The organism is Vibrio sp. SCSIO 43086 (assembly GCF_051132235.1).
GTDB classification, from domain to species: domain Bacteria; phylum Pseudomonadota; class Gammaproteobacteria; order Enterobacterales; family Vibrionaceae; genus Vibrio; species Vibrio diabolicus.
Window position 1 is genome coordinate 2,586,716 of the sequence record NZ_CP072677.1, and the last position, 57,671, is coordinate 2,644,386.

Annotated in this window: 45 protein-coding genes (2 of these 45 running past the window's edge); 20 read left to right on the forward strand and 25 right to left on the reverse strand. The window is 45.5% G+C overall.

Annotated elements, in window-relative coordinates; translation table 11 throughout:
- Nucleotides 1-1,157 carry the 5' portion of a DUF4397 domain-containing protein gene (locus J8Z23_RS12325; protein ID WP_434633732.1) on the reverse strand. It extends 202 nt beyond the left edge of the window, so only the first 1,157 of its 1,359 coding nucleotides appear in the window; the start codon lies at nt 1,155-1,157; the stop codon falls past the left edge of the window.
- Complete coding sequence (locus J8Z23_RS12330; protein ID WP_005380253.1) at nt 1,154-1,750, reverse strand: LON peptidase substrate-binding domain-containing protein; 597 nt, start codon at nt 1,748-1,750, stop codon at nt 1,154-1,156. Before J8Z23_RS12330 ends, J8Z23_RS12325 begins: the two co-directional genes overlap by 4 nt.
- A 323-nt stretch (nt 1,751-2,073) precedes the next feature.
- Here J8Z23_RS12330 and J8Z23_RS12335 point away from each other — a divergent pair, with 323 nt between their 5' ends.
- The 4 genes from J8Z23_RS12335 to csdA all read left to right on the forward strand — a co-directional run bounded on the left by J8Z23_RS12335 (nt 2,074) and on the right by csdA (nt 5,695).
- On the forward strand, nt 2,074-2,889 hold the full coding sequence (locus tag J8Z23_RS12335) for an outer membrane protein OmpK (RefSeq protein ID WP_395215997.1): 816 nt from the start codon (nt 2,074-2,076) through the stop codon (nt 2,887-2,889).
- A gap of 108 nt (nt 2,890-2,997) precedes the next feature.
- Complete coding sequence (gene panE / locus J8Z23_RS12340; protein ID WP_253643870.1) at nt 2,998-3,888, forward strand: 2-dehydropantoate 2-reductase; 891 nt, start codon at nt 2,998-3,000, stop codon at nt 3,886-3,888.
- Nucleotides 3,885-4,484, forward strand: coding sequence for a DJ-1 family glyoxalase III (locus J8Z23_RS12345; protein ID WP_006742560.1), 600 nt, complete (start codon nt 3,885-3,887; stop codon nt 4,482-4,484). Before panE ends, J8Z23_RS12345 begins: the two co-directional genes overlap by 4 nt.
- Nucleotides 4,484-5,695, forward strand: a complete 1,212-nt coding sequence (gene csdA / locus J8Z23_RS12350; protein WP_395215996.1) for a cysteine desulfurase CsdA — start codon at nt 4,484-4,486, stop codon at nt 5,693-5,695. The genes J8Z23_RS12345 and csdA overlap by 1 nt, the downstream gene beginning before the upstream one ends.
- Before the next feature lie 33 nt (nt 5,696-5,728).
- Here csdA and J8Z23_RS12355 read toward each other — a convergent pair whose 3' ends face one another.
- From J8Z23_RS12355 to J8Z23_RS12375, 5 genes are all read right to left on the reverse strand, one after another.
- A complete protein-coding gene (locus J8Z23_RS12355) occupies nt 5,729-6,649 on the reverse strand; it encodes a GGDEF domain-containing protein (protein WP_085342709.1) in 921 nt (306 codons plus the stop codon).
- Between the two features lie 308 nt (nt 6,650-6,957).
- The gene (csdE, locus tag J8Z23_RS12360) at nt 6,958-7,386 is read right to left on the reverse strand and encodes a cysteine desulfurase sulfur acceptor subunit CsdE (RefSeq protein ID WP_046874993.1); all 429 of its coding nucleotides are present in this window, start codon (nt 7,384-7,386) and stop codon (nt 6,958-6,960) included.
- A 19-nt stretch (nt 7,387-7,405) separates the two neighbouring features.
- On the reverse strand, nt 7,406-8,215 hold the full coding sequence (gene tcdA / locus J8Z23_RS12365) for a tRNA cyclic N6-threonylcarbamoyladenosine(37) synthase TcdA (protein WP_005380241.1): 810 nt from the start codon (nt 8,213-8,215) through the stop codon (nt 7,406-7,408).
- Nucleotides 8,216-8,314: 99 nt separating this feature from the next.
- Nucleotides 8,315-9,418 carry a murein transglycosylase A gene (gene mltA / locus J8Z23_RS12370; RefSeq protein WP_434633737.1) on the reverse strand — a complete coding sequence of 368 codons (1,104 nt, stop codon included), beginning with the start codon at nt 9,416-9,418 and terminating at the stop codon, nt 8,315-8,317.
- A 273-nt stretch (nt 9,419-9,691) separates the two neighbouring features.
- On the reverse strand, nt 9,692-10,147 hold the full coding sequence (locus J8Z23_RS12375; RefSeq protein ID WP_005380234.1) for a DUF2850 domain-containing protein: 456 nt from the start codon (nt 10,145-10,147) through the stop codon (nt 9,692-9,694).
- Between the two features lie 162 nt (nt 10,148-10,309).
- Between J8Z23_RS12375 and argA the strand changes: the two genes are divergently transcribed.
- Together argA and J8Z23_RS12385 are read left to right on the forward strand one after the other, a co-directional pair.
- Nucleotides 10,310-11,647, forward strand: coding sequence for an amino-acid N-acetyltransferase (argA, locus tag J8Z23_RS12380; protein WP_012841478.1), 1,338 nt, complete (start codon nt 10,310-10,312; stop codon nt 11,645-11,647).
- Between the two features lie 417 nt (nt 11,648-12,064).
- Entirely contained in the window at nt 12,065-12,253 is a 189-nt protein-coding gene (locus tag J8Z23_RS12385) for a hypothetical protein (protein WP_074191720.1), read from the forward strand.
- A 446-nt stretch (nt 12,254-12,699) separates the two neighbouring features.
- Here the strand turns inward: J8Z23_RS12385 and J8Z23_RS12390 are convergent, their stop codons facing one another.
- From J8Z23_RS12390 to recC, 4 genes are all read right to left on the reverse strand, one after another.
- Complete coding sequence (locus J8Z23_RS12390; RefSeq protein ID WP_054867163.1) at nt 12,700-13,074, reverse strand: hypothetical protein; 375 nt, start codon at nt 13,072-13,074, stop codon at nt 12,700-12,702.
- A 156-nt stretch (nt 13,075-13,230) separates the two neighbouring features.
- Complete coding sequence (gene recD, locus J8Z23_RS12395) at nt 13,231-15,378, reverse strand: exodeoxyribonuclease V subunit alpha (protein WP_434633740.1); 2,148 nt, start codon at nt 15,376-15,378, stop codon at nt 13,231-13,233.
- Nucleotides 15,378-19,052 carry an exodeoxyribonuclease V subunit beta gene (recB, locus tag J8Z23_RS12400; RefSeq protein WP_434635295.1) on the reverse strand — a complete coding sequence of 1,225 codons (3,675 nt, stop codon included), beginning with the start codon at nt 19,050-19,052 and terminating at the stop codon, nt 15,378-15,380. The genes recD and recB overlap by 1 nt, the downstream gene beginning before the upstream one ends.
- A 327-nt stretch (nt 19,053-19,379) precedes the next feature.
- Entirely contained in the window at nt 19,380-22,871 is a 3,492-nt protein-coding gene (gene recC, locus J8Z23_RS12405; protein ID WP_301659754.1) for an exodeoxyribonuclease V subunit gamma, read from the reverse strand.
- Nucleotides 22,872-23,123: 252 nt separating this feature from the next.
- Here recC and J8Z23_RS12410 point away from each other — a divergent pair, with 252 nt between their 5' ends.
- On the forward strand, nt 23,124-24,947 hold the full coding sequence (locus J8Z23_RS12410) for a DUF3413 domain-containing protein (protein ID WP_301659755.1): 1,824 nt from the start codon (nt 23,124-23,126) through the stop codon (nt 24,945-24,947).
- Nucleotides 24,948-25,021: 74 nt separating this feature from the next.
- On the opposite strand, the gene J8Z23_RS12415 is transcribed toward J8Z23_RS12410, so the two are convergent.
- Nucleotides 25,022-25,996, reverse strand: coding sequence for a TDT family transporter (locus J8Z23_RS12415; RefSeq protein WP_301659756.1), 975 nt, complete (start codon nt 25,994-25,996; stop codon nt 25,022-25,024).
- A gap of 109 nt (nt 25,997-26,105) precedes the next feature.
- Here J8Z23_RS12415 and J8Z23_RS12420 point away from each other — a divergent pair, with 109 nt between their 5' ends.
- On the forward strand, nt 26,106-27,032 hold the full coding sequence (locus tag J8Z23_RS12420) for a LysR substrate-binding domain-containing protein (protein WP_029829353.1): 927 nt from the start codon (nt 26,106-26,108) through the stop codon (nt 27,030-27,032).
- Nucleotides 27,033-27,160: 128 nt separating this feature from the next.
- Nucleotides 27,161-27,457, forward strand: a complete 297-nt coding sequence (locus tag J8Z23_RS12425) for a YebG family protein (RefSeq protein WP_041852896.1) — start codon at nt 27,161-27,163, stop codon at nt 27,455-27,457.
- Between the two features lie 54 nt (nt 27,458-27,511).
- Here J8Z23_RS12425 and J8Z23_RS12430 read toward each other — a convergent pair whose 3' ends face one another.
- Together J8Z23_RS12430 and J8Z23_RS12435 are read right to left on the reverse strand one after the other, a co-directional pair.
- Nucleotides 27,512-28,108, reverse strand: coding sequence for an imm11 family protein (locus tag J8Z23_RS12430; RefSeq protein ID WP_301576330.1), 597 nt, complete (start codon nt 28,106-28,108; stop codon nt 27,512-27,514).
- Nucleotides 28,098-28,712 carry an AHH domain-containing protein gene (locus J8Z23_RS12435; protein ID WP_069509592.1) on the reverse strand — a complete coding sequence of 205 codons (615 nt, stop codon included), beginning with the start codon at nt 28,710-28,712 and terminating at the stop codon, nt 28,098-28,100. The genes J8Z23_RS12430 and J8Z23_RS12435 overlap by 11 nt, the downstream gene beginning before the upstream one ends.
- Nucleotides 28,713-29,159: 447 nt before the next feature.
- Between J8Z23_RS12435 and dapD the strand changes: the two genes are divergently transcribed.
- Nucleotides 29,160-30,191, forward strand: coding sequence for a 2,3,4,5-tetrahydropyridine-2,6-dicarboxylate N-succinyltransferase (gene dapD / locus J8Z23_RS12440; protein ID WP_012841475.1), 1,032 nt, complete (start codon nt 29,160-29,162; stop codon nt 30,189-30,191).
- Between the two features lie 70 nt (nt 30,192-30,261).
- Here dapD and glpQ read toward each other — a convergent pair whose 3' ends face one another.
- Both glpQ and glpT read right to left on the reverse strand, forming a co-directional pair.
- Nucleotides 30,262-31,317 carry a glycerophosphodiester phosphodiesterase gene (gene glpQ, locus J8Z23_RS12445; protein ID WP_068864588.1) on the reverse strand — a complete coding sequence of 352 codons (1,056 nt, stop codon included), beginning with the start codon at nt 31,315-31,317 and terminating at the stop codon, nt 30,262-30,264.
- Nucleotides 31,318-31,373: 56 nt separating this feature from the next.
- Nucleotides 31,374-32,738 carry a glycerol-3-phosphate transporter gene (gene glpT / locus J8Z23_RS12450; RefSeq protein WP_006742417.1) on the reverse strand — a complete coding sequence of 455 codons (1,365 nt, stop codon included), beginning with the start codon at nt 32,736-32,738 and terminating at the stop codon, nt 31,374-31,376.
- A gap of 897 nt (nt 32,739-33,635) precedes the next feature.
- On the opposite strand from glpT, the gene J8Z23_RS12455 reads away from it, so the two are divergent.
- From J8Z23_RS12455 to J8Z23_RS12475, 5 genes are all read left to right on the forward strand, one after another.
- Nucleotides 33,636-34,490, forward strand: coding sequence for an MIP/aquaporin family protein (locus J8Z23_RS12455; protein ID WP_046875005.1), 855 nt, complete (start codon nt 33,636-33,638; stop codon nt 34,488-34,490).
- A gap of 59 nt (nt 34,491-34,549) precedes the next feature.
- Complete coding sequence (gene glpK / locus J8Z23_RS12460) at nt 34,550-36,067, forward strand: glycerol kinase GlpK (RefSeq protein WP_006742415.1); 1,518 nt, start codon at nt 34,550-34,552, stop codon at nt 36,065-36,067.
- Nucleotides 36,068-36,226: 159 nt separating this feature from the next.
- Complete coding sequence (locus J8Z23_RS12465) at nt 36,227-37,018, forward strand: DeoR/GlpR family transcriptional regulator (protein ID WP_006742414.1); 792 nt, start codon at nt 36,227-36,229, stop codon at nt 37,016-37,018.
- 176 nt (nt 37,019-37,194) lie between these two features.
- A complete protein-coding gene (gene glpD / locus J8Z23_RS12470; protein ID WP_301659758.1) occupies nt 37,195-38,754 on the forward strand; it encodes a glycerol-3-phosphate dehydrogenase in 1,560 nt (519 codons plus the stop codon).
- Nucleotides 38,755-39,041: 287 nt separating this feature from the next.
- Nucleotides 39,042-39,995 (forward strand): CorA family divalent cation transporter, encoded by a 954-nt coding sequence (locus tag J8Z23_RS12475; RefSeq protein WP_012841472.1) that lies wholly within the window; start codon nt 39,042-39,044, stop codon nt 39,993-39,995.
- Between the two features lie 72 nt (nt 39,996-40,067).
- On the opposite strand, the gene J8Z23_RS12480 is transcribed toward J8Z23_RS12475, so the two are convergent.
- The gene (locus tag J8Z23_RS12480) at nt 40,068-41,252 is read right to left on the reverse strand and encodes an NnrS family protein (RefSeq protein WP_301569972.1); all 1,185 of its coding nucleotides are present in this window, start codon (nt 41,250-41,252) and stop codon (nt 40,068-40,070) included.
- A gap of 184 nt (nt 41,253-41,436) precedes the next feature.
- Between J8Z23_RS12480 and J8Z23_RS12485 the strand changes: the two genes are divergently transcribed.
- On the forward strand, nt 41,437-41,988 hold the full coding sequence (locus tag J8Z23_RS12485) for a gamma-glutamylcyclotransferase family protein (protein ID WP_134647118.1): 552 nt from the start codon (nt 41,437-41,439) through the stop codon (nt 41,986-41,988).
- A gap of 69 nt (nt 41,989-42,057) precedes the next feature.
- Here the strand turns inward: J8Z23_RS12485 and J8Z23_RS12490 are convergent, their stop codons facing one another.
- Entirely contained in the window at nt 42,058-42,390 is a 333-nt protein-coding gene (locus tag J8Z23_RS12490) for a tRNA-binding protein (RefSeq protein WP_005494151.1), read from the reverse strand.
- Between the two features lie 176 nt (nt 42,391-42,566).
- On the opposite strand from J8Z23_RS12490, the gene J8Z23_RS12495 reads away from it, so the two are divergent.
- On the forward strand, nt 42,567-43,565 hold the full coding sequence (locus tag J8Z23_RS12495; RefSeq protein ID WP_301659760.1) for a substrate-binding domain-containing protein: 999 nt from the start codon (nt 42,567-42,569) through the stop codon (nt 43,563-43,565).
- A 15-nt stretch (nt 43,566-43,580) separates the two neighbouring features.
- Here J8Z23_RS12495 and J8Z23_RS12500 read toward each other — a convergent pair whose 3' ends face one another.
- From J8Z23_RS12500 to galE, 7 genes are all read right to left on the reverse strand, one after another.
- The gene (locus J8Z23_RS12500) at nt 43,581-44,297 is read right to left on the reverse strand and encodes a 3'-5' exonuclease (RefSeq protein WP_434633751.1); all 717 of its coding nucleotides are present in this window, start codon (nt 44,295-44,297) and stop codon (nt 43,581-43,583) included.
- Nucleotides 44,287-46,128: a DUF294 nucleotidyltransferase-like domain-containing protein gene (locus J8Z23_RS12505; protein WP_301659761.1), complete on the reverse strand. Its 1,842-nt coding sequence runs from the start codon at nt 46,126-46,128 to the stop codon at nt 44,287-44,289. The genes J8Z23_RS12500 and J8Z23_RS12505 overlap by 11 nt, the downstream gene beginning before the upstream one ends.
- 63 nt (nt 46,129-46,191) lie before the next feature.
- Nucleotides 46,192-47,823, reverse strand: coding sequence for a sodium/sugar symporter (locus J8Z23_RS12510; RefSeq protein WP_053305587.1), 1,632 nt, complete (start codon nt 47,821-47,823; stop codon nt 46,192-46,194).
- Nucleotides 47,824-48,222: 399 nt separating this feature from the next.
- Nucleotides 48,223-49,287 carry a galactose-1-epimerase gene (gene galM, locus J8Z23_RS12515; RefSeq protein ID WP_301659762.1) on the reverse strand — a complete coding sequence of 355 codons (1,065 nt, stop codon included), beginning with the start codon at nt 49,285-49,287 and terminating at the stop codon, nt 48,223-48,225.
- A gap of 9 nt (nt 49,288-49,296) precedes the next feature.
- Entirely contained in the window at nt 49,297-50,457 is a 1,161-nt protein-coding gene (gene galK / locus J8Z23_RS12520; protein WP_208871195.1) for a galactokinase, read from the reverse strand.
- Nucleotides 50,458-50,566: 109 nt separating this feature from the next.
- A complete protein-coding gene (locus J8Z23_RS12525) occupies nt 50,567-51,619 on the reverse strand; it encodes a UDP-glucose--hexose-1-phosphate uridylyltransferase (RefSeq protein WP_140064431.1) in 1,053 nt (350 codons plus the stop codon).
- Between the two features lie 84 nt (nt 51,620-51,703).
- Nucleotides 51,704-52,723, reverse strand: a complete 1,020-nt coding sequence (gene galE, locus J8Z23_RS12530; RefSeq protein WP_301659786.1) for a UDP-glucose 4-epimerase GalE — start codon at nt 52,721-52,723, stop codon at nt 51,704-51,706.
- Nucleotides 52,724-53,102: 379 nt separating this feature from the next.
- Here galE and ebgR point away from each other — a divergent pair, with 379 nt between their 5' ends.
- The 3 genes from ebgR to J8Z23_RS12545 form a co-directional block, all read left to right on the forward strand.
- Nucleotides 53,103-54,089, forward strand: coding sequence for a transcriptional regulator EbgR (gene ebgR, locus J8Z23_RS12535; protein ID WP_005494135.1), 987 nt, complete (start codon nt 53,103-53,105; stop codon nt 54,087-54,089).
- Between the two features lie 347 nt (nt 54,090-54,436).
- Nucleotides 54,437-57,535, forward strand: a complete 3,099-nt coding sequence (gene ebgA / locus J8Z23_RS12540) for a beta-galactosidase subunit alpha (RefSeq protein WP_301659763.1) — start codon at nt 54,437-54,439, stop codon at nt 57,533-57,535.
- A gap of 3 nt (nt 57,536-57,538) precedes the next feature.
- Nucleotides 57,539-57,671: the beginning of a beta-galactosidase subunit beta gene (locus tag J8Z23_RS12545; RefSeq protein ID WP_301659764.1), read on the forward strand. 320 nt of this gene lie beyond the right edge of the window; the window shows 133 of its 453 coding nt (coding positions 1-133); the start codon lies at nt 57,539-57,541; its stop codon lies beyond the right edge, outside the window.

The window sequence follows — 57,671 nt, forward strand, 5'->3', positions numbered from 1 at the left end:
AAATTAGCAATAGTTGGATCACTTCCATCTATTCCAGCGCTTGTAGTGAGATAAATATCCACCATTTCCGCTACGGGATTCGCCGCCGCATGTGTCACATTCAGCGTCGCGCTAGTTGCCACTGCACGTCTCATGTCTTCAACAACCAGAGGCTCGATATCAATCGCTGGGCTAACAACACCGACTGCGTAAACACTGTAATCCATTCCGCCCGCAACCATTAATACGTCAACATCGATAATAGGATTGGTTGTTGTGCCATCCACGTAAACGTCAATATCGTAAGCGCCAGCATCGAGATCCAAATAACCACGAATCTCTTTGAACGCTAAGTCGGCAAGAGGACCGAAGGCCGCCCCGTTAACGTTGACATCGACGATTGGCGCTCCATCAACAAGATGTCCAACTCTTACTTCAGCTTGGCTGCCCATATCCTCGATTATAGAAGATCCTGAACCATCCAATACCAACAACTTAACTGGTGACGTGCTATTTGAATCTCCGGTACTGATAGCGGCAATCGTCAAGTTTGAATTAGCAGCAAGAGATACTGTGCCCGAGTCAAAAGCAACGCTATCCCCAACAGCAAGTCGAACTTGGTACTCACCAGCGGGGATGTTCAATACGTCTGTAGATGCTTTGTATTCAAGATTCATAAGCGGTGTCGCGCTAGCAAGATCAGCCCCGGGCTCGGTGACGTAGAGATCAACGGCAGGAACGCCAGACGCTGCATGAACAACTTGAACATCTAAACTATTGGCATCAGCCATTGAATCGGCGCTGCGAGTCACAACTAAAGGTTCTACTGGGTTTGGCGAACCATCGGCATCACCAACAACGAACACGTTGTAATTGAGGTCTGAATCGAGATCTAATTCTGTTTTAGGTATTACAGTCGCGGTTTCATCGCCTGGAAGTTGAACATCAACTTGAATTGAGTTCATACCCTCACGTAACTTCATGTAACCAGAACCCATACCATAATCAACACCTGTCAATGATGATTTATCGTTTATCCACACATTTGCAAGCGGCGCATCAGAAGACGCATGTACTGCTTGCAAATTGGAATACTCAATGGTGTCGCTGTCGGAGCCACACGCCGCCAGTCCTAATGCCGCCACCATAGTTAGCGCAGCTCTGCTAAATCCTTTCATATCCTTGCCTCTTTGTTAGTCGGGGCTTCTATGGCTTCTGTCAGAAATTGCAACGCAGGAATGCAGTTCTCTGCGCCAACGAGCTGTTCGAACAGATTGCAGTCTAAAGGAAGTAATTCAAGCCAGCGCTGAGTCACCCAAGCTGAGTCATCGTAAAAACGATGCTGGTAGAGGTTTCCAAGTTGAGGAAACTCTTCATAAACATGGGATAACTGCTGACTTAAATAGAAGAAATCTGGTGAGTTGTCTGGATGTTGCCAATTGTCTAACCATTCGACCTCTGCATGGCGTAAGCCGTCCGCATCTGCACGAACTCGTTTGACAACAAAGCGTTTCTCACCAGCGACTGTAATACCAAGAAGACCATCACTGAGTGTTTCAAAATCAACGATCCTGACCAAAGTTCCGATAGATGAAACATTTCCCACGTCTTTAGGGTCACCTTCACTACCTACTAGGCAAACTCCAAAACCCACATTTTGTAGGCTGCATTCCTTTACCATTCGCTTATATCGTGGCTCAAAAATGCGCAGATTCATTTTACCTTCAGGGAGTACAACTGAAGTGAGTGGGAATAACATGACTTCTTTCATTCAAACGTCCTCTTTGATTCACCGATACATACGAATCCCTTATCACTCCGATCACTAACGATTTATGTTGGTTAATCGACTGGCTTAAAAAGTCATAAAATCGCTTACGCAAACGATCCAAATCACATATTTATTGCAATCAAATGCAACAAACAAAAAGTTCCGTAAATAAAGATAATTTCGTGACGCAACTCACCAAAAACGTTCAATTTTGCACCCTTTATCACTTTCATTTGGGATTTTTATCGCTATTATTCCCGCCAATTGGAAAGCGCAGCACAGATTGCGTGTTCTGAATCATTACAAACATAGAGAGTCCCCTTATGCGTAAATCACTTTTAGCTCTTAGCCTTCTAGCGGCTACTTCAGCTCCAGTTATGGCTGCTGACTACTCAGATGGCGATATCCACAAGAACGATTACAAGTGGATGCAGTTCAACATCATGGGCGCAATAAATGAGAAAGGTCCTTACGAATCAACTCACGATTACCTAGAAATGGAATTTGGCGGTCGCTCTGGTATTTTCGACCTTTACGGCTACGTTGACGTATTCAACCTAACTTCCGACAGCAGCAGTGATAAAGCTGATAAAGATGGTAAAATCTTTATGAAGTTCGCCCCTCGTATGTCTCTAGACGCTATTACTGGTAAAGACTTATCTTTAGGTCCAGTACAAGAGCTTTACTTGTCTACTCTTTTTGAATGGGACGGTAACAATGGCGGTGTTAACACTCAGAAAGTAGGTCTTGGTTCTGACGTAATGGTTCCTTGGTTTGGTAAAATGGGTCTAAACCTTTACGGCACTTACGACTCAAACCAAAAAGATTGGAACGGTTTCCAAATCTCGACTAACTGGTTCAAACCATTCTACTTCTTCGAGAACGGTTCATTCATCTCTTACCAAGGTTACATCGATTACCAATTTGGTATGAAAGACGAGTATTCTCAAGTTAGTAATGGCGGTGCTATGTTCAACGGTATCTACTGGCACTCTGACCGCTTCGCGGTAGGTTACGGTCTGAAGCTATACCATGACGTATATGGTTTCGAAGATGGTACTGGTCTACCATGGGATTCTTCGACAAAATCTGAGTCTTCAGGCGTAGGTCACTACGTAGCTGTAACTTACAAGTTCTAATTGAACCACTAAGTTTCATCAAAAATGGCGCCTTTCGGCGCCATTTTTATTTGCTTTCCTTTTTTCCCTCATTATCCTTGCAGCAAACCTTTTTAATGAGAGCGTTTGGTGAATATCCTTATCCTCGGTCCAGGTGCGGTGGGCTCACTCTGGGCAACAAAATTTCAGCTTGCCGGACACAATGTTTCATTGTGGGGAAGAAGTTCAGAGAGACAACAATCACTTCAGTTGGATGACACACCCGCAACCGTATTCAGTAATCAAGATATTTCCTCCGTAAATAAAGCGGATCTCATTTTGATCACGGTAAAAGTTTGGCAAGTGGAAGACGCCATTCAGCCTTTACTGCCTCATATCAACGCTGACACGATTATCATGCTGATGCACAATGGTATGGGTACCGCCTCTGGCGTGGAGAAGGCTCTGCCAAACAATCCGATAGTGCTCGCCACAACGACGCACGGCGCATACAAACCAGATAACCAACACGTACTGCATACCGGTCACGGAACAACGCAAGTGGGTGGTTATAATGACAAGGGAATGCAGTGCGCTTTTCTGCAAGATGTTATGCATCATGCCCTTCCAGAGGCCATTTGGAATCCACACATCCGATCTGCGTTATGGACTAAGTTAGCAATTAACTGCGCGATTAACCCACTGACTGCGATTCACCAGTGTAAGAATGGTGAGCTTGCGCAGCCCGAGTTTAAGATACAACTCGAAAGTATCACTCAAGAACTGGTTGAAGTAATGAGTAAAGAAGGTATTGCTATCGAGTTTCGCTCTCTTTTCGATACGGTAATGCAAGTGGTGAACGCCACAGCTGAGAACTATTCTTCAATGAGACAAGACGTATTCCATCAGCGTCGAACGGAAATTGATTTTATAACCGGATACTTGTTAAAGGCTGCCAAGAAACATCGCATCAATACGCCTGAGAATTTAAAACTTTACCAACGCATCAAACAAATAGAACAAAGCTGGACAGAACAATGAGTAAGAAAATCTTAGTGCCAATCGCTCCGGGCACCGAAGAAATGGAAGCCGTCACCGTTATCGACATGATGGTTCGCGCGGGTTATGACGTTACGGTAGCGAGTGCTGCTTTTGATGGCTCATTGACGATGAAAGCTTCTCGCGGAGTCACACTAACAGCCGATTGTAAGCTGGTCGATATCGCTGATGATGAGTTTGACGCCATAGCGCTTTCTGGTGGTGTTGGTGGTGCAGAAATTTTTCGTGATAGCACGGTGATGATAGAAATCCTTAAGCAGCACATCTACGAGGGAAAATTGGTCGCTGCTATCTGCGCAGCACCGGCGTTGGTATTGCAACACCATGATCTTTTCCCACAATCACTGATGACCTGTCACCCGAGCTTTCAGTCACATATCCCGGAAGAGAAGTGGCGCAGCAAACGCGTGACCTTTGATATCAACCACAACCTGATCACCAGTCAAGGTCCGGGCACTGCTTTAGAGTTCGCAATGGAAGTAATCATTCAACTCTCAGGTAAAAAACACGCATGGTCAGTTGCTGAACCAATGATCCCTCTGCCTACTCTGCATTACCATAAGCTTGGTGAAGAATAATGTTTGACGTAAATGCTGTACGTGAGCAATTTCCCGCTCTAAATCAATCCGTCAACGATACGCCCTTAGTGTATCTAGATAGCGCAGCGACAACGCAAAAACCGCAATGTGTGATTGATGTCATCAGTCATTACTACAGTGCGCAAAATGCCAATGTTCACCGTGGCAGTCATAGTTTAACGGCTAATGCCACCAGCCAATTTGAAGCGGCACGAGAACGAGTGGCAAACTTTATTGGTGCAAACAGATCTAAAGAGATCATTTGGACACGGGGCGCAACCGAAGCACTGAACTTAATTGCTCAGACTTACGCCCGCAGCACGTTACAACCGGGTGATGAGATCTTGATTAGCGAGATGGAGCACCACGCTAACATCGTGCCTTGGCAAATCGTGGCAGAGCAAACGGGCGCCAAAGTCATAAAAGTTCCAATGACATCAGATTGCCAGTTCGACATCAGCGCGTTTGAGGCGCTTCTGTCTGACCGCTGTAAAATTGTTGCTTGTGCGCAAATCACCAACGTCACGGGCACACGCCAACCTATCGAAAAAATCACTGAACTAGCGCACAGCGTTGGCGCGGTTGTTGTGATTGATGGTGCGCAAGGCATCGTCCATGAGCAGCTTGATTTATCGGTATCAGATATCGATTTTTACGTTTTCTCAGGTCACAAACTTTATGCGCCAGCAGGTATTGGCGTTTTATACGGCAAGCTTGAACTTTTGGAAGCCATGCCACCATGGCACGGCGGTGGTAAAATGGTTGAACGCGTTTCGTTCGAGAAAACGACGTTTTCTGCACTTCCTGGTAAATTTGAAGCGGGCACACCAAACGTTGCGGGCGCGATTGCTCTAGCGAAAGCCATTGAGTGGTACCAAGGTTTTGACCATCACGAAGTAGAGGATCATCTCCATGTGCTTCAGGATAAGGCCTACCAAGCACTAAGCGCGTTGGATGACATCCATATTCTAGGCTACCAACCGAACGCCTCTGTACTGACGTTCGTCATGGACGGCGTTCATCACCAAGACATGGCAACGCTGCTCGATCAACAAGGCATTGCGGTACGAGCAGGACACCACTGTGCTCACCCATTGATGGATGCGCTAAACGTTAAAGGCACGGTACGCGTTTCTTTTGGTATTTATAACACGGCTGAAGATGTGGATAGACTCATCGCCGCCGTAGAAAAAGCCGTCGACATGCTATAACGCCAACGGTTTGATTTGGAGTAACCAACAAGGTTACTCCATCTGCCTATCCAGAGTCGCCACGCAATTTCTGCCATTTCTTTTCGCAGCATAAAGCGCTTTATCTGCATGCGCATACAAACGTTTGGTGGTTTCATTTCTGCCTATTTCCACCACGCCTACACTCACCGTGACCGGAATTTCAATCTTTTCAAATTCGAACTGACAATTTTGAATGTGGGAACGTACTTCCTCTCCTACCTCTTTCGCCGCCGACAGAGAAGTTTCTGGCAAAATAATCGCAAACTCCTCCCCTCCGACTCTTGCAAAAATTTCGTCTTTGACGAGTAAGTGAGAAACCAAATCAGCTAACGTCTCTAAGACATAATCCCCCGCATCATGACCACGTTTATCATTGATGACTTTAAAAAAATCCAAATCAAATAATAACAACGCGGAGTGATAATCCGGAGCTTGGGATCTAATAACTTCTTCTGTGAGCTTTTCGAAAAAGACACGTCGATTGTAGATGTTGGTAAGAGCATCAATTTGGCTTTGATGGCGAAGAAGAGTTTCAACTCGGTGGCGATTGGAGATGTTGCGTGTAAGAATAAGGACAACGCGACGACCTCGGTATTTTATAGCGAGTGGGCAGATCTTGCCTTCGTAGTATAGGTCGCCTCTTGGCCCACTGTTAGCATCTATTCCCTGAATGCTGTCGGCGCACATCTTGTACTCGATCGTCACAATACTGTCTTGTTTCAGTGACCGATTTATCTGTTCGATAAACCAGTCAGCTTTATCTTTCTCAAGTACGCTGTGCAGCGTCTCACCTATCAAATTACTTCCATCGTGATAGGCTTTTTTATCTGTTCCTCCAAAAACATCAATATAGATACCATCTTCACTCAGAATAAAAGTGGGGTCTGGCATTCCGGATAACACGTCTTGCGCATGTTCCAAGGTGAATTGCATATAGGGAGGTTCCTAGCATTTGTATCTAAGTAACCCAATCGCTTCCAAGTGTGTTTCCACATTGGGGAATAGGAGCGAATGGGACATATGTCTATTATCTAATATAGACAAATTTTAAATACAATTGAGTTTATAAAAACCAAGTGGGCAATATAATGAACCAGGATCAATAGAATGGTTAATTAGCGCTAAAATAGTCGACCATTTGCATATTTTTTACCCATATGCAAAAGATGTCTCAACTCAGATACAAAAACGCCAAACAGCTAGGCTATTCGGCGTTTTTTAAGAATTGGGAAAATGACTCATTACACGGCGGTTTGCTTAATCTGCTCTACAATAGCTTTCAAGCCATTACCACGTGACGGGCTTAAATGTGCAATAAGCCCCAGTTGATCAAAATAAGCATCGATGTCAAATGCTTGAATTTGATCGGCCGTTTTTCCGTCATAAGCCGCCATCACCAAGGCAATCAATCCACGGACGATACGCGCATCGGAGTCCGCACAAAAATGCCAAACGCCATCTTGCTCTTGGCTCACTAACCACACCAAGCTTTCACAACCCGAAACGGTAACTTGTTCTGATTTCAGCTCTTCTGGCATTTGTGGCAGCTTTTTACCCCACTGAATAACCTGACGGTAACGATCTTCCCAGCCTTTAAATTGCTGCATAGTCGCTACAATATCTTCGCTGGTGATATCTGTACCAAATGGAGAAACGGGAAAATCTGTCATGATGCGCTCTTCTTCTAGTTTACTTCTTATATTTTGAAATCAACTTCTCAACGATTCGCGATACCGCGACAAAGCCAAACGTTGCAGTTACGACAGTCGCCGCACCAAAACCGCTAGCGCAATCCATACGTTTTGGACCTTCCGCTGTCGACTTCACACCACACACTGAACCGTCTGCTTGAGGGTACTTCAGCTGCTCGGTTGAAAACACGCAATCAATACCAAACTTACGAGCCGGATTCTTAGGGAAGTTATGATGACGACGCAAGGTGTCTTTGATTTTCTTCGCTAGAGGATCTTGGATCGTTTTCGTTAAGTCAGCGACCATGATCTGCGTTGGGTCAACCTGACCACCAGCGCCCCCCGTAGTGATCACTTTGATCTTGTTGCTGCGGCAATACGCCAACAAAGACGCCTTCGCTTTTACGCTGTCAATCGCATCTAGCACGTAATCAAACTCTTTGCTTAAGTACTCATGTTGATTGTCTGGCGTGATGAAATCATCAATCAGGTTGACTTTACACTCTGGGTTGATCAATTTGACACGCTCGGCCATCACTTCAATTTTGCTTTGGCCAACGGTGCCCGTCATCGCATGAATTTGGCGGTTAATGTTCGTGACACAAACATCGTCCATATCAATCAGAGTTAGCTCACCGATCCCTGTACGAGCCAGCGCTTCCACCGCCCATGAACCTACGCCACCAATACCAATCACACAAACGTGTGCAGCGCGAAGAATGTCCACTTCGCTGTTGCCATAAAGACGACGAGTGCCGCCAAAGCGTTGATTGTAGCTGTCAGATGCTGGGGTATCGAGTTCACGCATATTGAAGTCCAGATGATCGATAGAAAAACAAAGAGTGCGATTTATACGCACTCTTTGATGAAATGTCTAGATAAGAGAGTGTTCCTCTCTCTTGGGTCGCTATTGTAGCTTTTCTGGCGGTAAAGCCCAAGGCGCTTGAGTTGGTGAGTTTTCGAGCCCAAGTTTCCACACTCGACCAAAATGCTTGTAGTGCCCTGCTTCCGTTCCTGCTCTCGCACCAATGCCATGATACAGATCCAAATGGTTCTGTTTTACCGCACCACCAGTGTCTAAAACGATCAGCATTCGCAGTTGATGCGCACCACTCCACGTACCATCAGCATTCAACAGTGGCACTTCCGCCAAGATTGGTGTGCCCATTGGTAAGATAGAACGATCGCCTGCGACGGCAGCCATTGGCAACAAAGGAATACCAGCCGACCCCGTTACTGGCGCTTCCGCTTTTGGCGCAAAGAAAACGTAAGAAGGGTTTTGCTCCAACAACTCGCGTACTGTTGCATCGTCGTTGTCCATCACCCACTCTTTGATTGCTTTGAGGGACATTTTTTCACGCAGGACTTCACCACGCTCAATCAAAATGCGGCCAATGCTGACGTAAGCTTTATTGTTTTTACCCGCGTACGCAAAGTACTCCAACGTATCATCATCTTCAAAATGCACGTAGCCACTGCCTTGCACTTCCATCATAAATGGGTCGATACGATTAGGCGCGTAACCTAGCACCAAACCTTGTCCATCTAGTGCTCCATTGTAGATCTCCGCGCGAGTCGGACAATCTGATGAGCAGTTTGGTTTGCCATAAACTGGGTACTTAAAAATGTCGTTTGGTGTATGACGCAGTTCCATCACGGGAGAAAAGTATCCGGTAAACAACACATTACCTTTTTTATCACCACCACCCAGTTGCGCGGCTTGAATGCCAAACGCACTCAACGCACTGGTATCTCCGCTCTGTTGCGCCCACTCACTTAATCGTTGATATAGCGGTTGGTACATCTTCGCCATGGATGGTGACTTTATCACCACTTGCTCAGCTTGCTTGTTAAATTCAGTAAAATCGCGTGGTTTGTTAGACTCAACCACATCCACTTGATTGAGGATCTGAGGAAACTCACCATCAAGATATTGCTGAGCACGATCATTTTGTTGAGCACAGCCAAAGAGTAGGCTCAAAGAGATAATAGGAAGGAGTTTTTTTAACACGTGTCTTTTCCGTAAAAGAGAATAGCAAAAGGATGGCAAACAAATGCATACGGTGCAATTGAAAAGCAACGACAAAATGTTTCAACGCTAAGCCAATCCGTTTACTCGTTGTGAATTCATTCAGTTAATGCAACATGATAGCAGCGGAAGAATTACGGAATTGTCCGGATTATGTTTGAAAGTAAGATTTACTGATTGAGAGATGAAATTGTGATCATCCATGTGACTCACAGACGCAAGAGATCTCTGCTTAACAGACAATGATAAAAACGACTATCTTACCGCAATCCTTGCACGCCCCTCTAAACGGAATACAGGTAGATAATGTGCATTGGCATCCAGCTTCATTTCTGCATGCTGCTTACCCACAAAATTGAAGTGCCGCTCATTTGAACCCACTCGATACGAAAACGAATCCCCATCGAATTCAAAACTGGTCGCCACTGTAGAACCATTTACGGTAACACCGCGCTCACTCAACACAAATTCTTCACGAGCATAAGGCGCAACATCTTGCTCAACCCAGCGACCATAAATAGTCGATTTAGGAATAGGCGGATTAATGGTTCGAGTAATCAAATCACTATACAGCATGCACACGACAACGGTTCCAACTATCGCTATAAGCATGAGAGAACGCTCTAGCCACTTACGAAGCATTGATTTAGATGACGTTTTTGACAGATTTGAAGCAGTGATCGCAGCATTCTTATTAACAGCAGAAGACATGAGGTTCACGTATTGAGAAAAGACGCGCTCATTGTAACTCTCCCCCTCAACGGGACCAAGAACCTACCTCAATATGTTTGTGCTTTATTCCAAAATTTCACCTTGCCACCAAGTGAATAAAAAGGCATTATTTTGACATAATTAAACAAAGGAATGGCTGTAGTGAAAATTCGTAGTACTGCTCTCGTAAAAGGATTCCGTCAATCAACACCTTATGTCAATGCTCACCGCGGAAAAACCATGGTGATCATGCTGGGCGGAGAAGCCGTCGCACACAAAAATTTTGGCAATATTATTAATGATATCGCACTCATGCACAGCCTCGGAATTAAAGTCGTGGTGGTGTATGGTGCACGTCCTCAAATTAATCAGCTGCTAGAAAAACAAGACCTCACTACGCCTTACCACAAAAATATCCGCATTACGGATGAATCGGCTTTATCTGTTGTTATGCAAGCTGCCGGACAACTTCAACTTGCGATTACTGCGCGCCTATCAATGAGCCTCAACAACACTCCGATGGCAGGCACCCAGCTCAATGTCGTTAGCGGAAACTACATCATTGCTCAGCCACTCGGCGTTGATGACGGGGTGGATTATTGCCATAGTGGACGTATTCGCCGCATTGACACCGATGCTATCAACCGCACTCTTGATCAAGGCTCTATTGTGCTACTTGGCCCCATTGCGAGCTCTGTAACTGGCGAGTGTTTTAACTTACTTTCTGAAGAAGTTGCGACACAACTGGCGATCAAATTAGGCGCAGACAAACTGATTGGTTTCTGTTCAGAACAAGGTGTCATTGATGACAACGGTAATGCTGTCGCCGAGTTGCTGCCAATTGAGGCGGAGCATGTCATCAAAACGCTCTCTGAAAATACGTCTCCTGACCTAGATTACAACACTGGGACACTGCGCTTTCTTAAAGGCTCTATTGCCGCTTGCCGTGCCGGAGTACCTCGTAGCCACTTGATCAGTTATAAAGTAGATGGCGCCTTAATTCAGGAGTTGTTCTCTTTCGACGGCATCGGAACCCAAGTCGTTATGGCGAGCGCTGAACAAGTGAGGCAAGCCAATATTGACGATATTGGCGGTATCTTAGACCTCATTCGTCCTTTAGAAGAGCAAGGTGTACTCGTTAGGCGCTCTCGAGAGCAGCTAGAACAAGAGATTGGAAAATTTACCATCATCGAAAAAGACGGTTTGATTATTGGCTGTGCTGCCCTTTATCCATACCCAGAAGAGCGTAAAGCTGAGATGGCTTGCGTAGCAATTCACCCTGACTATCGTGATGGAAACCGAGGTTTGTTACTGCTCAACTATATGAAACATCGTTCTAAATCCGAAACCATTGATCAGATTTTTGTCCTCACGACACACAGTTTGCATTGGTTTAGAGAGCAAGGTTTTTACGAAGTCAGTGTCGACTATTTGCCTGGAGCCAAACAAGGGTTATATAACTTCCAGCGTAAGTCCAAAATCTTAGCGTTAGATTTATAGCTTAACCTTAAATCAGGGAGCGAAATTTAACGTTCCACTATACCAACTAACCTCAAAGGGCAGGATTCAGTTCATTAACGCTCAACCCTGCACATCGAGCTTGTTTAGGAACGAGTTTGTTTAGGAGTAAGGCCACACATAAACCCTACTCCGGACTAGCGGGTCATCATGTAAACCCAACTTAGAAATGCGCAAACCATTGCTTGATTTTTGTTCCAATTTTATCTTTTAAATATACATTTGGTTGGCTATACTCTGCTCGCTAGTGATTGGTTTTTAACCAATACGAATGGATCTAGGTGATGTAATGTAGCCTTCACCCTAAAATACTGGGCAATTGAAAAACTAGTTAGCTCCGTATTGCACACCAAGGACAGTTGTTAATCTGACTTTAAATAAGCCGAGACGAGCACTGTTATGAGAACAATCATTTGTAATTCGCTTCAAAGCTTCTGGGATATGGCTGACAATCAGTTTTTAGAAGGCCTAGACGTCCACTGTGTTTTCCCCGTAAATGACGCTGTCCGAGATTTTATTCTTGCTTATCAACAGCAATACAAAATACGCAGCGTGTCTTTTACCAATGCGTTTGCAAAACATGCATAAAAGAAGACCGAGCCATAAGCTCGGTCTTCTTTTACGTACGTAATCAATTCAAAACAAAATCATAGCCAACAAAGATGCAAAAATAGTGACTACGATAAAGATTAAAATAGTCCAGTACACTACCCCAATACTTATGAACCACTTTGGGCAAACTCTACGAATATCTGTTAGCTTTCTTTTTTTGGCCAACTTAGGAAATGCAACTGCGGCAACAAGGGCTAATCCATGTATTAAGGCCCCAAAGTGACATCCAGAAACTAAAGCAAGCTCAATATCTGTATAATGCTCACTAGTGTACGCATAGCGCTTTACTTTTTGCGGCGTGATAACAATAAGCAAAATACCTACTATCAGTTACCAAAAAACTAACAAAGCACCTGCAACAAAAAATGTAATAAAAGAAACTTCTAATAACTGCAAACTTCACCGACCTTCTATTCCAGCTCTCAAGTAATAGACATCCAAACCACCATTGAGCCTAAAGTGATCATAGCTAGAAGCAATAAAACGCTTATATAAATACGGCAAATTCCGATGAATAGACCGGAGCAAACTTGATGAATATCAGCAAAGCCCCTTCTCCTCGCTAAAGTTGGTAAAGCGACCGCCGCAACTAAGCCTACACCATGTACTAAAGCACCAAAGTGAAAACCCGAGACTAAGGCTAACTCTACTTCTGAATAATGTTTCGGATTAAAAGCAAACCGCTTCACCTTTGGCGGTATAAAAAATATAAAAATTGCTCCGATAATAACGAACCATAAAAACGCGACTCCTCCGGCGATAAAGAAGGTTAGAAAGGACGAGTCGAGCAAACTCATATTCAGTTGCCTTTGATATGCGAATGAGAAAGGAGAAATATACCTTTAAGGAAGAATATTACTCAATAGCAATCCATTTTTCATGAAAACGAAATGGCGGATATAAGACCCGCCACAAAGAATCATCTTCGAAAATGTCACAATCACAAGTAAAAATTAATTCGTAAGCCGCTGTACTAATCCACTCGCGCGAGCCGTTTTCACCTTAATGCCTCGCTTCAGAACATTGAGTTCGGCGTAAAGAGCTAAACGCTTTTTCGCGCGGGTAATGCCTGTGTAAATCAACTCACGGGTTAATATCGGGCTAAAGTCTGGTGGCAAAATCATCAGGGTGTAATCAAATTCACTGCCTTGCGATTTGTGGATGGTCATGGCGTAAGCCGTTTCATGTTCAGGCACTCGGCTTGGCAAGACCGATTTCACACTGCCGTCAGGTAACTCGAAAAAGACTTTCAAACGCGGTTCTTCTTCACTGTCATCTCGCATGCAAATACCGATATCACCGTTATACAAACCTAGACCATGATCATTACGCGTAACCATGACTGGTCTACCGTGATACCAAATTTCATCCTGAACCTGAATTAACTTGCGCGCCGCGAGCGCTTTCTCGATGCGCTGGTTTAGCCCAGCAACACCAAAGTCACCTTCACGGATCGCGCACAGCAGTCGGCATTGGTTGAAGGTATCTAACACCGCTTTGGCTTTGTGCGTTAGCGACTCTGGCTCTCCGGTTTTAGGATCGGTTTCCTGTTGTCCAATGCGTTTGAGGTAACGACCGTATTCCTGCACCAACGTCTGCATCATTTGGTTGTAATGTTGGCTACTTAGCGCGAAATGTTCGATGTCAGAAAAATCTTTCGCCCAGACATTATCTACGCTCGCAGCAGAACCTGAGTTAACCGCTTTTGCCAACTGACCAATGCCTGAGCGAGCATCAAATCGGTAGCTCTTTTGCAGCATACATAAACTATCGGCAATGCTAGATGCACTGTTACCCGTATGCGCTAAAGTATCGAAACCCGTCAGTTTTGCAATGGCTGACGCCTGCTCTTTGCCATAGCCCAATGCATGGAACGAACAGATATCACCCAACACAGCCCCAGCTTCAACTGAAGCAAGTTGGTCTTTATCACCTAGCAAAATCAGCCGCGCATGTTTCGGTAAGGCATCGACCACTTTGTACATCATTGGCAAATCAACCATCGACGCTTCGTCGATAACTAAAATATCCAAATGAAGTGGATTTTGCTTGTTGTGACGGAATTCTGCGCTATTAGGAATCGCGCCCAGCAACCGATGTAAGGTGCTTGATTCAGTCGGAATTTTGGCTTTTAGCTCCGGAGAAACTGGCAGCTCTTGCACCGCTTTACCAATGGACTCGGTTAATCGCGCCGCCGCTTTCCCCGTCGGGGCCACCAGCTTGATGGTTAGATTTTTCTCGTGCGTCGCCTGTTCAATCAAAGCGGCAAGCAATTTGGTTACCGTCGTCGTTTTACCCGTGCCTGGACCACCAGAAATCACAGCAAATCGACGAGTTAACGCAACTGCCGCCGCGACTTTTTGCCAGTTCACGCAAGCCGAGAGTGGCACAAGTTCATTCAGTGTTTGCAAATCCTGAACCTTGCGCGTATTGCTAAGCACGGAATCAATGGCGTGCCAATCCAACGATTCGCTTGCGACCACATCAAGGTGGTCACACACCAATTGCTGACGCAACACTTGATTGCTGCTTCCCGCTTCTACTGCTTTGCCTAACGCGTTAAATAGAAAATGGTATTGGCGCGCAAACAGATGGTTGAGCAACTCGGATAATCGCGCAAACTCTTGTGGTTGCAAGTTAACTGCGGCGCCCAACTGATTGAGCTTTTCCGCCAGTGTCACTTCATAATGCCAATAGCGGTGCAGATACAGACGCTCGCCATCGAACATCAGCGGTAAGGCTTCTCCTTGCGCGCCGACCACGGTGGAATTTTTTAATACTTGAATCCAGTCTATGCCTTGCAACTGTGTGTTGAGCGCCAATGCCGACTCACCAAACAGCCCTAGCTTACTGGCTAAATCCGTAGATTGCCCTTGTGCATCGAACAGAGACAGACAGATATGTCCTTTGCCAAGCTCACTACTGACAACACCAGCGATAAACGCCAGTGCTTGGCTATCCGACTGTTCATCATGCGTTTGAGAATCAATAAAACAGGCGAATTGGTAGTCGAGCTGACGAATAGCACCTTTGTGCGCCAAGCGTTCCAACACTACCAATAGGCTATCTTGGTCAGAATGAAGATTGTGATTTGTCGTCATTAAAGTAGCTCCATCTGCCCGGCTTGAGTTGAGCGCGTTTCAAGTACTTGACCATCAATCAAACGATCCATCTCTTGTAAGAAGTCTAAGGTTGGTTTCGCGGCAAAAATGCCGTGGTCACTCTGCCCATCCATACCGCGCAAGAACAAGTAATACACACCACCGAAGTGCTGCTCATATTGATAATTCGCCAATCGACTGCGTAGGAAACGATGCAGTGCTAACGCGTAAATCTGGTACTGCAAATCGTAGCGGTGATCAGCCATGGCCGATTTCAGAGCCTCACCATGGTAGTGCGTCACATCGTCGCCAAGATGATTAGATTTCCAGTCAAGCACATAGTATTTACCTTGATGTTCAAACACCAAATCGATAAAACCTTTAAGCATGCCTTTCACGGTTTGGAAACCTAAATCCCCCGCTTTCGCCGACAACGGATCGTGACGTTGAATGACTCGGTTTAACGCTGGTGCAGACAACACTTCAATCGGCAACAAAAATTCCATCTCCACCAAACGTTGCGACGGTGCTTTTTGATTCAGCAGCAAAGACTTACCATCCAACGGCGTAGCGAGTACGGTATCAATCAGTTGCTGTAAAATGGGCAACCACTCTTCATCGAGCTGTTCGCTTTCCATCAAGCCAAGGATGATTTGTGTATTCTCTTCCGTCGTGGCTGGCTGAGTAAATTCAATTTCCTCAAACAGGCTGTGCAGGAACGTACCCGGACGCGCACCACGAGGGAAGGTAAAAATAGAACGCTCTGGCTCCACCAAATCCGCTTCGTCTTGCTCTTCAGATGAGTCGATATCAAAACCCGTAATCTCAATCGTGGCATCATGCTCGGCGTGATGAGAGCCTTGCTTGACCAAGCCAGAATAACTGGTGATGCGCCAGTTTCTATCGATAGGGTTTTGCAGCTCTTTCGCGCTAAGATCGTGTATTTCTTCTTGTGGCGATACGTACTTCTCTTCGAGTTGCTGCGGCGGATCGGCCACAACGACACAATCAAGCTCGTCTTGTTGCTTTGTTAAACCTTGGTACAAATCGTTGATGCCACCTTCTTGACCATTTTGAATCAAATAGCCAATTGCACTGCGGTGTACGCCGGTTGGCTCTTTGGTCGAACGACCATTGCGCAAAGGCGAGGCTCCAATAAAACACGCATACACAGCACGCGTTAGTGCCACGTATATCAAGCGTAAGTCTTCCGCCAAACGCTCTTTATCCGCTTGCTTCATGGACGCATCGTTGCCAGTGATATCCAGTACCGTGCGGTCATTGGCTGCATCGTAATATTTGGCTTCGCTGGCTTCTCGATAGCTGAACACAAACGGCAGAAATACGAGGTCATACTCCAAGCCTTTTGATTTGTGAATAGTTACGATCTGCACTAAGTTACGTTCCGATTCTAAACGTTGGATTTGGTCATCACTGCCACCCAAACCGTTTTCCGCATCACTGATAGACTGAGCGAGCCAACGCAGCAGACCGTGGTCGCTATCCAGTTCATTACTGGCTTGTTGAAGCAGTTCACCGATGTGCATTAAATCGGTAAGTACTCGCTCACCATTCTCACCCTGTGAACTCGCACCTTCTTCTAGTAATCGCTCGGCAATATGACGTTTGCTGATCACCGCGCGCAACATCGGCAGCACACCACGTTGAACCCAAAGTTTGCGATATTCTTTGAATTCGTTTACGGCGTTTTCCCACACCACTTCATCGTTATTAAGTGCATCCAAACTTGCTGCGTCGAGGGCAAACAGCTCAGAGGCAAGACTTGCACGCAGCGCACGGTCATTTTCTGGAGTCAGCACCGCTTGCAGCAAACGCTGTAAATCCTGCGCCACCGAACTGGTAAACACACTGTCTCGGTTAGACAGGTACACGCTGGCAATGCCTTTATCAGCCAACGCTTGTTTGATCATTCGACCTTCGCTACCTGTTCGAACCAATACCGCGATATCGCCCGCTTGAACCGCTTTCTGTTTTTCGCCATTCACCAGACACGCTTGCCCCTGTTGAGCCTGCGTCAAAATAGTTTGGATTTGGCTTGCGGTCGCCTCTGCCATTCGAGTCAAATACTCGCCTTTTGGTAGCGGTTTATCGTCCGCTTCTTGCAACCAATAAGTCAGCGCCGGTTGCTTTTGGCCACCCATAGTCCAAATGCGTTTTTCGGCATTGGGACTGTACTTAACGGGTAAGAACGGAATATCTGAATCATAGATAAATGGACTGTCTGGCAAAGCAAATACTTGGTTTACCGCCTGCACCATATCTGCGCTAGAACGCCAGTTGGTTCCTAACGTGTAGTGGGCACTTACTTGGTTACGTGCTTTGATATAAGTGAAAATGTCTGCGCCACGAAAGCCATAAATCGCCTGCTTCGGGTCACCGATCATAAACAAACCACATTCCGGATTATTCAGATAAATACGGCTGAAAATACTGTATTGAAGCGGGTCGGTATCTTGGAACTCGTCAATCATTGCGACAGGATACAAAGTACGAATACGCGCAGCTAAAAGCTCGCTTTCATTCGTATCGATAGAAGCAGAAAGTTGCGTCAGCAAATCATCGAAAGAGAGCCACTGTTTTTGATTTTTCGCGTTAGCCAGCATCACACGACAATGTTCAATCGCATGAGCAAGCAGTGGCGCTTTTAAGCTGATTGGGTTGGCAAGAAATGTTTCAATGGCTTCAAATACCGCATGCTGCGGCGCACTGCCTTTCGGTGTTTTTTCCAACAAGACGTTTTGCGCGAATTTCTCCAACTTGTCTGGATAATCGTAACCAGTGGTTTCCGTTGCCGCCCAAGCATTCACCGCCTCCAACCACGTCGGCAGAGACTTTTTGGTGTAGCTGCGTTTGTTAATATCTGAATCTGAAATCAGCGTTAAGAAGTCATCTTGGCTTTCTCGCCACTGTGCTTTTAATTCATCAATTTTTTTCAAATTTTCAGTATGAAGATCAGCCAAACTACCTTTCATTGCAGGAACAGAAAGGCTCAACGGCGCACCGGTTAAGTAATTGCTGATGTCAGACAGCAACGCAGATGGAGAACTCCATAGCTGACGAATTTCTCCAGCCAAGGTAAATGGCAACGGGTAAAAGTTGCGGCGCCAGTAATCGGCTACAACTTGCGCTTTTAGGTGGCTTTCATCGGTCACAAACTCATTATTAAATCGGCTGCCAGATTCAAACGCATTTTGCGTTAGCATACGTTGGCAAAAACCGTGAATGGTGTAGACCGCCGCCTCGTCCATCTGACGCTCTGCCTGCAATAAAATTTCTGCGGCTTGCTTGTGATCGTCAAACTCATTAAGCAAAGGTTGGATCACCGGATCGGAACTCTGTCCACGCGCAAAAGCGATTCGCGCATCATGGATTCTTGCCCTGATACGATCGCGCAATTCCGCAGTTGCCGCTTCGGTAAAGGTTACGACCAGAATTTGGTCGACCGTAAGCGGTACGCGATGTCGAGTTTCCGCACTACCATGACCAAGCAAAAGGCGCAGATATAAACCTGCAATAGTGAAGGTTTTACCTGTACCTGCTGATGCCTCGATTAACCTCGCACCATGCAGAGGAAACGTCATCGGTTCTAGTGGCGTTGGTTGAGGCCGCTCTGTGCTGTCTAACGTATGTAGAGGACACTCTGCACCTGACATTTGATCCATAACGCTGAATCTCTCCGGATTATTTACTAGGACGTATCACCTAATAAATGTGATCTATAGTTAAAAATTCTATTAATATGTTTAACAAGTTGGATAATTTAGAGCTTTGTGAGATCTTTCTCACGGTTATCCATAAGACGTACCGTTAGTATGCGCCCCACGAGATAAGCCAAACCCTTTTGGTGGCACAACTCAAATGAATTAAACAAAAGTATCATGGTCCCTCTGACCTTGTGGCCGTACAGCGAACGCCCTACAAAAAATAATGATTTTCTGGCGGCCACCCTACTCTTCCTTCTCTTTATCCAACTTTCTTTATCACGCTTTTACATCATCAGCGTCTTGAACCGCTAAGCGCGCACCTTGCAGTACTAATGCTGTCAGCAAACGAACTTCTGAGGCCAACTCATCATTCCAAGCAGGCCAAATTCGAGAGATGTACGCATTATTGCCTTCGCCCGGGCTCATGAAGCCATCATTGAATGCGTCAGCCATTTTCTTCAAAGATTTCTCTTCGTCATCGACCCACTGACCACGGCTAAAGCCCGCTTCAACACAAGCCAACGCCGTTTTCGGGAAATAAGGCAAAGGCTTAGTCATGCCTTCGAAGAATAAGCGAACTAATTCAGTAAGTAGATGTTTGGCATACTGCACATCGGCAATTTCTGGGTAGATCAAATGCAGCGCGCCTTCTTTACGATCGTAACCAATGATGTGAGTTTTCTTAGCATGACCCGATGCCGACATGGCAAGGTGATCGATCCAGGCTGCAAGGTAATCCTGCGATCGAATCTTACCGCTTCGATAGCGAATCAAACCGGATTGGTAGCATTGAGTTAGCCAACCTGTTAGGCGAACGTTTTTCTCTTCGCCTTCATTTCGCTCAAACAAGGAATCAAACGTCAGGTCGATTTCCAAATCGTCTTGAGGCGCACCAGATAAAAACGCCAGTTTATCCACCAGCTCTTCCGCCTGAACTCGGTTGGTTTCAAATTCGATATCACCAAACGCCCCCACCGGCAGTTTGCCTTGCGCGCGCTGTTGACTCATAAAGTGTTTAAGCATTTCTGCTTTTTTCTCTGGCTGTATCAATGTCGTTTCAAGCAAGGTTTCTAGCAGCTCATCACGCATTTGATAGCTTTCCAAACCACCTAAAACAAAGGGTTCGTCGTCTTCCATCACCGGCAGTGGCGGTTCAAAGATTACTTTTAAGCGACGATTGAAAAAATACTGCACCGGTAAGCGCCAGAAACGTTGCAATTCGACTAAGTCGAGCTCAAGTGGGAACGTCGCGCCTAACAGATAGTCGTCTAATGCACGGTTAAAATCACGACGAACATAGCCTTGCGATTGACTACTTTGAGTCAATGCCGCTGGAATCCATTCTTTCGCGTAGCTGGCGTGCATGCCTTGGAACGCACTTGGGCTAAACGGCACCATGGCGTGGGTATTCACCAACGCGTTTAACAAGTTGTCGCCAGACTCATCAACGGGCAACGCTTCATCACCACTTAAACAATAGTTTTGGTGGCAGTATTCCATCAGCTCAGAAACCAATACCGAGGGCACTCGCTCGGTGTTGTCTTGGATTGAACGGCCAACATAACTGATGTACAGCGTTTGCTGTGCAGACAACATCGCTTCGAGGAATAGGTAACGGTCATCATCTCGGCGCGAACGGTCGCCCGGTTTGGTTCTTCCTGTCATCAAGTCAAAGCCTTCTGGCGGCATGGAGCGTGGGTACACGCCGTCATTCATCCCCAGTAGACAAACGGTTCTAAACGGAATAGAGCGCATCGGCATCAGGGTACAAAAGTTCACTTGACCAGCAAGGAAGCGCTGGCTGACTCGTGTGCCAGATAATTTGTTTTGAAGGTATTGGCTGATGATCGACGGCGATAACGCATCATCAAATGCGGCATCAGCTAATTGCTCTTTGAGTTGGCTGAGCGTATCGCGAATGGATTTGAGCGCCATTTCGCCTTCTAACTCAACTGAGAAGAAGTCATCCAGCAGTGAAACCAAAGTCTCTCGCCAACCATCGATAGTTTGAACATGAGAAAGTTTGCTTCGATAAGTGCTAATTTGTTGGATAAAGTGTGCCAACTTGCCCGCCAGCTCTGCGCCCATGCCTTGCACTTCGTTGTACGGAGACAAACTGCCTTGCTCGGTTTCAAACAAACCTGCGGATTCTGGCATCGCGTAGCCAAGCAACATGCGTTGAATACCAAATTGCCATGTGTTTTGACGGGTTTCCGGCAGTTCAAATTCGCGTCCGGTATTGGCATCCAACCCCCAGCGAATTCCCGATTCCTCAACCCATTGTTTGGCTTGTAAGAAATCATCTTCGCTGAGTTCAAAACGCTTTAATATCGCTGGAGTTTCCAGAAGTTCGAGTAGTTCTGATGCCAAACAGCGCGTATTGGGTAAGTTCACCAACTGCATAAATGCAGCCAGAATTGGGCTCTCTTGATCGGCAGTTCGGTCAGAAATCGAATATGGAATAAAACGCTCACCCGGCGCGTTACCAAAGACCGCCTGAATCGCAGGGCTGTAAGCGTTGATGTCCGCGACCATCACGATAATATCGCGCGGTTTTAACGTTGGGTCAGCATCGAACATCGCCAACAGTTGATCATGCAGCACTTCCACTTCACGCATCGGGCTGTGACAAGCGTGTAGGCTCAGTGATTTATCACCCAAGCTAACCACTTGTTTGTGATGACTGTTTTCAATCTGTTGGTCATCTTGATGTTCTTCAAGATTGAGAATATCCGCTTGCAATTGATGGAGCAGACTGTCGCGCTCAACATCAACAAAGGCTTCAATTTCATGAGATTCCAGCTGAGACAACAGATACATATTGTCGCGCCCGAGTTTACCCATGGATGCCAACAGACTGTTTCCGACCACATCGGTGTGCAGCTCATCGATCACATTATCTTCCAGTGATCCTTTCAGTTGCTCAGTTTCACCTTGCACTTCCGAGTGATCGTCCTGCCACACAACATGCTGACGATGTTTCGCCGCCAAACGAGCCAGATATTTGCGATCTCGAACTTCACCCCAGTAATAACGACAAGGGTTGGTGAACATCAGATGCACGTCGATGTGTTCACCAATTGCTTTTAGCGCATCCATATAGCGAGGCGGCAACGAAGAAATGCCAAAAACAAACAAACGCTTGGGTAAATGGTCAAAATTGCCGTTAAAACTCGCTAACGTGTCGATAAAATGCTCATAAAGGTTGGCACGGTGATATGGAGACTGCCCTAATGACACAGTGTGATCGTACAACGCTTGCCATAGGATCGGCTGCCACGGATGCTCATCTTCCAGCTCTGGCACCCCCAGCCCAGCTTCCCAACTTGCGATCCATTCCGGACGATACACCAAGTAACCATCGAAAATATCGGCAATTTTCTCAGCCAGCTGGTACAGCTTAGAGTGGTCACTGTCATCTTTGAGGTACTGCGCTAACGGCGAAAACACGTCTTGGTTGAGAAGCCCCGGTAGCAGATGCATCAGCTTCCACGTCATCGCTTCTTTGTTAAACGCACTGCGCTTGGGCACGTCTGGCAACACCTGCGTAAACATTTCCCAAATGAAGGTTGCAGGGAGCGGAAAGTCAATGTTCGCGGCAACACCAAACTCTTTGGCCAATTCCATTTTTAGCCACTGGGACATGCCCGGACTTTGAACCAGAATTTGTTCTTTTTCGAACGGGTTTTCCAGCGGACTGATTCGAATCAGTTCGACAAGGAGTGATTTAAGAACGTCAACTTGGTTGGAGTGATAAACAGTAAACAAATTGGGAATACCGAGCGCCGATTGAAACTGTTAGCTAGCTTAGCACAGCCCCATTTAAACCCGCAGTGATCTCGCGTTCGGAAAAAACAAAAGGTTATATATCACTCAAATAGAGTATGAATCTTCTGAATTTTCACATGTCAATCAAGTATGACACTTCCATACAAAATGTGACATTCGTCGCAACTATTCCATAATAAAAAACACTGTTTTATACTCCCTCTACCCATCATTTATAAACAAACAAAAAGTATGTTTCGCAAACTGTCTTCCAACAGCGCTTGGCTGATTGCTTTTTTTGGTTGCTTTGCAGTGTATCTGTCGATCGCTTGTTATCCTTTTGTGTTGTCTAACAATCAGAATGAACCGCTAACCTTGTTGCAAGGTTACTATTTAGTTTCGACTCAATATGGCTGGCTGGGCTTGATCGCTCTTCCATTTATGTTGTTGAGTTTATTGCTCTCTTTTCTACCGACTCGAGCATTCAAAGGCATCGTGATCGCTATCGCGATCTGTCTATTGATCATGTTTAAAGTCGATATCCTCGTTTTTCAGCAATACAAACTTCACATCAACGCCCTATTAATCCGTATGTTTTTCGAAGGTGGCGGTGATGTCTTCGATATTTCTTGGATGAGTTGGCTAATCTTCATCAGTGAAATTGCCATTCTGGTGATCGGGCTCGCCTGTACCGTTTGGGTAAGTAATAAACTGGCACAAAGCCGAGCTAAGTTCGTTTTGATCGGCGTCTGGTTTGTTGTATTGCTCAGTACACAGATGATTCATGCGTACAAAAACGCGCTTTACGACGATGAAGTCAGTCAGTTTTCGAATAACTGGCCACTTTACTACCCGCTGACGGCCCGTAAATTTATTTACAAACACGACCTAGTGGATGAGAACATTGCATCGAAGAACCGCGTAGAGTTAACCAACATTGAACGTAGCTCACTCAACTACCCGCTTGCGCCGATTCAAGTGCAAAGCAAAGAGAAACAGCCCAATGTTTTGTTTATCTTGGTTGACGCGTGGCGCTACAGTGATGCGACGCCGGAAATCATGCCAAATGTCAGCAAGTTCGCCGAAAAGACAGTGAATTTCACACAACACATGAGCGGCGGCAACTCAACTCAAGCGGGTATTTTCAGCCTGTTTTACAGCTTGCCAGCGACCTACTGGGAAAGCTTTTACGCAAGCCAACGCTCTCCTGTTTTTATGGATACGCTGCAAGCAGAAGGCTACCGCATGGGCATTTTTGGCTCAGCACCGCTCACCAGCCCACCACTTTCTCGCACGGTATTCAAAAAAGTGTCGGACTTGACTCTGAGACAAACTGGAGAAACGGCCGTCGAGCGCGATCAGCAGATCACAGACAAGTTCATCGAGTTCCAAAAGCAGGACAGCGACAAGCCGTACTTTGGTTTTCTGTTCTACGATGCTGCCCACGGCACAGTATTTCCCGAACCTGAATTTGCGAAATTCAAACCATACTGGGAACGCGTTGACCACATTTTGCTCAACAACGATTTTGACGCTTCGCTTTACCACAATCGATACAAGAACTCGTTGTACTACATCGATAGCTTGATTGGCGATGTACTGAAAAATGTCGACTTAGACAATACCATTGTGGTGATTTCATCAGATCATGGTGAAGAGTTTAACGACCATAAGATGAACTATTGGGGCCACACGGGTAACTACAGTGACGTACAAGTTCATGTGCCTCTTTACGTGTACATACCAAATCGTCAACCAGAGCAAATTGATTACCGCACGACCCATTTTGACGTCGTGCCAACCATGATGAATACGCTGTTTGACGTTCAAGGCACAACGAGTTCATACAGCGTTGGTCATAACTTGTTTGATAGCTCTGCCCCTCGCGATTGGTATATTGCTGGCAGCTACTACAACTATGCATTGGTCGGCAAAGAACTGATGCTTGTGGTCAATCCTGGCGGGCACTCTCAGCAACTGAATCGCCAGTTAAAAGTCGAGAAAGAACAGAAAGTTCCTGTCGATATCATTCGTCATTCTCTGGATGAGATGTCGCGATTTTACAAAAAAGGCTAGCGCCAACATCGACGCCGATTGAAATAAAAAAGCCTCTTGGTTGTAAGACCAAGAGGCTTTTTCCTATCTGCTATTTAAGCGTGATGAGCGTGCATCAAGCGTGGCTGAATCAATAAGTTGTTGATGTATTGTAAAGCCACATAAGAGACAACAAATGTTGCCACAATCAACTCAAGACCAGCTAAGCCTCGCACTTGTTGAACATAGTGCGCAGCCAATCCTTGCAACTCCATCCAATTCGCCATTTTAAACAGCGCCGTCGCACCGATCACCATCGGGAAAGTGAACGCCGCATAGCCTGGGCTAAATGGCAGTCTAAGCAATTTAAAGAATGCGAGGTAAATGATGGCCGTCATCAATACCGCGATACCAAATAGCATAGCGATGATCACTGGTGATGGTGTCGCAGTGACCGTTAAGTACCCCGCCAATGATAGACTTGCTGGCGCTGCCATGATTGCCATTGTTGGTTTCGCTGCATCCGGAATTTCATGAGTGAACATGAAACGGTAAATCATCATCGGCAACATGATCGCGTACGCCACCATACCAAACATCAACGCACCTTGTGCCATTGGCGCTAACATCGGGTTGCCAGAGAAAGACACATCCGCAACGATGATACCCACTGGCGGCACAAACCAACTAGGAACCATGTGGTGCAATTCAAAATCTTTGGCGCGATGGTAAACAAAGCTCACCAAGAACACGATGTGCAGAACCACCGCAATCAGCCAAAGCACATCACCAACCAATGGGTAAAAATGGCCGAGAGAGTTCGATACCACCATAGTGCCCATCGCAAATGTCGGAACCACGCTGCCCACAACCGGATGAGCAAGATCTTGTCTCAATAGATGGTTATGTAGCAAAAACTTGGTTGCCAATATAGCCAACAATACGCTCGCGATACCCGCACTAATCCACTGTCCGTAGCCATGTAATTCGGCAAAGTTTTCCCAACTCCAGCCTAAGCTTGCAATACCAAGAGCCAAACCCGCCATCGGAGTTGGTGCTCCCATTACTTTTGCTTTTGTTCTTTGAATCATGATGACCTCAACCAGACTCACTCTTGATGGAGCGTATAATACGCTTGCACTTCGTTCCGATATATCTAATTATTTAAAACAAACGTTCAGAATTACTTAACGGTGGGGTATGGCAAGTCACATTTCTCTTAAACAACTGAAAGTGTTTACGACGATCACGCAGCACAAAACACTCACAGCGGCTTCTGATAGTCTCTTTTTATCGAAAGCGGCAGTGAGCATGGCACTCTCAGAATTAGAAAAACAGATCGGCCATCATTTGTTTGATCGTGTTAATAACCGACTAATTTTGAACCAAGAAGGTCAAAAACTGCTGCCACTAGCGGATGAATTACTCAACCGAGCCAAAGACATCGAGAGCATTTTCGATGGTGACCAAGCGCTATCGGGCCAACTTCGCATTGGTGCCAGCGACACCATTGGTAACCAAGTCGCACCCTATTTGCTTAGCGAATTTCGTCAGCAAACGAACCATCGTTCTCAAAGTCTGTTCATTTCTAACTCTGCACAAATCTGCGACATGCTGACCGATTACGAGTTAGACATCGCCCTCATTGAAGGCAAAACACTTCACCCTGAATTGCAGTCTACCCAGTTTAGCGAAGATGAAATGTGCGTGATTTGCGCGCCCGATTACCCAGCCGCGCACGAAGGGCCAATAAACTTAACCGAGCTAGAAAACAGCGAATGGATATTGCGAGAGGCAGGATCTGGTTCACGCGAATTTTTTATGCGCGTTGTCGCGCCGCGCTTGGAACATTGGCATGAAGCTTTTCAGCTCAATACCACCGAAGCGTTGATCAACTCAGTATCGGCGGGGTTAGGCTTGGGCTGCTTGTCACGCTTGTCTGCTGAACCTGCTATTCGTGACGGTCGCGTGCAACTGCTCGACATGCCTTTGGATATGAAACGTCGCTTCTGGCTACTGGTTCACAAAGAGAAATACCAAAGCCCACTACTCAGAACGTTTATCGAATTTTGCCAAGATTGGGAACGACCAAATAACCTTTATCTAGAGAATACGCCCTCCAAGTAAAACGGAGATAGTTTAAATGCTGGTCAGTTAGTTGTACGTGTCTCTCATTCTTAGGCTTGTCGCTAGACTTAACTGGTCAAAAACTGTATAAAAAGCCAGTATCAATACACCAAGTTAGGGGACCAACCATGGCTGTAATCGTCAAGTACGTGGTAGAACGCAATGGAGAAGAGAAAATGACTTTTACCTCTAAAGCGGAAGCTGACGCATACGATAAAATGCTAGACATGGCAGACGAACTATTCACGCTGCTAGGTAAAAGTGAACTTCTAGAAGACGAAGGTAAGCAAGAAGATCTTGCGATGTACCTCGCTCAAAACAAAGAAGAAGTGCTTTACGCACTGGGTGCAAAACGCAAACCGGCACCAAAGAAAGCAAAAAAGCTTGAATCTGTAGAAGAAGACAAGCAAGAAGACGCTGCATAAGCCTCTCATTTGTTAAAGAAACGCCGCATCATGTGGCGTTTTTTATGCCTGAAGTTAAACACTCTCTACTTCATAAAAACTAACTCCGGTAAACTCGTTTTTAGTCACTAGATTTAAAAAGCTATTGTCGATATTTGAAGTATAGATGCTTGTTGGAGAACCACTTAATTTGAAGAGCCTCGGGGTTGAAACTTTAGCACGATCAATAACAAAACGCTTATATGGTCTAGTTCTATGAACTCTGCCATTTGGCTTGTAGTTTATCTCGCACAGTTCAGAATGTAATGCATCCAATTTAGAAGTCACATTAAGTGCATACCAAATGGAGTTATCCACATTTACAGGTAGGAATTCACAACAATCTCCGAGCATATCTTTGAACAAGCTCGCAATATCATGGCGAACTACATACGTACAGCTACCCCAGGCAGCAATCATTGGTTTTATTAAGTCATCGGAATCATCATGCCGGAGCCAATCAAGTGTCAATGGTTGCCAAGTTGATATTTTTGAAGCTCCATTGAATATTGGTAAAACTTCATTATTCACGTCGTCTAAATCCAATAGGCTCGTGTGCTCTAGATATAAATATTTATCCACATCTGGCTGAATACCAAATACCTTAGTAAAAGTTTGTTCTTTAAACTGCAATTTCATTCGCCCTTATTTTTCTGGTTATTGGAAACATGCCCATTTTCAAGTCGTCTCCAATATCCTCTAAAACCTCAACGATATCTTCTCTATCTGCATCCTGAGCAATCGTATTTTCAAGTAAATGTTCAACGTTCAAATAGTAAAATGAAGTATGGATACAGGAGTGAGAATAAGCTTGAACCATTTGCGAATGGGGCACATGTTTATTCCATCTTGGTAAAAATACACCATTTTCCGCACTATCTATATCGATTCGAAATGCTGATAGCCTCATTCTGGACTTTGCAGCTCTAATATCTTTCCATGATACAATATGATGAGCTGCTACATTCTTAGGACGACATTGCCCTGTTTTTTTAATGATGTTTTTGGCCAAGCGATAACTATGGGCCTTATTATGCTCCCATCTTATATGTTGATTAAGTAAAAGATCATCTTTGGATATCAACCCTCTCTTATACTTAATAGAATCTATCACTGAACCTGCATAAAATATTTGAAATTGCGAAGCTTGCTTGGAAGCAAATAACTTATCACCAGTCACATTAAACAAATCTCTTTCCAGCTCAGACGTTGTAACCGTAACGACTTTTTTACCCATACTGATCTCATTGAAAATTCTTAAAAACGTAAATCAACCTTAATATGAATCAAAATGAATATAAAGAATTATTTATCTCAAAACCGAGCCGCCTCAAGCTTGCGCCAAATTTATCTGAACTTATACGGCACCTTGTTCTAAACAATTAAAAAACATACCTCTGTATCTCGAAAGAACTTGCCAGCATAGGAAAACGCCCGTTCTTTCTAGATCCGAGACAAGAAACTGCCTTCTATCGTTTCAGCAAAACTCTCCCAATAGACCACCTCACAACCACATTTCTCATCAGACAGACGTATCTCCCAAAAGACAAAAGGTATCCATCTACAGACTTTATCTATTTCCCCTCTTTAAACTCCCTAGCACTCTCATTATGATGGCTGACAACTTAATTATTTCTTGTCAGTGAACAGACGAGACACAAGACTCAACACATGGAGATCAACTATGGCTTTCTTTTCTCTAGCCTTTGGTACAGCGACTAAAAACCGCGATGGCAAAATCATTGAAGCGTTTTTTCCAAACCCAGTTCTTAACCCAAATGAAGAGCTTGTTAACGCACTAGCAGCAGTAGCCGGTTACGAACAAGGCAACCAAGCTATCGAGATCTCTGCAGCACAAAGCGCAGAACTTGCGGCGGCTTTCGAAGCAAACGGCGATGCAGCAAACGCATCTTTCGCAACCAAAGCAGCAGAATCAGCACAGCCGCTTGTACTGGTTATCCTAGCTACGGATGAACAACCACAATCTGTTGCTGAAGGCTTCCTAAAACTTCAACTTATCTCCAACCGTCTAGTCAAGCCACACGGCACCGTACTGGATGGCATCTTCGGTCTACTACACAACATCGCATGGACTAACGAAGGTCCAATCGACCTACCTGAACTGGCTGAGCGTCAAATAGAAGCTCGCCTAGCTGGCCGTACGCTAAGCGTAGATTGCGTAGACAAGTTCCCTAAAATGGTGGACTACGTGGTTCCAACTGGCGTTCGTATCGCAGATACTTCTCGCGTACGTCTTGGTGCACACGTTGGCGAAGGCACAACGGTAATGCACGAAGGCTTCATCAACTTCAACGCGGGTACAACAGGCGTGAGCATGGTTGAAGGTCGTATCTCTGCTGGCGTAGTGGTTGGTAACGGTTCAGACATCGGTGGCGGCGCATCTATCATGGGTACGCTATCTGGCGGCGGCAAAGTTGTGGTTTCCATCGGTGAAAACTCTCTACTAGGCGCGAACGCAGGTCTTGGCTTCCCAATGGGTGACCGTTGTACTATCGAATCAGGTCTATACGTAACTGCTGGTTCAAAAGTGCGCATGCTAGATTCTGCTGGCCAAGAAGTAGAAGTAGTGAAAGCACGCGATCTTGCCGGTGTTTCTGACCTACTGTTCCGTCGTAACTCTGTAACAGGTCAAATCGAGTGTCTTGCAAACAAGAGCGCGGTTGAACTGAACAGCGAATTGCATAAAAACAACTAATAAATAGTTAAGAAAAATCCCCCAGCAGGAAACTGTTGGGGGATTTTTTAGCTTACAGCAAAATGCGTGATTACTGATTTAAAAAGCTGACCGCTTTATCTGGGAAGTCAGTAAACAAACCATCCACCTTCACTTGGTTGTAGTACACATCCATCATGCCTTCAAAACTGTCCGTGTACGCTGGAATGCGTCCTGGATCGGCACGGAACGTGTATGGATGCACTTGCAAGCCAGCGTCTTTTGCAGCCTTCATCAACGGCTTGATGATGATATTGTCTTTGGTTGACTTATCATCCACCAGCATCGGCTTCCAAGGTCCAATACCTTCGGCGTAACTCGCCACTTTCTTCATGCCGTCGGCTTCGAACATCCAATCATAGCTGTATGGCGTTGCTGTATCGCCTTTGTACACCATAGTTTCGTTCCAATCGGTGTAAGCCATGAGCTGAACGAGCTTTAAATCCATGTCCATTGCGGGCATCAACTCACTGTTAATGCGTTGCAGTTCGTTCGCATCAAAACACTGCAGGTAAACTTTGTCGTCTTGCGAGTCGTAACCGTACTGCTTCAAGACTTTAAGCACCGCTTTAGAAATGTCCTTACCTTCATGACGATGGAACCAAGGCGCTTTAATTTCTGGGTAAATACCGATGTCGTAACCCAACGTCTTGTTAAGTCCTTGGATCAGCTCAATCTCTTCAGCAAACGTCGGCACGGTAAAATCCGATTTCCACATTGGGAATCGTGTCGGATAACCAGCGACCTTATTACCTTTATCATCGATATTAAAGCCTTCAGTTACTCGCAGCGATTTGATTTCCGCCAGTGTGAAATCAATCGCGTAGTAGCGACCGTCTTTGCGTGCGCGATCAGGAAAACGCTCCGCAACATCCGTTACACGATCTAGATAATGGTCATGCAACACGACCAACTGGTCGTCTTTCGTCATTACCACATCTTGCTCTATGTAGTCAGGTTTCATTGCGTAAGCAAGCGCTTTGGCTTCTAGCGTGTGCTCAGGCAAGTAACCCGATGCGCCACGGTGTGCAATTACAAGCGGTTTCGCAATCGCACCAGCTGAGAGGCTAAGTGCTAAAAAAGTAAGACATACTGACTTTGTTTTCATTGTTATTTCCTTGATAAAGCGAAGAGGCAGTATTCCACTGCCTCTTTAAATAAATATTACGCTAGCGCTTCCTTTTCGCGCTCTTTTTGCTCGTGGTGCGCACGCTCACCTAAGAAGGCGTACATCAAACACACAATAGAAGTAATACAAGAACCCACTAAGATGATAAAGCCACCATCCCAGCCAAAGTGGTCTACTGTGTAGCCCAGAATCGCGTTTGCGGCAACTGCCCCACCTAAGTATCCAAATAAACCAGTAAGACCAGCAGCAGTACCAGCGGCTTTCTTCGGAGCGAGTTCAAGTGCGTACAAGCCAATCAGCATAACCGGACCATAGATTAGGAAGCCAATTGCAATCAGCGCCATCATGTCCACCATTGGGTTACCAGCAGGGTTAAACCAGTAAACCATCACTGCAACGGTCACTAACACCATAAATAAGATGCCAGCAGGTGCACGACGACCTTTGAACAATTTGTCTGAAATCCAACCACACAATAATGTGCCTGGAATGCCGGCCCATTCGTATAAGAAGTAAGCCCATGACGATTTATCTACCGAGAAATCCTTCGCTTCTTTTAGGTAAACAGGTGCCCAGTCCAGTACGCCGTAGCGAATTAGGTAAACAAATGCGTTTGCAATTGCAATCGACCAAAGCAGCTTGTTGTTGAATACATACTTAAAGAAGATTTCCTTGGCTGTCATTTCTTGTTCGTGCGACTTGTCATAGTCATCAGGATAATCGTCTTTATACTCTTCGATCGGTGGCAAACCACAAGATTGAGGCGTATCGCGAACCGTCATCCAAACAAACACAGCAACCAACGTGGCGAAAAATGCAGGAACATAAAATGCAGTGCGCCAATCATCGTTAAATGCCCACAGGCCAAGAATAAATAGTGGACCAATCAAACCGCCACCCACGTTGTGTGCCACGTTCCAAACCGAAACGATCTCACCACGCTCTTTACGTGACCACCAGTGCACCATGGTTCGTCCACATGCGGGCCACCCCATGCCTTGGAACCAACCGTTCAAGAAAAGCAAAATGAACATCGCAGTGACGCTGCCAGTCGCCCATGGCATAAAGCCAAAGCAAAACATCACTAATGCAGACATCAGTAGGCCGCCACTAAGGAAATAGCGAGGGTTGGAACGGTCAGATACGCTGCCCATTAGAAATTTAGAGAGACCATATGCAATGGAAACAGCTGCCAGCGCGACACCTAAGTCACCGCGGCTAAAGCCTTGCTCGATAAGATAAGGCATCGCCAAACTGAAGTTTTTACGAACCAGATAGTAACCGGCGTAGCCAACAAATATACCGATAAAGAGTTGCCAACGGAGGCGAGAGTAGGTGCTATCGATACTGCCTGGGGACAGACGATCAATGTGCGCCTTAGGTTTGAATATTCCAAACATAGGAACCTCATTATTTTGTATGCGATGGTAAAAAACACAAAAGGAGCGAACGAAACAAATAAAATCTTCGTTCGAAAGTTCATGAATTGTATTGAGTTAGGATTTTATTTCTGTGACAAATGTTGCACATGAATTAAATATAAGTAAATACAGTAAATTAGAGCGCATTAATTAGACCATCGTTCAACTTTACTCATAATTAGTTAATATGAAACTGATGTTTCAACCTCTCATTTGAGCATTCCAATTCGAAACCAATGAAACAAAGGCTCGAATAAGAACACAAATTAACCGTAAAAAGGGTGTTTCACATCCATCCTTGTTACGCGAAACCACTAAATAACTAAAAAGATGAAAAATGTTCGCGCTTAGTATCAAACGAAATAACAAAGCTAATGTTATCTGAACTCAAACCTAGACAGTGATTCACGAACACAAGACATAAACCATATTTATTTTCCTCTCCATTTTCATAATTAACACTAATTTGGATAACAAGTTCCTCTCGAGATATAAACATAGCAACGCATTTTCTTATATCACCGCTAGTCCTTGATGTACTTGACCTCGCCTTACCTCTTTAGGGTTAATTACTACGCAAAATCTGAGTAATAAATCCCCAAGCACGTAGCAGCTTCACAAAACTCCTCTTACCAGTTGTGCATTCTTTTTCACATCGGTAATTTGAGCGCTTCCAAAACACACTTCGTAGCAAAGAAGTTCTTTTCGTTGTTTTCTTTTTCGATTAAAAGATGCGCCATTTAACAAAAACGAAGACTTTGATTAACAATTTTATGCTCAAACGCTCATTTTTAACGCGCGTTTGTTTTCGAAAACGTTTATATGTGCACAATAGTATCGTGCTAGACAGGCAAAAATGATCAAAGGACTTTTAACATGACAACGAACAAACACCCCTCTCTGCTCGGAGAATGTTTGGCCGAGTTTATCGGTACAGGACTACTTATCTTCTTCGGCGTAGGCTGTGTCGCAGCCTTAGTTCTAACAGGCGCATCATTTGGACAATGGGAAATCAGTATTGTATGGGGCCTAGGTGTCGCCATCGCTATTTACTGTACTGCCGGCGTTTCAGGCGCGCACATCAACCCAGCGGTAACCATCGCACTCGCTATGTTCCATGGTTTTGATAAGGCTAAAGTGGTGCCATACATCATCGCCCAAATGCTTGGCGCATTCTGCTCTGCTGCGTTGGTTTACAGCTTATACAGCAACCTTTTCACCGACTACGAAATCGCACATAACTTCGTCCGCAGTAGCCAAGATGCACTAGCAACCGCTGGTATCTTCTCAACCTATCCACATGCTTCCCTCTCTTTCTTTGGCGCTTTTGCTGTGGAATTCGTTATCACTGCTGTGCTGATGTTTGCGATTTTGGCTTTGGGCGATGAAAATAACGGCGCTGCACGAGGTGCAATGAACCCGCTGTTAATCGGTATTTTGATTGCCGTGATCGGTGGTTCTCTTGGTCCACTAACTGGCTTCGCGATGAACCCTGCGCGCGACTTTGGACCGAAACTGTTCGCTTACTTCGCAGGCTGGGATTACGCTCTGACAGGTGCTAAAGACATTCCTTACTTTATCGTGCCTTTACTTGCTCCGATTGCAGGTGCGTGCTTTGGTGGTTGGTTGTATCCAAAAGCGATTGCAGCTTACCTTCCACAACAAGGCCACGGCTGTACAATTCCAAACCAATGTGAGACGGAAGAAGAAACAGAAGAAGCTAGAGCTTAAAACTGACGCAACTCGAACATTTACTAAAATATAAATAACGAAACAAAAGGATTCTTACCATGACTGAGCAAAAATACATTGTTGCCCTAGACCAAGGTACGACAAGCTCTCGCGCAGTAATTCTTGATCATGACGCGAACATCGTAAGCGTCGCACAGCGCGAATTTACTCAGATTTATCCAGAGGCAGGTTGGGTAGAGCATGACCCAATGGAAATCTGGGCAACACAAAGCTCTACGTTGGTAGAAGCTCTAGCTAAGTCTGGCATCCGTAGCGACCAATTGGCGGCTATCGGTATTACTAACCAGCGTGAAACCACCATCGTCTGGAATAAAGAAACAGGCAAACCCGTTTACAATGCGATCGTATGGCAATGTCGCCGTACTGCTGACATTTGTGAAGATTTAAAAGCGCGTGGTCTAGAAAACTACGTACGTGACAACACAGGTTTGGTACTTGACCCTTACTTCTCAGGTACCAAAGTGAAATGGATTCTGGACAACGTTGAAGGCGCGCGCGAAGACGCAGAAGCAGGCAAGCTGTTGTTCGGTACCGTCGATACTTGGTTAGTTTGGAAGATGACTCAAGGCCGCGTTCACGTGACCGACTACACTAACGCATCGCGTACCATGCTATTTAACATCAACGATCTATGTTGGGATCAGAAAATGTTAGATGAGCTTGGTATCCCAGCATCTATGATGCCAGAAGTGAAACGCTCATCGGAAGTTTACGGTAAGACTAACATTGGTGGTAAAGGCGGTACTCGTATTCCTATTTCTGGTATTGCTGGTGACCAACAAGCTGCGCTTTACGGCCAAATGTGTGTTGAAGCGGGTCAGGCGAAAAACACTTACGGCACGGGTTGTTTCTTGCTAATGAATACGGGCCAAGAAAAAGTCACTTCGACGCACGGCCTACTGACAACTTTGGCTTGTGGTCCTAAAGGTGAGCCTGCTTATGCACTTGAAGGTGCCGTATTCATGGGTGGTGCTTCTATCCAATGGCTACGTGATGAATTAAAAATCCTAAACGGTGCAGAAGACTCTGAATACTTCGCAACCAAAGTGGATACCTCAAACGGCGTTTATGTCGTGCCTGCCTTTACTGGTTTAGGCGCACCATACTGGGATGCCTACGCACGTGGCACGATTGTCGGCCTTACTCGCGGCGTGAACTCAAACCACATTATCCGTGCGACTTTGGAAGGTATTGCTTACCAAACTCGTGACGTACTGGATGCGATGCAAGCCGACTCAGGTATTAAACTTGCGAATCTTCGCGTCGATGGCGGTGCGGTAGCGAACAACTTCCTAATGCAGTTCCAATCAGATGTATTGAATACAGAAGTACACCGCCCTCAGGTAACAGAGGTTACCGCTCTTGGTGCAGCCTACCTTGCAGGCCTTGCCGTGGGTTACTGGGACAGCATTGACGAGTTGCAGAATAAAGCGGTGCTTGATCGCACCTTTGAGCCGCACGATGATGAAGAAAAGCGCAATCGTCGTTACAAGGGTTGGAAACGCGCAGTGAAATGTGCGCAAACCTGGTCTGAGCTTCACGACGAAGAAGATTAATCTCACCTCCATACGAAAAAAGAGCGCCATTTGTGCGCTCTTTTTTGCGCTTTGCCCCTGATTCCTGAACTCGCTTACTTCTCACAACGCGCAAATTCGAGCACAATAGAGCTTCGAATTTGAAGCATTGGCCGTTACCAATGCACAAGGGAGTGGTAAGTGAAGCAAATACCTCGACACCAACAGATTGTTGAGTTGGTGAAAAAACAAGGCTATGTCAGCACGGATGAGTTGGTAGAAAGATTCAATGTCAGCCCACAAACCATCCGACGCGATCTTAATGAACTCGCCGACGACAACAAAATTCGTCGTTATCACGGTGGTGCAACCATCCCTCTCAGTTCTGAAAACACATCTTACAACACGCGTAAAGCGCTCAACTTCAATGAAAAAGATGTCATTGCAGACGAGGTGGTCAAGCACATTCCTGATGGCGCGACTCTATTTATTGATATCGGCACCACACCAGAAGCGGTTGCGCGAGCGCTCAATAAAAACCATAAACAGCTACGCGTGGTTACCAACAATATCAACGTGGCAACCATTCTCTTTCCCAACCCAGAGATCAAAGTCATCTTAGCAGGCGGTGAAGTTCGAAGTCGCGATGGCGGCATTGTTGGAGAAGCCACTCTCGACTTCGTTAAACAGTTCCGTCTCGACTTTGGCATTCTTGGCATCAGTGGTATCGACTTTGATGGCTCGCTATTAGACTTTGATTACCACGAAGTCAGGGTCAAACAAGCGATCATCGACAACAGCCGCAGTGTATTTCTCGCCGTCGACCACACCAAATTTGGGCGTAATGCCATGGTGAAGCTAGGCAATATCGCTCAGCTCAACATGATCTTTACCAACAAGCAGCCACCAGAAGAAATCTTGTCGATTTTAAAAGAAGCTTCAATTCCACTTGAAGTCGTTGAAGCGAACGAGACAAACTTCGAAAACGAGTAGTTCCAATCATTAATTTGCCTCTCAAATGACCTCTGTCTTAATTAGGCAGAGGTTTTTTTGTGCCTAAATCACACAAAACGCTCACAAACGAAAATAATAGATGATCACAAACGAAACCTAAGCTAGGATTAGATCATGTTCTAAAATGCTCGTTCGCTCACCAAGAGGTCAAATTTATGAGTATACAAAAAAATACTTCCACTACTAGCTCATCCACTACCTTAGACTTGATCGTAATTGGTGGCGGCATTAACGGGGCTGGTATTGCGGCAGACGCAGCTGGCCGCGGTTTGAGTGTTGGCTTATACGAAGCAAATGACTTCGCGTCCGCTACTTCTTCGGCAAGTTCTAAACTGATCCACGGCGGTTTACGCTACCTTGAACACTATGAGTTTCGTTTGGTTTCGGAAGCGCTCGCAGAACGTGAAGTTATTCTTCGCAAAGCGCCTCACGTTGCACTACCAATGCGTTTCCGTTTGCCTCATCGCCCATTCCTACGCCCAGCTTGGATGATTCGCTGTGGTCTGTTCCTTTACGATAACTTGGGTAAACGTACGACTCTGCCAGGCAGCAAAACCGTCAACTTAGCGAAATCGGGCTTGCTAAAACCAGAAATGAAAACCGGTTTCGAATACTCTGACTGTTGGGTTGATGACGCGCGTTTAGTATTACTTAACGTTCTGGCTGCTCGTGAAAACCATGCAGAAGTACGTAACTACTGCCGCGTAGAAAAAGCACACCGTGAAGGTGGTATCTGGCATGTCACAATTCATGACGTGATGACAGACCAACGTTTCGAACGCAAAGCAAAAGCACTAGTAAACGCAGCTGGCCCTTGGGTAAAACAGTTCTTTGATGATGGATTAGAGCAAGCCTCTCCTCGTAACATTCGCTTAATCAAAGGCTCGCACATCGTTGTTCCTCGTATCCACAACGAACCGCAAGCCTACATTCTTCAAAACAAAGACAACCGCATCGTATTTATGATTCCTTACTTAGATAAGTTCTCAATCATTGGTACAACAGATGTGGAATACAAAGGTGACCCACGCGAAGTGGCAATCTCAGATGACGAAGTCGATTACCTCATCGACATCGTAAACCAACACTTTGTCCACCAGCTGACTCGCGAAGATGTGGTTTGGACATACAGCGGTGTTCGTCCTTTATGTGACGATGAATCTGACTCTCCGCAAGCGATCACACGAGACTACACGCTAGAACTCGATGCGGAATACGACCATGCACCTCTGCTTTCTGTCTTTGGTGGTAAGCTGACGACCTACCGTAAGCTGGGTGAAGCGGCAATGAAAAAGCTGGCTCCTTTCCTACCAGAGATGGGAAGCGACTGGACGGCAAATCAAACCCTACCTGGTGGTAACTTCAGCTGTAGTCGTGAACAATTAGCTAAACAAATTCATGCTAAATACGCTTGGGCGCCAGAAGCATTGATTCTTCGTTACGTGACACAATTTGGTACCCAAACGTGGAACTTAATGGAAGGCACAGCAAGCGAAGCTGACCTTGGACACGCGTTCTCATCGCAAGCCGGCGGTGTTTACCAACGTGAGATCGACTACTTAATGAACCATGAAATGGCAATGACCGATGAAGACATTTTGTGGCGTCGTACCAAGCTTGGTCTGTACATGAACGACGAAGAAAAGCTGGCTTTATCGGACTATTTAAAAGAAAAGCTACAGCAGAAAGTGGTTAATCTTTCTCAAGTTGGCTAGCTGCTCCTCCCCTCCCCACTAGAAAGCCTGCCTCGCTGCAGGCTTTTTTATTTTGCTGTTTTTACACCACACTTTGGCTTGCTTCACTTGATTACAAATAAGAGCAACTATTCATAGACATTTAACGTTAAATGCAATCATACTCATTTAAATAATTATCCCTGAATAACTTCATGGCGCTGGGTTCAGAACGTTATCACTGATGCACTTCCCGGAAAATAATGCAGCGGAAGAGCACAGGCTCTTTCCGAGTTATTTGGGGAAAGGCTCAGACAAGGAAAAAGAAAATGGGTTTTATGATTGAACATTGGGATTTTTCAACCCCAGAAGCAACTCAGCAATCCACAACGGCGGAGCAGATTCAAGCCAAACATTGGTACCATTGTGAGCGGCTGCATCCCGATATTCGGGGCTGGCTAGAACAAAACCAAGTGCCACGTGCCACTGTTGATCACCTGTTAGCCGACGAGAGCCGACCGTCTTTCCACCCTTTGGATGACGAGAACTTCATGTTGATTTTACGAGGCGTCAATATGAATGGCGATGCTTCACCAGAAGACATGCTCAGTATTCGAATTCTCTATTTTCAAGGGGCACTGATTTCAACACGTAAGATCCCATCGCGTGCCATCATGGAAATTCGTCAAGCATTGGCGGAACACAAAGGTCCGAAAAGCCTTGCTGGTTTACTTCATCAGATTATTGAAGGATTAAATAGCAAAATAGACGTTTACCTCGATACGATTGAAGAGACGTTAAACCAGTTTGATGTGAATGATGAATCGACGTACAAGCATATGGCGACTCAAAAAGCGCTTATCTCCATCAAACGTTTTATTCGCCCTCAGCAATATGCTATTCGTGATCTCGTTGAATCAGAGTCCGAGCTGGTGGCTTTAAGGCCCCATCAATATCGCTTCGCCCACAATAATATTACGCGCATAAATGAAACACTTGAGTTTTATCTTGGAGAAGTCGCTCTCTTTCAAGAAGAAATCAAACATCATCGTGACGAGAAAACTAATAAAAACAGTTATCTATTTACCTTGGTGGCGACTATTTTCTTGCCAACCAGCTTCCTAACAGGTTTGCTTGGCATCAACATTGGCGGTATGCCAGGCGTGGAATCCGCCATGGCGTTCACCTGGTTCTGTATCGCTTTAATTGTCATCTTTGCTCTAGAGTGGTGGCTATTCAAACGTTTGGGGTTCACGAATAAAACGGACGACGAAGACGAATAAGCGCTAATCCTATAAAGAACAAAAATCAAAAGAGGAGCGCGCGGCTCCTCTTTCTCTACTCACATTAGAGCCCTATCCGGGATGACCATCAACGCGAGGTGTAATAAGCATCACGCCAAAGCGCCACACAAACAGGCCAAATGCGACAATCCATAACCCGCCGCTGATATCAATCCACAGCATCATATTGGCAGGGTCAAATATCACGGCAAAACTGCGAACCAAAGCTGCCGCGGTAATCGCCGCAAACGCAAAGCTCATGTTCGGACCTTTGTAGATCATGCGACCAGTATGTCCCATCGTCACGCGCGCGATCATCGCCAAAATCAAACCGCCTAATGCACCTATCGCAAACAGGTGAATCAGGTTATGGCTAGCAAATGCGTCTCCCCAAGCACCTCGTAAAATTAAGCTTAGTGGCAAACACAAATACGCAGCATGCAGCGACCACACTAAAGGCTCGCTCAGGGTTAACCAAGGTTTCCAGCGAACAAAACGCACCAACTGAGCAACTCCTGCAAACAGCATCAACGGATTGCCTAATTCTGCAAACGTCACAGGGAAAAAGCTCAGCACAAATAGCATTACCAACGGCAAGTTCGCTAACCATTCTAACCAAGCCAATGGTTGCGCTTTTTCGAAATTAAATCGACGCGCAGTAAAGAATGGAATCACACGCCCGCCCATGACCGACAGCAACAACGTAAACCACCACAACATCGCCTGCCATACAGCAGAAGAGCTAAACGGCGGCATACCTTTTATTGTTGCGTAGCTTGCAAAGTTCGCAAAAATGGCCAAAAGAAACAGCGGCACAAAAAACAGATTACGCCAACCTTTGGCTCGATAAACACGAATGCCTACCTCATACGCAACAAACAGTAAAAATACCGCTTCAATGCTGCTGGTTAACCATAACGGCGCTGGCGTCCAAAGCAATATTCGGGGCGCGAGCCATAAGCCAAATAAGACCAAAAGCGTGTAATGCTTGGTGCCATTAATGCCAGTCCAGTTTTGTACCGCGGTCAGTACAAAGCCAACTACGATTGCCATCGAAAAGCCGAACAACATTTCATGAACGTGCCACCATAATGCCGGTACAGTTAATGCGTTTGGCTGTCCGCTCTGGAACATCCACACCCACAACGCGATCGCAACAATGGCGTAAATCGACCCAAACAGAAAAAACGGCCGAAAGCCTAATCGCAGCCATGCGGGGATTTTTTCTTCCACTTTTTTATCGGTGATATTCAGCATTATCTTGCCCTCAAGCGTCTCTTGATGCTGGTTAACTCAACTACAATATTGATGCTACCACAAACATGCATAAAAAATACATGTTAAGAGTTAAGATTATACTTAAGAGGTAAAGTTGTGCTTCAGAGGCGGGTTAGGTATAAACGGTGAGAGACACAACCATCAGTTAAGGGATGCAACGAAGATGTACATATTTGGCTATGGCAGTTTGATTAATTCTGCGTCACGTAAGTTAACCGGACAAACGGGAGAAGCCATTCCCGTCATTGCTCATGGACTGGTGCGATACTGGGGAAAGATTGATGACAGCTACACTCTGTCTCCTCTGGTTGTAAACCAAGGCGATGGGCAGGTCAACGGCGTTTTACTCGAAGTGAATGAAGAGGCTCTCGCAGAATTCGATCGCCGTGAGCGTGGTTATCATCGTATTCAAATTCAGCCAGATCAAATCGAATCGGACGCGAACTTTAACCAAGAACATAGCATCTGGGTTTACGTAAAAGACGAGCCATTACCACCGTGCGTAAAAAGCCCAATCATGCAAAGCTATGTCGATACCGTGCTAGCAGGTTGCTTGGAAGTATCTCATGCGTTTGCAGAGCATTTTGTGCGTCACACCATTGGCTGGCAACACGCAAAAGAAAATGACCGCCACCAACCTAAATATGGCAACCTTGCAGGCGTGCAAGAGCATCATTACGAGTTGATTGATAATCTGATTGCCCAAAATTCGTAGCTCAATCCCATCTGTAAAAACAGCTCTAAACTAAGAGCTGTTTTTACAATAGAGCGACCAGTGAACTGATTAAACAATTCTCACCCCAGTCGGCATCGCTCTTTCTGGCGTAAGCAACACACTTTCGGACTCATCATCCGTTTCTGCGCACAACAACATACATTCAGAGGTTTCGCCGCGCATTTTGGCTTTGGCAAGATTACACAACACGACCACTTGTTTGCCCATCAACTCTTCCTCGGTGTAATAAGGTACTAAGCTGGTTACGGTTTGCAGTGTTTTTTCACCAATATCAATTTGCACAATGTACAGCTTGTCTGCATTTTGATGACGAGCCACTTCAATGATTTTTCCGGTACGAATTTCCAGTTTGGCAAAATCAGAGTAAGCGATAGTTTCCATAATTAAAACCTCAGTAAATTTTTACTAAAAAGATAACATTTACACTATCAATAAGCTTAATAAATACAAATGGTAAAGATCTCATTTCCGAAAGCAAATTCCCTATCAAATTGCACTTATTACACAATGGGTGTTTAATACTTCCAGTCAAAATTTTTAGCCACTAAAGGTTCTATATGGCAACGATCAAGGATGTCGCGAAAGAAGCCGGTGTTTCGGTCGCAACGGTTTCTCGCGTGATCAACAAGTCCCCAAAAGCCAGTCAATCATCGGTAGAGTCGGTCACCAAAGCAATGAGCAAATTGGGTTACAGACCCAATGCCGCAGCTCGCGCACTGGTGAGTCAAAGCACAAATACCATGGGTGTGTTGGTGAGTGATGTGTCCGATCCTTTCTTCGGCACGCTGGTCAAATCCGTCGATAATATCGCGCGCGAAAATGGCAAACATATCTTGATTGGCAACGGGTATCACAATCCAGATGATGAGCGTCAAGCCCTAGAATTGCTGATCAACAGCCGTTGCGATGCAATAGTCATCCACTCGAAAGGCTTATCTGATGAGGATCTAATTGGCTACGCCCAAGAAGTAAAAGGTATGGTGCTTATCAATCGTCATATCCCAGAGCTGGCTGAACGCTGTATTTCCCTTGATAACCGCAAAGGAGCATTCCTCGCGACAGAATATTTAATTCGTCACGGGCATCGCAAAATCGCTTGCATTGCCTCATCCCACGATATCGAAGATACCGATGAGCGATTGCAAGGTTACCAAGCAGCATTGAAAGAACATGGTATTGAACTCTCCAAAAGCTACATCGAATACGGTGAACCCAACAGTGATGGTGGCGAAGTTGCGATGACCAACCTGTTAACCAAATCTTTGGAGATTACTGGAGTGGTGGCCTACAACGACTACATGGCCGCTGGCGCACTCGCAGCGTTAGATCAAAATGGCATTGACGTACCAAGTAAGGTTTCTATGGTCGGGTTCGATGATGGCTTGATCGCCCGCTTTGTTCACCCTAGCTTGACTACTATTCGCTACCCAATCGAGATGATGGCAGAACGCGCCGCCCGTTTGGCTTTGATGCTGTCTCGTGACGAAAAAGTTGAAGATGAAACCATTATTTTTAGCCCAACTTTAGTACGAAGAAACTCTGTCGAGCGTTGTTGATGTATGCGTTAAATGTTAGCGCGAAGCATTAACTAAAACATGTAATGGCGCAGATGAAAGGCCAAACAAGCAATTAATCTGTGCTAGATATAGTTCGGCAGTCGCTATCGCATCATTTAGTGCGTTATGGGCTTGATATGTTGGTAGGTTGAGTTCCTTTCGAATTGAACTTAACCGCCAGTCAGACCGAGTAGGTCTCAGTTGGGAGCGATATTGCTCGATTTTTAATGTATCTAACCATATTAATGGCAACTTCAAATTCTGGTACTTCATCTTGATGTATTGCTCTAAAAACCTCTGCTCCATAATGCAGCCATGTGCAACAAGAATTTTACCAGCAATTACATCCAGCAACTGAGTGAAAGCAGCTTGTTCTGAAATCCCCGATACATGCAACGTTTCAGGCCTAATATGGTGAACTTTGACTGACTCATGACAAATATCAATTGCATGATTAATGAAGACATGACGTGCACTATTTAGACGAATATTGCTGTTTCGAATTTCTACCCATCCAATACTGATTACTCTATCTACTTCAGGATTAAATCCTGTCGTTTCAAAGTCCAAGACTAACGTGTCTAACTCTCTAGCATCCGATAAAGCGCCAGGTAGAGGCGTATTTCCTATAGAGTTAAATACATCTGGCAAGCTAGATTTTTCTAGTTCTCTGCGCACCTGTTCTAGATGTTCAATTGACTGGAATGAGTAGCCAAACATACTAAGAGCCAAATTTCATTTTTAACGTGTCTTGATAACCGCGTATTATGCGAAAAGCATCTTTGAGGTGTTGTCTTTCAAAGCTGCCAAAATGCTCAGGAAATATAGCATTCGTTACTGGCTTTCCACCTTGTAAGCATTGCAGCTGATGTGAGTAACGTAATTGCGTTACATAACGATAAGTCCCTATCAAGTCTTGATGTGAAGTGCTATTAATCAATCCTGTATCATACGCAAAATCGAATCTTTCTTCCGTTGACAACATTCCTCCGCCTTTATGAAGAGCATAAATTCTAGCGATATCGACCAACAGACCAACCGCAGACTTTTTAATATTCAGCGATTTCTCGTTGTGACCATTGTTTTCTAACACTAAGTTATTGAATATCCCTAGTGGTGGACGGTGTGATATTAAATTTCTAACTAAGGCTGCGATTAAATGAGGGTTATTTTTGGTACACCGCTCGCGTTCACTATTTAGTTCATCAAATAGTGACCTATCCCCGGAAATAAAGCGCACTTCAAGAAAGACATTAAGATTTAGTAACATATTGTATTCTGGATTGTTTGCCCATTTTCTGTAGAGCTGCTTCCAGATGAATAATGGCTGATTCCACGTTGGTGTAGCCGCCATAAAACGCCCATTACACAAAGGGTACCCGCATTCCGCTAATCCTTTACATATATACATAGCAAAATGTCGAAAATAAATTCGGTCACTTTCTGTTGCTGAGTCATCAAGTACTAAAGCGTTATCTTGATCAGAACCTAAGTGAACCTCTCCTCTCGCATGCGAACCCGCCGCTAACCAAGCATAATTACAAGGAGGTAAACCCACGTTTCTTTCTGCTAATTTAATCAATCGACAGGTAAAGGCATCATAGATCATCATTAAAACTTGCCCAACTACATTGGCTGGCAAATGCGATTCTATCATCGCCTCAAACACTGCCTGACGTTCTTTTACTAACAATGAAAGCGACTCTAAGCTATTACACTTACTGATTTTTTCAATCAAAAAAACAGCCTGGATGCCATGCCTCTGAACTAACTCTTGAGGGCTAATCAAACCTAAAACTTGTTTATTTTTGTCAAGAACAGGGATGTTACGAATATTGTGTTTCATCATCAGATTGAACACAGAAATCACAGGCTCATTTTGGTCAACACTCTGAGGATGAGCGTTCATAATATCCTCAACAGGTCTATAGATATTAAACGCCTCAGCAACCACTCTACTTGTCATGTCAGTCTCGGTAACCACTCCAACCAATGCATTGTCATTGGTAACCAAGGCACAAGTGCAGCCTTTTTTACTCATGATTTGTGCCACTTGCTGGATACTTTGGTTTTTATGCACCACCACAACATTATGATTGGCTAAATCTTTAGCCCTTTTAAAAAACAGGCTTTTTTCTGCTTGTGAATACTGTGCATTAATACTTGAAGTGAGACGTTGACTTGCACGGATTGCAATCTGGTTAACAACATTTTCAAAATTCGAAACTTCTTTTAGTAAGAACGCATAATTAATTTTATATATTAAACAATTTTCAATGGTTTTTACTTTATATTTATCCTGTTCTAAATTAAATCCAAATACATCATTTTCGCCTAATCTAGCTCTTAATTCACCATTAGGAAATCTCTGTTCGATAACTCCAGCTCGAATAATATATAAATTTTTTCCTTCAGGCATAACTAAGGAGACACTCTCTCCCTTTCCCCAATAAACAATATCTGTGTTCGTAGCGATAGCATCAAGAACATGGTCAGGAAGTAAATGAAATGGCTCTATCGTTTTCAAAAAAGAAACGACATTTGGCAGCAAGGTTGAATCCATATGACACTCTTTTAATTAGAAAAACTCCGCTCAAAAAAGAGCGGAGTATAATAAAGAATGGTTTTACCAGAACAATGTATATAACACTGCCAAAACAATCATTATGCCGTAAGAAGCGATATTAAAGCTTCGATCTGTTACAAACATCGATGATGTAACACTAATACCTTTAGGATCATCATCATTAATTGATGTGCTCAAACTTGTAAATGCGATAACAACCATTGTAAACAATAATGTGTATAGCATTTGATCCATAAATGGCATGGAAAGTGGCATAAATTTCAAGAACAAGGCAAATGGTATTGATGCTACTACACCAATAATAGCCCCTTTACTGGTTGTTTTCTTCCAAAATAAGCCAAGTAAGAATACAGCCAAAATTCCAGGGCTAACTAAACCTGTATATTCTTGGATGTATTGGAATGCTTGGCCAATACCACCTAACATTGGAGCAATTAGGCAGGCAATAATTAGTGCCACCACAGCTGCAGTACGCCCAACATTCACCAACTTGTGGTCACCTGAGTCAGGAGAGATATACTCTTTGTAAATATCCATAGTGAAGATAGTGGCTGTTGAGTTAAGCATTGATGCTAGTGAAGAAACAATTGCAGCAGCAAGAGCCGCAAAAACAACACCTTTAACACCAACAGGCAAGAACTGAGTTAGCCAAGGGTATGCTTTATCCGCATGAGCAGCACTTGGAAGGTTTGTTGCTGCAATATCACCAAGGCTTGCCATTAGTTTTGGGTCCGAAGTAATAACGTAAGCGGCAATACCTGGCAATACCACCAGAAACGGAACGATAAGTTTCAAAAATGCAGCAAAAACAATACCTTTCTGAGCTTCCGATACTGATTTTGCAGCAAGCGTTCTTTGAATAATGTACTGGTTAAATCCCCAATAGTATAAGTTTGCTACCCAAAGACCACCAATTAATACGGCAATACCAGGAAGGTTCATGTATTGTGGATTACTTTGATCCAAGATCATCTCAAAGTGGCCTGGAGCGGCATCGACCATTTTAGACAACCCAGCGAACCAACCGTCCGTACCACCAATAAAGCTCACTGCCATGTAGGTAGTCATAAAACCACCCAAAACTAAGAAGAACACTTGGATGACATCGGTCCATACTACTGCCGATAAACCTCCGTAAATTGAGTACACCAACGCAAATAGCGCAAGACCTAGAATTGAGTACATCAACGGAATACCCAAAATGGTTTCGAGAGCCAAACCACCCAAATACAGTACTGAAGTTAGGTTTACAAAAATGTACAAGGAAATCCAAAAAACGGCCAAAATTGTTTTTAGTTTTTTATTGAAGCGTTTTTCAACAAATTCGGGAATGGTATAGATTCCTTTTTCAATGAAAATAGGTAGAAAGTACTTACCAACAATAATCAATGTTATTGCCGACATCCATTCATAAGATGCGATAGCCAAGCCGATTGAATAGCCTGAACCAGACATTCCTATAAATTGTTCCGCAGAAATATTTGCAGCAATTAGCGAAGCACCGACAGCCCACCAAGGCAAAGATTTTCCCGCCAAGAAATAATCTTCCGTACTTTTCTGAGTGCCTTTTTTATCACGAGATACCCAAAGTCCGACCCCAATGATAATTGCGACATAAATGGCGAAGACCATTATGTCGATAAAGCTTAGACCATGTTCTATATTCGACATCAGTTTCATCCTGTAGTTTTGTTTACGCCGCAAAGTGTAAACGTTACCACTCAAATGAAATGCAACTCAAATCACACATATTGATACATATTACGCTAAAAACCTTATAACGAGCTAAAGATCACAAATATTAAGAGAAGTGTCATTTAATTAAAACACTCTAAAATCAACAAAAATGTAAACGATAACAACAAAGGTAAAACGAAGATTAATAAGTAGGAAATTACGGGGATCATCCACCGTACAGTATTGTGTCGAAAGTGAGGTAAGTGATTTAAACTTCCTAGTAAAAATACATATCAAAAACAAAAAAGGTGGGCATGTAGCCCACCATAACACCCAAAGTCGTTGGAGTTGCAGCATCGCTGCCGCTGCAAGTTCAAAGGGCAGAAGTGCTATCTAAAATTCAAACTGATAAGTAGTTTGATGCTGATAGCAATCCCCAGAGCTCAACACCCCATTGTTGAGTCCCCATTCTGGTTTGTTTGGCCCGTCTGGAAAGTATTGCGTTTCCAATGCTAGGCCGTCATAGCGTTCGTAAGTTTTACTTGCACCTGGCGTACCGGCTAAGAAATTCCCTGAATAAAACTGGATGGCAGGTTTGGTGGTTTTCACCTTCATCACCACATCTTCTTTTGGTGCAATTACAACCGCAGCGACAGACACGCCATCAGTCACTTCAGGCATGAAGACAAAGGCGTGATCGTAGCCACCAGCAGTTTTCTGATCTTGCTCGGCAAGAAATTCTTGGCCAATCGATTTTGGCTCGGTGAAGTCGAAACTGGTACCCGAAACTGGCTTTTGTTCACCGGAAGGAATTAACCCCGCATCTGTTGGCAAGTAATACCCAGCGTTAAGCTGTAAAGTATGATCCAAACTTTTCGCGCGGCTCGCCTCACCAGCCAAGTTAAAGTAGGCGTGATTGGTTAAATTCACTGGAGATGTTTTGTCGGTCTTAGCATCATAGGCGATAGCTAGTTCATTCTCGTCAGTGAGCGTGTACGTCACCTTCACATCGAGATTTCCCGGATAGCCTTGGTCACCGTCCGGGGAGCGAAGTGAAAAAGTGACCTGTTGATCATTTTGCTCTTCAACCTTCCAGCGGCGTTTATCAAACCCTTCCAGCCCACCGTGCAGTGAGTTTTCACCGTTATTGATACCAAGTTGATACTTCTCTCCGTCTATCTCAAACTGCCCTTTCGCAATTCGGTTAGCAAAGCGGCCAACAATGGAACCAAAGTAAGCGTCTTGCTTCATGTGTTCAGCCATATTTGGTGAGCGCAACAACACTTCACGGTTTTGACCATTTACCGGTAATGTGCAACTCAACCACGTCGCACCGATATCCATAAACGACGCCGTCATACCATTCGCGTTGGTCAAATGAATCAGAGTCGCAGTTTGGCCATCAAACGACGGCGTTTGCGCCATCGCTTGTTCTAGTTGTTGAAAATAGGCTTTCATCATCATTCCTTACAGCACTTCAACCAAACCCGCACCATTTTTAGCTTGGCAAACATAAATCGACTCTTTTAAGCCCGTAGCCGCTTGGTACTTCGCTTCAACTGCCGCTTTCACATCATCAACCAGTGCTGGCGGTACAAGTGCCACGATGCAACCACCAAAGCCACCGCCGGTCATGCGCACGCCGCCTTGATCGACGATCACCTCTTTGACTATCTCCACCAGCGTATCGATTTCTTTTACCGTAATTTCGAAATCATCGCGCATCGAGGCATGAGACTCGGCCATCAGCTCGCCCATACGCTTCATGTCGTGTGCTCGTAGCGCTTGTGCCGCTTCCACAGTACGATCATTTTCTGTGATGACGTGACGTGCACGCTTGGCCACCATTTCATCCAGCTCAGCGACTTTCTCGTTGAGCTGCTCAATCGTCACATCACGCAAAGCTTTCACACCGAAAATACGCGCCGCTTCTTCACATTGCTGACGACGAGTGTTGTATTCGCTGTCGACCAAACCACGTTTTTTATTCGAGTTGATGATCACGACTGCCATGTCTTCTGGCATAGAGACCGCTTCTGTTTCAAGGCTACGGCAATCTAATAGCATCGCATGATTTTCACGCCCTTCCGCTGAAATCATTTGATCCATGATGCCGCAGTTGCAACCGACGAATTCGTTCTCAGCTTGCTGACCGTTTAACGCAATTTCGGCTTGGCTGATCTCAAGATTGAACAGCACTTTGAACGTCTGGCCAATCACCACTTCCAACGCCGCCGATGAGCTCAAACCCGCGCCTTGAGGTACGTTACCGCTGACTGAAATATCCGCCCCAGTAAACTGGTAGCCACGCGCCAGAAGACACTTCACCACGCCGCGAATGTAGTTCGCCCACATTTTGTCTTGCTGGAAGGTAATGGCTTGCGTGATATCGAATTCGTCCACTGCGTTACCGTAATCGACCGACACCACACGCACGATATTGTCTTCACGCTTTGCAGCCGCCACAACCGTTTGGTAGTTAATGGCACACGGTAGGACAAAACCATCGTTGTAATCGGTGTGCTCACCAATCAAGTTCACACGACCAGGCGCTTGAATAATATGGCTAGGTGCGTAGCCCAACACTTGCTCAAATGACGCTTTCACATTTTGGATAAGTTCAGACATAGGGACGTTCTCTTAAAATAGTAATTTGTGTGGGATAGCGCGTTGAGCCTAACTTTCTATCTGTAAAGTCGCGCTATCCCGTTATTCGTAATCAGTCCAATTTAAAGACTTAGCATTCTTTGTAGTGGACATCACTCACATCACGCAGACGCTGCGCCGCTTGCTCTGCGGTGAGGTCACGTTGGCTTTCTGCCAGCATTTCGTAGCCCACCATGAACTTACGAACCGTGGCACTGCGCAGTAGTGGCGGATAAAAAAGTGCATGAAGCTGCCAATGGTCGATGTCTGTGCCTTGGTCAAAAAACGGCGCGTAGTGCCAGCCCATCGAGTAAGGGAAAGAGCATTGGAATAAATTGTCGTAACGGCTGGTCAGCTTCTTGATCGCTAGCGCTAAATCGTCTCGTTGCTCATCGCTGAGTTCGCTCATGCGACGAATGTGCGTTTTCGGCAACAACATGGTTTCGAACGGCCAAGCAGCCCAGTAAGGCACCACCGCCAGCCAGTGTTCGGTTTCCACCACGATGCGTGAGCCGTCTTTGAGTTCCGCTTGTACGTAATCCACCAGCAAGTTGCTGCCGTGTTCTTGGTAGTAGGCTTTTAGGTTGTGCTCTTTGCGCTCGATCTCATTTGGTAAGAAGCTGTTCGCCCAGATTTGACCGTGTGGATGCGGCTGAGAACAGCCCATGGTTTCACCTTTGTTTTCGAACGCCTGAACCCAAACGAACTCTTTGCCGAGCTCTTCAATTTGCTCATTCCATGTATCAATCACGCCGCGAATTTTATCCACTGGTAGTTCCGGTAAGGTCTTGCTGTGATCTGGCGAGAAGCAAATCACTCGGCTCAAACCACGCACGCCTTGCGTTTTGAATAGCGGGTTGTTTGACTCCGGTGCATCTGGTGAATCCACCATCAGCGCAGCAAAATCGTTATTGAACACATAGGTGCCTTGGTAGTCTGGATTAACATCGCCAGAGATACGTTCGTTGGTTGGACAAAGGAAACATTTACCGTCATAGCTTGGTAGCTCATCCAATGCGGGCTTTTCATCTGCGCCGCTCCAAGGGCGTTTTGCACGGTGAGGTGAAACCAAAATCCATTGCCCAGTCAGAGGGTTGTAACGGCGGTGTGGATGATCCACTGGGTTAAATTCGACATTCGACATGTTACTTACTCAACTTTTAAGAATTCTTTCATCTGCATTTCTCAATGGAATTGGAAAGTGCAGACAATAATGCGGCGACGTAAACTACGCAGGGGAATAGCCATTGGGATTTTTTGACTGCCAGTTCCACGTATCGGCGGTCATTTCAGCCACCGTGCGTGTTGCTTTCCAACCTAGTTCACGCTCTGCTTTTTCCGTGCTTGCCCAACATTCAGCAATATCCCCAGGACGACGCGGGCATAACTCGTAAGGCACTGGTTTACCGCAAGCGGCCGCGAACGCATCCACCATCTCAAGTACGCTCGAGCCTTTACCCGTACCTAAGTTGTAAATGTGCAAGCCCGAGGTTTTCCCCACCGATTTCAATGCGGCGATGTGGCCGTCGGCCAGATCCATCACATGGATGTAATCACGCACGCCAGTGCCGTCAGGGGTTGGATAGTCGCTACCGAATACCGAGAGTTTTTCTCGGCGGCCAACAGCGACTTGGGCGATAAATGGCATCAAGTTATTGGGAATGCCTTGTGGGTCTTCCCCCATGCAGCCCGATGAGTGCGCGCCAACTGGGTTGAAGTAACGCAGTAAGGTGATGCTCCAGTCGTTTTCAGCATGGAACAGATCGCTTAAGCACTGCTCCACCATATATTTGCTGCGTCCGTATGGATTGGTGGTTGAGCCTGTTGGTGAATCTTCCGTAATCGGCACTATTTCAAGGTCACCGTAAACCGTTGCCGATGAACTGAATACGATGCTTTTCACGCCCGCTTTACGCATGCTGCGCGCTAACACCAATGAGCCATTGACGTTGTTGTCGTAGTACTCAAGTGGTTTTGCCACCGATTCGCCAACCGCTTTGAGGCCAGCAAAGTGGATCACGGCTTGGATGTCGTGCTGCGCGAATACCGTATCCAAAAAGGCTTCGTCACGGATGTCACCTTGGTGGAACTCAGGCTGTTTGCCAGTCAGCGCTTCAATACGGTTTAACACGTCCAGTTTGGCGTTACACAAGTTATCAACGATGATAGGTTCCATTCCCGCTTCAATCATCTGAACGCAAGTGTGACTACCGATGTATCCCATACCGCCTGTGACAAGAACTTTCACTTTTTGCTTCTCCACGTTTGCTGCTTTCTGTTCATACCTCACTCTGATGCGCTAAAAGCCAATCGCCATTGCATCGAATCGGTACGCCCATTTCTTAACTGGCTAAAAGTCTAGCAACCAATCTCGATCCAGATCCGTGATCGAATTCAAATTGTGTAAACGTTTCCACAAAATTACAAAAAGCCTTATTTTAGATGCTGACTTTAGTTAAATTAAACCAGGAAGATGATGAGCAGTGAAGATGAGTCGAGCAGATACCGCTCTCTTTCGTGGATCGCACGATTTTACTAAAAGTTTGTGCATCCCTAAGTAGCTGTTTACAATAGCCAGATTATTGAGTTCTCACTTGGACTGTGAGCAATGCCAACGGGAAATGTACATGGCAACACTAAAAGATATCGCCACTGAAGCGGGCGTCTCACTTGCAACCGTATCGCGAGTTTTGAATGACGATCCGACGTTGAGCGTTAAAGAAGAAACCAAACGCCGCATTTTAGAAATCGCAGAAAAGCTGGAGTACCGCACCAGCAGCTCGAAGAAAGCCACCAAAGAAGCCAAGCAAAAACATCACTTTTTGGCCTTGTACAATTACAAACAAGAAGCAGAAGTGAACGACCCGTACTACTTGTCGATTCGTCATGGGATTGAAACTCAGTGCGACAAACTCGGCATTACGCTAACCAATTGCTACAACAGCGAAATTGATGTTGAAACGCAGAAGATCACGGGTGTCCTTTTAGTCGGGAAAGTCGACCAAAAGGTGGTCAATAAGTTACCTAAACGCCTAGCCGATAGCATCTGTTACATTGACTTTTCAGATCCAACTAGTCCTTACGATTGCGTTGATATCGACCTTGTAAGAATCAGCAAGCAAGTGGTTGATTTCTTTGTACAACAAGGCTACGAGCGCATCGGATTTATTGGTGGACAAGACGAACCCAACACAGCAGACATTCGTGAAAATGCGTTTGTGGACTACGGCAGTCTAAAAGGTGTGGTTTCTGAAGACGACATTTATCGTGGCGATTTCTCTAGCTTGTCCGGTTATGACTTAGCGAAAGAGATGCTGGCCAAAGGCGATTTCCCAAAAGCGATGTTCATTGCTTCGGACTCCATTGCGATTGGTGTGTTACGAGCAGTGCATGAGTTTGGTTTAAACATTCCTGATGATATTGCGCTGATCAGCGTGAACGACATTCCTACCGCGCGCTTTACCTTCCCACCTCTATCTACCGTTCGTATTCATTCTGAAATGATGGGGATTCAAGGCGTGAACTTGTTAGTAGAAAAATACCGTGACGGACGCGCACTGCCCCTTCAAGTGTACGTTCCAAGCAAGCTCAAGCTACGCGGCACAACTCGATAAAAACACCCTCAAAACTGTTCAAATAAAGCACTGAATTTTCAGTGCTTTTTTATTTCTTCTTTTATTTTCTACCGAATTTTTACTGTTTTTACTTTCCAAAACAATCTAGAACGCATTCCTTTACGCTGATCACATCTTGCTCAACATTGGTCATTTAAAACGTGACCAAGTTAAAGTAAAACGTTTTCATTAATTTATTTTAGTAAAACTTTTACTAATATCTTTCTCAGATTATTCATAAGCATTTTTCACAATACATCGGCCGTTGTTTTTGCACTGATGTTGAGCCGCGACGAAACCAATCCGGACTCCAACATAAGCGCACCAAGCCGAGGGGAGATCAAAACGTGAACAATTGGGAAAACTTCCAACACTTACACGAGAATCGTATGGCACCGCGTGCGTACTTTTTCTCCTACGACTCTGTTCAGAGCGCACAAACCTTTCAACGTGAACTGAGTCGCCGCTTTATGTTGCTCAGCGGCCAATGGACATTCTGTTATTTCACCAACCCAATGTTGGTACCTGATGAGTTTTACTCACAAACAATGAACGACTGGGGACACATTACCGTCCCAAACATGTGGCAAATGGAAGGCCACGGCGATCTGCAATACACCGATGAAGGCTTCCCATTCCCGATCGATGTCCCGTTTGTACCAACCGACAACCCAACGGGCGCTTATCAACGCACATTTACACTTGGTCCACAGTGGGATAACCAACAAACCATCATCAAGTTCGATGGCGTGGAAACCTACTTTGAAGTGTACGTAAACGGCGAGTACGTCGGCTTTAGTAAAGGCAGCCGTCTTACTGCGGAGTTCGACATTTCTGCCTACGTACACCAAGGCGAAAACTTGCTGTCTGTACGCGTGATGCAGTGGGCCGATTCCACTTACATTGAAGACCAAGACATGTGGTGGACGGCGGGGATCTTCCGTGATGTTTATCTAATCGGAAAAGAGAACGTTCACGTCCAAGATCTCACCATTCGCACCGATTTCGCCGACGATTACCAAAGTGCGACGCTCAGTGCTCAAATCGAATTGGAAAACCTTTCCACCGCTATCGCGTCTGGCTACACGCTGGAATACGCGCTGCATGACAAAGGCACTGTCGTAGCCAGTGGTCAATGCGATTCACTGACTATCCAAAACCACCACTCAACAAGCTTTGCGATTGATATGGTGAATCCAACGCATTGGACGGCAGAAAATCCTTACCTTTACCACTTGTTCATCACCTTAAAAGATCACCAAGGCAACGTAGTGGAAGTGATCCCACAACGCGTGGGTTTCCGTGACATCAAAGTGCGCGATGGCCTGTTTTACATCAACAATCAATACGTGATGCTGCATGGTGTCAACCGTCATGACAACGACCACCTAAAAGGTCGCGCAGTGGGCATGGACCGCGTGGAAAAAGATCTGATTTTGATGAAGCAACACAACATCAACTCAGTTCGCACCGCACACTACCCGAACGACCCACGCTTCTACGAGTTGTGTGATATTTACGGCCTGTTTGTGATGGCAGAAACCGATGTGGAAACCCACGGTTTTGCCAACGTTGGCGACCTGAGCCGTATCACCAATGATCCTGCTTGGGAAGCGGTGTTTGTCGATCGCGCAGTGCGTCATGTTCATGCGCAAAAGAACCACCCTTCTATCATCATGTGGTCACTCGGTAACGAATCGGGTTATGGCTGTAACATCCGTGCGATGTATACCGCGACCAAAGCAATTGATGACACCCGTTTGGTTCACTACGAAGAAGACCGCGATGCTGAAGTCGTCGATGTGATTTCGACGATGTACTCACGCGCTCAACTGATGAATTACTTTGGCGAACACCCACACGAGAAGCCACGCATTATCTGCGAATACGCACACGCGATGGGGAACGGGCCGGGTGGTCTGACGGAATACCAAAACGTGTTCTATGCGCACGACCACATTCAAGGTCACTACGTTTGGGAATGGTGTGATCACGGCATTCTAGCGCGTGATGAGCACGGCCAAGAGTTCTACAAATACGGCGGCGATTATGGCGACTACCCAAACAACTACAACTTCTGTATGGATGGTCTGATTTACCCAGATCAAACCCCGGGCCCTGGCCTGAAAGAATACAAACAAGTCATTGCACCGGTGAAAATCCGCGCCGTTGAAGGTTGCCATGACCGCTTTATCGTTGAGAACAAATTGTGGTTCACCAACCTCGATGATTACACCATTACTGCTGACGTGCGTGCCGAAGGTGAAACCCTGCGTAGCGTGCAATTCAAAGTCGAAGCTTTGGTCGCCAACAGCGAACGTAAAGTGACCATCGACTTGCCAGAATTGGATGAGCGCGAAATCTTTGTTAACTTCACCGTACGCAAAGACAGTCGCACGCTTTACAGCGAAGCCAACCATGAAATTGCGGTGTATCAATTCCAACTGAAAGAAAACACCGCGACGTTGCCTGCGTTGGTCAACCACAATGTTCAACCATTGGTACTTGAAGAAAGCCGCCTAGAGCACGTGATCACAGGTCATAACTTCACGCTCACTTTCTCCAAAGTAAACGGCAAACTGACCTCATGGCGTGTGAATGGTGAAGAGTTGATTCAATCAGAGCCAAGATTGAACTTCTTCAAACCAATGATTGATAACCACAAACAAGAGTACGAAGGGTTGTGGCACCCTGCGCATCTGCAAATCATGCAGGAACACTTCCGCACGCTGAGCGTGGAAGCGAGCGAAGATGCCATCCTGATCACCACCAGCAGCATTGTTGCGCCACCTGTGTTCGATTTTGGCATGCGTTGTACCTACCGCTACCAAATCAACGCGCAAGGCCATTTGAATGTGGAACTGAGTGGCGAGCGCTACGGCGACTACCCTCACGTGATTCCGGTCATTGGCTTGGATTTAGGCATTAACGGCAGCTTTGATCAAGTGAGTTACTACGGTCGCGGCCCTGAAGAGAACTATCAAGACAGCCGCCAAGCCAACATCATCGATCTGTACCACACCAACGTGGCCGACATGTTCGAGAACTACCCGTTCCCGCAAAACAATGGCAACCGCCAACACGTGCGATGGGCCTCACTCACCAACCGTCATGGCACAGGGTTATTGGTGAAACCTCAGCAAGAAATCAACTTCAGCGCGTGGTTCTACACCAACCAAAATCTGCATGAAGCGCAACATACGATCGAGCTAGAAAAGAGTGGCTACATCACCCTTAACCTTGACCATCAAGTGATGGGGTTAGGCTCGAACTCATGGGGCAGCGAAGTGCTCGACTCTTACCGCGTGTACATGGACGAGTTCCGTTACGGTTTGACGCTGATGCCACTGCAAGCAGGCGATTGCAACGCACACGTGATGGCAAACCATGATTTCGACAACGCGTTTTTCACTCAAACCAATACTCAACCAGTCAACGAGGCGTAACCCATGATCGTGTTAGACAGCTTAGAGCAATTCAAACAGGTATATCGCAACGGTCGTAAATGGAACCGCTGTGTGGAAGCCATTGGCAACATCGGCAACATCAAAGATGGCGTGATGCACTCGATTGGCGATTCAC

Bases quoted from the DNA above. Each gene is read 5' to 3' on its own strand.
- J8Z23_RS12330 (WP_005380253.1), bottom strand. From the start codon at position 1,750: ATGAAAGAAGTCATGTTATTCCCACTCACTTCAGTTGTACTCCCTGAA.
- J8Z23_RS12335 (WP_395215997.1), top strand. From the start codon at position 2,074: ATGCGTAAATCACTTTTAGCTCTTAGCCTTCTAGCGGCTACTTCAGCT.
- J8Z23_RS12345 (WP_006742560.1), top strand. From the start codon at position 3,885: ATGAGTAAGAAAATCTTAGTGCCAATCGCTCCGGGCACCGAAGAAATG.
- csdA (WP_395215996.1), top strand. From the start codon at position 4,484: ATGTTTGACGTAAATGCTGTACGTGAGCAATTTCCCGCTCTAAATCAA.
- J8Z23_RS12355 (WP_085342709.1), bottom strand. From the start codon at position 6,649: ATGCAATTCACCTTGGAACATGCGCAAGACGTGTTATCCGGAATGCCA.
- csdE (WP_046874993.1), bottom strand. From the start codon at position 7,386: ATGACAGATTTTCCCGTTTCTCCATTTGGTACAGATATCACCAGCGAA.
- tcdA (WP_005380241.1), bottom strand. From the start codon at position 8,215: ATGCGTGAACTCGATACCCCAGCATCTGACAGCTACAATCAACGCTTT.
- J8Z23_RS12375 (WP_005380234.1), bottom strand. From the start codon at position 10,147: ATGTCTTCTGCTGTTAATAAGAATGCTGCGATCACTGCTTCAAATCTG.
- J8Z23_RS12385 (WP_074191720.1), top strand. From the start codon at position 12,065: ATGAGAACAATCATTTGTAATTCGCTTCAAAGCTTCTGGGATATGGCT.
- J8Z23_RS12390 (WP_054867163.1), bottom strand. From the start codon at position 13,074: ATGAGTTTGCTCGACTCGTCCTTTCTAACCTTCTTTATCGCCGGAGGA.
- recD (WP_434633740.1), bottom strand. From the start codon at position 15,378: ATGACGACAAATCACAATCTTCATTCTGACCAAGATAGCCTATTGGTA.
- recB (WP_434635295.1), bottom strand. From the start codon at position 19,052: ATGTCAGGTGCAGAGTGTCCTCTACATACGTTAGACAGCACAGAGCGG.
- J8Z23_RS12410 (WP_301659755.1), top strand. From the start codon at position 23,124: ATGTTTCGCAAACTGTCTTCCAACAGCGCTTGGCTGATTGCTTTTTTT.
- J8Z23_RS12415 (WP_301659756.1), bottom strand. From the start codon at position 25,996: ATGATTCAAAGAACAAAAGCAAAAGTAATGGGAGCACCAACTCCGATG.
- J8Z23_RS12420 (WP_029829353.1), top strand. From the start codon at position 26,106: ATGGCAAGTCACATTTCTCTTAAACAACTGAAAGTGTTTACGACGATC.
- J8Z23_RS12425 (WP_041852896.1), top strand. From the start codon at position 27,161: ATGGCTGTAATCGTCAAGTACGTGGTAGAACGCAATGGAGAAGAGAAA.
- J8Z23_RS12435 (WP_069509592.1), bottom strand. From the start codon at position 28,712: ATGGGTAAAAAAGTCGTTACGGTTACAACGTCTGAGCTGGAAAGAGAT.
- dapD (WP_012841475.1), top strand. From the start codon at position 29,160: ATGGCTTTCTTTTCTCTAGCCTTTGGTACAGCGACTAAAAACCGCGAT.
- glpQ (WP_068864588.1), bottom strand. From the start codon at position 31,317: ATGAAAACAAAGTCAGTATGTCTTACTTTTTTAGCACTTAGCCTCTCA.
- glpT (WP_006742417.1), bottom strand. From the start codon at position 32,738: ATGTTTGGAATATTCAAACCTAAGGCGCACATTGATCGTCTGTCCCCA.
- J8Z23_RS12455 (WP_046875005.1), top strand. From the start codon at position 33,636: ATGACAACGAACAAACACCCCTCTCTGCTCGGAGAATGTTTGGCCGAG.
- glpK (WP_006742415.1), top strand. From the start codon at position 34,550: ATGACTGAGCAAAAATACATTGTTGCCCTAGACCAAGGTACGACAAGC.
- glpD (WP_301659758.1), top strand. From the start codon at position 37,195: ATGAGTATACAAAAAAATACTTCCACTACTAGCTCATCCACTACCTTA.
- J8Z23_RS12475 (WP_012841472.1), top strand. From the start codon at position 39,042: ATGGGTTTTATGATTGAACATTGGGATTTTTCAACCCCAGAAGCAACT.
- J8Z23_RS12480 (WP_301569972.1), bottom strand. From the start codon at position 41,252: ATGCTGAATATCACCGATAAAAAAGTGGAAGAAAAAATCCCCGCATGG.
- J8Z23_RS12485 (WP_134647118.1), top strand. From the start codon at position 41,437: ATGTACATATTTGGCTATGGCAGTTTGATTAATTCTGCGTCACGTAAG.
- J8Z23_RS12490 (WP_005494151.1), bottom strand. From the start codon at position 42,390: ATGGAAACTATCGCTTACTCTGATTTTGCCAAACTGGAAATTCGTACC.
- J8Z23_RS12495 (WP_301659760.1), top strand. From the start codon at position 42,567: ATGGCAACGATCAAGGATGTCGCGAAAGAAGCCGGTGTTTCGGTCGCA.
- J8Z23_RS12505 (WP_301659761.1), bottom strand. From the start codon at position 46,128: ATGGATTCAACCTTGCTGCCAAATGTCGTTTCTTTTTTGAAAACGATA.
- J8Z23_RS12510 (WP_053305587.1), bottom strand. From the start codon at position 47,823: ATGTCGAATATAGAACATGGTCTAAGCTTTATCGACATAATGGTCTTC.
- galM (WP_301659762.1), bottom strand. From the start codon at position 49,287: ATGAAAGCCTATTTTCAACAACTAGAACAAGCGATGGCGCAAACGCCG.
- galK (WP_208871195.1), bottom strand. From the start codon at position 50,457: ATGTCTGAACTTATCCAAAATGTGAAAGCGTCATTTGAGCAAGTGTTG.
- J8Z23_RS12525 (WP_140064431.1), bottom strand. From the start codon at position 51,619: ATGTCGAATGTCGAATTTAACCCAGTGGATCATCCACACCGCCGTTAC.
- ebgR (WP_005494135.1), top strand. From the start codon at position 53,103: ATGGCAACACTAAAAGATATCGCCACTGAAGCGGGCGTCTCACTTGCA.